Source organism: uncultured Deefgea sp. (assembly GCF_947072475.1).
GTDB lineage: Bacteria > Pseudomonadota > Gammaproteobacteria > Burkholderiales > Chitinibacteraceae > Deefgea.
This window is the reverse complement of sequence record NZ_CAMTIA010000018.1, coordinates 1-57,317: the sequence shown is the minus strand read 5'-3', so window position 1 is coordinate 57,317 and position 57,317 is coordinate 1. Positions and strand designations below refer to the sequence as shown.

The window sequence follows — 57,317 nt, the reverse complement described above, 5'->3', positions numbered from 1 at the left end:
CAAGAACGTTCACCCATCTAAAGTTGTTTCTTTAGGTGATGAAGTTGAAGTGATGATCTTGGATATCGACGAAGACAAACGTCGTATCAGCCTCGGCATGAAACAATGCATGGCTAATCCATGGGATGATTTCGCAGAAAACTTCAAGAAAGGCGACAAACTCAAAGGCGCGATCAAATCGATCACTGACTTCGGTGTGTTTGTTGGCTTGGCTGGCGGTATCGACGGTCTGGTTCACTTGTCTGACTTGTCTTGGCACGTTGCTGGTGAAGAAGCAGTTCGCAACTTCAAGAAAGGCGACGAAGTTGAAGCAATGGTTCTTTCTATTGATGTTGAAAAAGAGCGCATCAGCCTCGGCATCAAACAAATGGAAGGTGATCCATTCAACAACTACGTTTCTACGTCTGACAAAGGCGCGATCGTTAAGGGCACTGTTAAATCACTCGACGCTAAAGGCGCAACAATTGCCTTGTCGGATGATGTAGAAGGCTACTTGCGCTCGACTGAAGTTTCGCGTGACCGTGTTGAAGATATCCGCACTGTTCTAAAAGAAGGCGACGAAGTTGAAGCTGTCATCATTAATGTTGACCGCAAAAACCGTTCGATCAACTTGTCGATCAAAGCGAAAGATCAAGCCGAGCAAAGCGAAGCAATGAGCAAAATTTCGGCAGCTGATGACAGTGCCGGCATGACGAGTCTTGGCGCATTGTTGAAAGCAAAATTGTCAGGCTCTGCTGAGTAAGGGTATTTGCTAGAATGACCAAATCAGAACTCATTGCGAAACTTGCTGCTCGTTATCCGCAGTTGGTAGCAAAAGACGCAGAGTTAGCCGTAAAAACGATACTTGATGCGATGGCACGCAGCCTTTCGCAAGGCCAACGTATCGAAATTCGTGGATTTGGCAGCTTTGACCTGAACTATCGCCCGCCAAGGACTGGACGAAATCCAAAGTCGGGCACCAAAGTGTCCGTTCCGGAAAAATTTGTTCCACACTTTAAAGCGGGCAAAGAATTACGAGAACGTGTTGATATTGATGCGTAATTCCTAATTCATTGCGACCTAAAAAAGGCGACACTTTCGAGTGTCGCCTTTTTGTTAGGTACTTAAACCAAAAAAACAAAGCGTAATTAAGCTACAATATCAAAAACTGGAGGTTTAATATAATGCGATATTTATTTTGGGCAGTTAAATTTACAGCCTTTGTTATGCTATTTGGTTTTGCAATGCATAATGCAAATCCAGTGACATTGAATTTTTTCTTTAATTATACTTGGCATGCGCCACTGGCATTGATTTTATTGGTTTTTTTTGTTTCTGGCGCTGCAATTGGTCTTTTAGCCAGCCTAGGTCAGGTTGTTCGGTTACGACGCGAGTTAGTTGCTTTGCGTAAAGAAAAACGCCAACCCATTAATGATATTGCTGCCGTAGCTCCTTCAGTTGCAATTGAACCTCCACGTGATGCCCTTTAATTTTTAAAGCGTTTATAAATGATTGAAATCCAATTCTGGTGGCTAGCCATCCTACCTATTTTCTTTGGTGCGGGTTGGTTGGCCGCTCGCGTCGACATTAAGCACGTTATTGCCGAAAGTCATTCTTTGCCGATCGCTTATTTCAAAGCGGTTAATCATTTATTAGCAGGAGAAATGAATAAAGCAATTGATATCTATATAGAGATAGCAAAGAATCATTCAGAAACAATTGAACTCCAAGTTACATTAGGGCAGTTATTTCGTCGTCGAGGGGAGCTTGAGCGTGCAATTCGCATGCACCAAAAAATATTATCTCGTCGCGATTTAAGTGCATCACAAAGACAGCAATCGCAACTTGATTTAGCGATTGATTTTATTAAATCTGGATTATTTGATCGGGCAGAAAAAATCCTACATGACTTATCAAATACAGATTCTGCGCGTTTAGCACGGATAGAATTATTAGCGATTTATCAGCAAGAGCATGAGTGGCAAAAAGCCATTGCAACAGCGGAGTTACTCCGAGATGAAAGTAATAGTTTTCAGCATGAAATTGCCCAATTTTATTGTGAACTGGCAACAGAAAGCTTAATTCGAAATCAAAATGAGAAAGCGATTAACGAGCTCAATCTTGCATTGAAAGAGCATCGACATAGCGCTCGTGCGCGCTTAATGTTGGGTGAAATTGCGCTATCAGAAGCGCGGCCAGATGATGCAATTGAGCATTGGCTTAAAATGCCAGCCCAAGATATTCATTATTTAGCGCTCGCAGCAAGACATCTTATTTCAGCCTATCACAGCAAAAATCAACTTGATGATGGCATTGCATTATTAATTCGCTATGTTCAGCAGTATCCAGAACTAGATGTCGTCGATCTGATCTATGAACAATTATTAGCGACTACAGGCATTGATGCTGCCTATGATTTTGTTCGCGAACGCTTGCGTGAACATCCAAGTATGCCTGGGCTAAAAAAATTATTAGATGCTCATTTGTTGGTCGCGCCTGCGGATCAAAAGTCTGAGCTGGAAGTCATCGGTAAGCTACTGCACGACAATACCCGTAGTTACAGCATGTATTACTGCAGTGAATGTGGTTTTAAAACCCGTCAATTTTTCTGGCATTGTCCGGGCTGCAACCAGTGGGAAACATATGCTCCCGTTCGAGGGAAAAGTCGTTCAGTGGTGTAATTGATGGCAGTAATACTTATTAGATATATAGCTTGATAGGAATAATTATGAATTTTGATCCACGCGTTATTGTCGCTCTCGATTTTTCAAGTGCTGCTGCAGCCTTAGCTTTTGCTGATCGCGTCAATCCAAGCTTATGCCGGCTAAAAGTCGGTAAAGAGTTGTTTACCGCATCGGGGCCAGCCTTGGTTGAGCAGCTGGTTGCTCGTGGGTTTGATGTATTTTTAGATTTGAAATTTCACGACATTCCACACACAGTAGCTCAGGCGTGTAAAGTTGCGGCAAGTTTGGGTGTATGGATGGTCAATGTACATGCATCTGGTGGTCGTAAAATGCTAGAAACGACAAAAGATGCACTTGAAGCGCTACCACATCGACCGCTGTTAATCGCCGTCACTGTTTTAACCAGCATGGGTGCAGAAGAATTGGCTGAAATGGGTTTGCCTGCGCCTGCAATACAAGTTGAACGACTGGCTAAGTTAGCACAATCATGTGGTCTAGATGGTGTGGTTTGTTCGGCACAAGAAGCCAGCCAACTAAAGCAAATTTGTGGCGCAGACTTTAAGCTTATTACGCCCGGCATACGTCCTGTGGGTAGTGATAGTAATGACCAAACACGGATCATGACACCAAAATCAGCGATGCAAGCTGGCTCAGATTATCTAGTCATTGGCCGACCAATCACCCAAAGTATCGATCCGATTTTAACTTTGCAGCAAATTAACGCAGAGTTGGTGTAAGTCATGCAAACGTTGATTGAACGAATTAAACATGCCAAGGTGCTCGTGGTTGGCGATGTAATGCTAGACCGTTACTGGTTTGGTGATGTCGAACGAATTTCACCAGAAGCACCAGTCCCTGTCGCTCGGATCACCAAAACGGATGAGCGTGCGGGGGGGGCGGCGAATGTTGCACGGAATGTGGTCGCATTAGGTGGAAAAGCAAAATTACTATCGGTCGTTGGGGATGATGAAGCGGGCACTAGCCTTGAGCGGCTACTTATTGCGCAAGGAGTTGAAACTATATTGCACCGGGATGCTGAAATCTCCACCACGGTAAAATTGCGGGTATTGGCCAGACAACAGCAATTACTCCGTATCGACTTTGAAAACACCCCTAGCCATGAAATTTTAGCGGCCAAACTCGATGATTTTAAAGCTTCATTACTTGACTGCGATGTGGTTATTTTGTCGGACTACGGCAAAGGCAGTTTGATCCATGTGCAACAAATGATTTTGGCCGCACGCGCGATGAATAAGCCGGTCTTAGTGGATCCCAAAGGGGATGAGTACGAGGCATATCGTGGCGCAACACTACTTACACCCAACCGTAGTGAATTCAAACAAGTTGCTGGTAAGTGGAGTAATGAAGCGGATTTAATCGACAAAGCGAATCAATTAAGAACGAAATTTAACTTAGATGCCTTGCTCGTGACGCGCAGTGAAGAGGGGATGACTTTATTTCGAGAGGGGCAAGTGGTGCATAAGCCAACCCAAGCGCGAGAGGTATTTGATGTTTCGGGTGCCGGTGACACGGTGATTGCTACGATGGGACTCATGTTGGCCGCAGGATTGGATTTACCTGAAGCTATGGATTGGTCAAATCGTGCGGCAGGGATTGTTGTTGCCAAATTAGGAACGGCCGTCGCGACGCACGCAGAGCTATTTAGCTAGTTATCTCTAGGTATTGCTTGCAATGCTTTAATCCTAAAGTGCTTGCAAGCAATACCTCTATTTAGTCCATCGTTTCTACCCGGTTTTTACCTGATTTTTTTGCGATATACATTGCTTGATCGGCGCGCTCAATCACCGCATCACGAGTATCTTCTGTATGAAACAGCGCCACGCCAGCACTAAAGGTAATCAATACCTTTTCATTGTTATGCGTAAAAAAGCGTCGAGTCAATTCACGCTGCACCCTTTGCATGACTTGCACCCCCGCCTCTAAATCCGTATCCGGCATCAGCACAATAAATTCTTCGCCACCATACCGAGCCACGCTATCGGTCGGGCGCACCAAATCTTTAACCACTTGGACTAAATGCACCAAGGCTCTATCGCCGACGGCATGGCCTTGTGTGTCATTGAGTTTTTTGAAATTGTCGATATCTAATAGTGCGATGCTCAAGGGAGAGGCATTACGCACTGCTCTGGCGGCCTCTACTTCGTAAGCCTCTTCTAAACCACGACGATTTAAAGCCCCGGTGAGTTGATCTGACCGCACTTTGTCGCTGAGCGAGCTGAGTTCTTGCTCCAATTCAATCACTCGACTGTGGGCTTCATCGGCTTGTTTTCGCGCATTAAATAAATCATCTCTTGAGCGCTGTACGTCCAATTGCATGCTTCGAGTATCCAGCAGCAGATCCTCCATGACATGCCGAATGCTGGTTAAATCATTTGCGGAGTCAATTTTTTCAGCATATTGATTGATTTTGTCGTGATATTTGTCGGTACTTTCTGACATCACACCCAGTCGATCAATAAAAGAAGTCAGCATGGTTTTGAGTACGGTCTGTGCTTCTACTAAACTGTGCTTTACCTGACTTTGTTTAAATAAAACTTCTTTAAGCCCCATTTCGGCATCATAAATCACCCGCATATCGAGAGGCTGGGCCATGATGTGCTGCACAACGGCAATTTGCCCTCGCACCCAATCATCATCAATGACAATTGACGCGATATTATCAGTCAGTAGCCTGAGCAAACCCATCAGCCCATCGCATAAACGTTGCTCATTATCGTTTTCTAATTCAAGTTTGAGCCAAAATTTTCTTAACCGAGGCAGCCATTTTTCCATGGATGCAGGATTATCTACCGCCTTGGCTTCTTGGGCGATGGCGCTGGTTTCGGCTTGTAAGTCTGGATTATGTAGCAAGCGTGCCGATAGTCCGAACTCTAAGGCTTGCGTAAATGCATCGCGCCATTCTTGCCAACGCATGTCCGGGTTGTCGGAACTGCTGCTGGCGGTATTTTCTACATTAGTAGCTGGTTCGATCATCGAGCCGATACCCGCAACGCCCGTTTCCGCCCAAGAGTTCACTAAGCCACTCAGTTTTTCATTCAAAACATTGCTGTCTTGTTTGAAATTGAGCAAGACTTTTTCAAGTGCATCTTTTTTTCGACTCGGCGTATAGCTTGGATTGCGTAAATCCCACTGTAAAATCAATTCACGAATCAAATCAGACCATGTTTTGGTCAGTTCGGTTTGGCCACTTTGGCTATTGATAATGCGAAATATTTGCTCTGGCAGCTCGCCCCATTTTTCGGTACTAATTGAGGTGCGAATTTGGTTGATTTGCCGACTTAACGCCGGGGATTGAATCGGTAGCGCCTCAAATGCAGCGACTAACTCTTTAAGTCCTGGGTGTAGGCGAGCATCGTCTGGGGTTTGCGCTATTTCGTGATAAATCGCTTCGTAGTGATCTGGCGAAGGCAATATGCGCCGAACAGCCAGTTGCTTTAGCGTTTCACGGGCGATTTCAGTCGGATTGGTGAGCTTGGTCATTGGTCGATTCTAGCCGCGAGAGGTGAAGGCATTATAGTTGAGCGATTGTGATGCTCCACAACTTAAATAACAAAACGCCACGAAAATCGCGGCGTTTTGCATTTTAAGTAGCAAATCCCGCTTAAGACAGCAAACCTTTTGGCAAAGAGAAAATCACATTCTCCTCAATCCCATCCATTGCCACGACTGAATCCGCGCCAAAACTTTTGATTTTAGCGATGACCTGTTGTACTAAAACGTCGGGCGCTGAGGCACCAGCGGTAATGCCGACTTTCTTTTTTTGCTGAAACCAAGCGGCATTGAGTTCAGTTTCATTGTCCACCATATAGGCATCAATCCCCAAACTAGCGCCCACTTCACGCAAGCGATTCGAGTTTGAGCTATTGGGCGAGCCAACCACAATTAAAATATCCACATCACGCGCCAGTTGTTTGACTGCATCTTGGCGGTTTTGTGTTGCATAGCAAATATCGTCTTTTTTAGGGCCGACGATATCCGCAAAACGTGTGCGCAATGCTGCAATCACCACTTGAGCATCATCCACCGACAAAGTGGTTTGCGTCACATAGGCCAACTTGCTGGCATCGTTCACTTGTAAATGAGCCACGTCGCCAGGTTCTTCGACTAAATACATCCCCGATTGGGCTTGGCCCATTGTCCCTTCCACTTCTGGGTGGCCTTTATGGCCAATCATCACGATTTCAAAACCTTGCTCGCGCAAACGTTTGACTTCCAAATGCACTTTGGTCACTAAAGGGCAGGTGGCATCATAAATAGTTAAACCGCGCTCAGCCGCTTCAGCGCGCACCGCTTGCGAAACGCCATGCGCGGAAAAAATAAGCGTGTTGCCACTCGGTACATCGCATAAATCTTCAATAAAAATCGCGCCTTTGGCTTTTAGATCTTCAATCACAAATTTATTGTGCACCACCTCATGGCGCACATAAATCGGTGCACCATATTTCTCTAAGGCTTTTTCAACAATGGCAATCGCACGATCAACGCCAGCGCAAAAACCACGTGGCTGCGCCAAAATGATATTCATACTCATAAGGTTTTCTCAGGTTTTTTAAAGCTATCAATCACCATTAAGACTGCACCGATGCAGATTGCAGCGTCTGCGAGATTAAATGCGGGGTAATACCACTGGTTTTTCCAATGAAATAGCAAAAAATCAATCACATGACCAAACACCATACGGTCAATGGCATTGCCTAAAGCGCCGCCCAAAATTAAAGCCAAGGCCAGCGCATAGCGGGTTTCAGCATGATGTTTTTTGATTAAAAAAACCAAAACCACCGACACAATGAGTGCTAAGCCGGTAAAAAAGTAGCGCTGCCAGCCGCCGGCATCCGCCAAAAATGAAAAAGCGGCACCGGGGTTATATCTCAGCGTTAAGTCAAAAAAGCCAGGAATCACCGTTAAAATTTCAGCGTACTGAAACGCCGCCTCGGCAGCATGTTTGGTGATTTGATCTAAAGATAAAACCACCAAAGCCAACAATATAAATTGCACAAAACGCTTAGGCATGTTGACGCGTCTCTCCGGCAGCATGCAAATTGCAATCGCAACGAGTACACAGCGTTGGATGTGCTGCAATCGTGCCTACGCTTGGATGGTAGTGCCAGCAACGCTCACATTTTTCTGCTGTTGCCGCAGCCACTTCAATCGCCGGGGTGCCGGGTAGGATGTGGGCTTGCGAGGTAATCATGATGAATTTCAGCTCATCGCCCAAAGATTCAAGCGCTTGAAATACTTCGCCTTGCGCATGAATGGTCACTTCCGCTTGTAAGCTCGAACCCAGAATGCCTTCAGCGCGCTGCAGTTCGATGTCTTTTTGTGCGCTGGCACGCACTTCACGAATCAAAGCAAACGCTGCTTGTAGCGTGTCGGCATCATGAATTTCTGGCAGTGCTAACCATTCACCCACAAAGACATTACCTTCGTTTTTCAGTACATCCCAAGCTTCATGAGCGGTAAATGACAAGATCGGTGAGAGCAAACGTACTAATGCTTGTGTGATATACCACAGGGTGGTTTGTGCTGAACGGCGGCCATGTGAGCCGGCTGCCATCGTATACAGTCGATCTTTAATAATATCGAGGTAGAAAGCACCCAATTCATCGGCGCAATAGCGATGAATTTCTTGCACACCCAGATGGAACTCATACTTGTCATAAAACGCCGTTAAGTTGTGCTGGAATTTGGCCAACTCAACTAAAGCGTAACGATCTAATGTCAGTAGTTCACTGACTGGCAAACGATCTTGCGGTGTAAAGTCAGATAAATTAGCCAACAAGAAACGCAAGGTATTGCGAACACGGCGATATGAGTCGGTGGTGCGTTTTAAGATCTCATCTGAAATCGACACCTCACCGGAATAATCGGTACTCGCCGTCCACAGGCGCAACATATCGGCGCCCATTTGATTAATCACTTGCTGCGGTGCAACGACGTTACCTTTGGATTTTGACATTTTCATGCCTTTACCATCGACCACAAAACCATGCGTTAACAATTGTTTGTACGGCGCGTGCCCGACTGTGGCGCAAGCGGTTTTTAGCGACGATTGGAACCAACCTCGGTGCTGATCTGAACCCTCTAAATACAAATCGGCAGCAGGGCGATTTGCGTCGCCATGGTTGAGCTCTTCACGTTGCTCAATGACGGCAAAGTGCGTTGAGCCCGAGTCAAACCAAACATCGATGGTGTCTTTAAGTTTTTCATAATGCGCAGCATCATCACCCAGCAATTCGGTCGCATCGAGCTTAAACCAAGCTTCAATACCTTCTTGTTCAATGCGTTTGGCAACTTCTTCGAGCAACTCAGTCGAACGTGGATGCAGTTCGGCGGTTTCTTTATGAATAAAGAACGTCATCGGCACGCCCCACGTGCGTTGACGTGATACACACCAATCAGGGCTGTTTTTAATCATTGCCTCGAGGCGTGCTCGACCCCAAGCAGGGAAGAACTCGGTGGCATCGACCGCACGATTGGCTTTGTCGCGTAAGGTTTCATTGCCGACTTTTTTATCCATGCCAATAAACCATTGCGTCGTGGCACGGAAAATCAGCGGTGTTTTGTGACGCCAGCAATGCGGATAGCTATGTTCTAGTTTTTTGTTAGCCAGCAGAGCACCGCGCTCTTCCAGTAAGGCAACCACCTTCGGGTTGGCTTTCCAAACGGTTTCACCGGCAAAAAATTCCGCCGTAGAGATGTAACGACCATCGTTAGCCACCGGATTATCAACCGCTAATTTATATTTAAGACCGACTTGATAGTCTTCTAGTCCATGCGCTGGCGCAGTGTGCACTAAGCCGGTACCGGCATCCGCAGTTACATGCTCGCCGCAGATGATCGGTACTTGGCGGGCTAAGAATGGATGCTGTAATAACAAACCATTGAGCGCTTCACCTTTGGCTTGTGCAATCACTTCATTGGCATCAATGTCATAACGTTTTAATGCCGCTTCAGCCAACTCACGCACTAAGATCAGCAAGCCTTTTTCAGTGGCAATCAGATCGTAAGTGAATTCTGGGTGTACCGAAACCGCTTGATTGGCAGGCAAAGTCCAAGGCGTAGTGGTCCAAATCACCGCGCTCGCGGTTTGTTCGCCCACATTGACGCCACCAAAGGCAGCAGACAGGGCCGCCATATCGACCACTTGGAAGGCCACATCAATCGCTGCTGATACTTTGTCTTCATATTCAACTTCAGCTTCAGCCAAAGCCGAGCCACAGTCGACACACCAATGCACCGGCTTTTGGCCTTTAACCAAATAACCATTGTGATGAATTTTGCCCATTGTGCGCACAATGTCGGCTTCAGTTTTGAAATTCATCGTCAGGTATGGGTTTTCCCAATCGGCGAGTACGCCCAAACGAATAAAATCAACTTTTTGTCGTTCAATTTGAATGGCCGCATATTCACGGCACAATTCGCGAATAAACGAGCTTGGTAAATGGATTTCTTTTTCATCCAAGCCATTGGCTTTACGATACGCCACAATTTGCGCGTGAATTGCCGGATTGGCTTTAATGGCATCTTTGTCGGACTTTACCAATTTTTCAATTTGATGCTCAATTGGCATGCCATGACAATCCCAGCCGGGGACGTAAGGCGTATCAAAACCGCTGAGTGATTTAGACTTTAAAATAATATCTTTTAAGATTTTATTCATTGCATGGCCAATATGAATGTCGCCATTGGCGTAAGGCGGGCCATCATGCAAAATAAATTTCGGGCGATTTTGTTCTTTGGCCACTAAACGCAGTTGCTGGTAGATCTTGGCATCTTGCCATTGCTTTAAAAAGCCGGGTTCGCGTTTAGCTAAATCGCCACGCATTGGAAACGGCGTATCCAATAAATTAACTGGATATTTGTTAGCAGGTTTATTGCTCATAGTCGTCTCTTTGTACTCAATGGGTTAACGCGCGGCGAACCAAGCGCGGGCTTGATCGCAATCTTTTTGAATCTGCGCGATCAGCGTATCAAAATCAGGGTATTTTTCTTCGTCGCGCAATTTGGCAAGGAAGTTAACACGTAAATGCTGGCGATAAATATCGCGATCAAAGTCAAACAAATGGACTTCTAGTTTGGGTTTGATATCACCGCCATGAATCGTTGGCCGAAATCCAAGGCTGGCAACGCCTTGATAGGTGCGCTCTAAGCCTAAAACCTCAACGATAAAAATACCGAACAATGGCGGTTTATTGTGCTTGAGTTGGATATTGGCCGTTGGAAAACCAAATTCACGACCTAAACGATCGCCGCCCACCACTCGGCCCGCAATCGAATACGGTCGACCAAGCAGTTTGGCGGCATGCGCCATGTCTCCCGATTGGAGTGCCCGACGCACTGCGGTTGATGACACGCGTTCGCCATCTTGCCTAAGCGTTGGCAAGCTATAGGTCTCAAAGTCGTTCGACGCTGCGAGTAAATTAAAATCGCCGCTGCGTTTAGCGCCAAATTGAAAATCATCCCCCACTAACACCACTTGTGCATTGAGCTGTCGAGCAACGATACTGTCACGAAAGGTGAGGGCGTCGATACTGGCAAAGCCGCGATTAAAATGCTGCACAATCAGGTAATCAATCCCTGCTTCGCGCAGTAGCTCGATTTTTTCGCGCAAACTGGTTAAACGCGCCGGCGCAGCGTCCGGTGTAAATAATTCACGCGGATGCGGTTCGAACGTCATAACGGCGCTCACCAGATGGCGCGCTTGCGCCTCAGCTTTTAGCCGCGCCAACATGGCACTATGTCCACAATGCAGGCCGTCAAAATTGCCAATCGTGAGTGCAGAACGAGGAAGTGGGGTGTGCGGAGTGCCGCGTAATACATGCATTGAGCGTATCGTGGCCGCGCTAGGCGGCAAATCATCAAACCTAAGATTCTAACGCCTCGCGTGAAAATTGTCAGAATAACCTTTGGCTTACTGGCCCATCATCACGATTGCGCCTTGCTGCGCCGTACCGCTGATGATTTTGTTTTTATCCAGACGTACTCGCACTGGTTGCCCTTCAGCCGCCGCATTCATCGCAATACCCTCATTGGTGATCTCAATACCGTCTTGCCGATAAATGATTTTTACTTTTTGATTTTGCAACACAACCATCGAGGCCCGTAGTTGTTCTTGGCGCAGCGCTTGTCCCGCTGAAACCGGACTATTGAGTGTTCGCCCTAAAATCGACGTTGGGTCCAAAAACACCGAGCCCGGCAACACGCCAAGATCCCCTTGCTGCATCGCAATATCACCGACATCCAGGATTTGGTTGGCCGCTAAAGGTCGGGCCGCGACTGCGTAGCTGACGGCAATGCTAATTTTGGTTGGTAAATTAAAGCTCCAATTGGCGCCATCTACACATTTAACCCGCAGCATGGTATTACCCAGCAAGCGATAGCCCGCAGGCAGGCTGATCTCACGGCGCTCGCATGCCGCCAATTTGAGCCGCGCATCGACTGGGCGGACTTCAAACGAAGCCATGCCGGGGCTATTGGCTAATTCAGCATTGAGCCATTGATTGACTTCATGAGTAATGACTTTCAAATCTTGGCCGCTGGTAGCCGCAAAGAGCGGTGTAAGCAGACTCGAAAGCACCGTAAAACTAGAGATTAAAATTTTTCGCATTGGCAAATTATAGTCGCATCGTATGCCTTAGCCTACAATCGTCGTTTTCTTGGGATTGGGACGCGCCACATTATGCTAGAACTGTTGTTTGGAGTGACAACCCTGGTGGTTTTATTGGCGGGTATCTTGGTGGTGAGTCGCTTACATCAACTGGCAAACGCCCAGCGTGAGGTACTCGACACCTTAAGCCAAGATTTAGAGAGTAAGCATCGTGAGATGCTCAATGATTTGCATCAGGGCATGAGTAAACAAACCGAATCGATGCAGCAAGGACTCATTCAGCACGGTAGCTTACTTAATGAAACTGTCAATCGGACTAGCGAGCGCTTACGTGACAGCATGAGTGAGTCATTTGAGCGTTTGCGTAACGGCGTTAATCATGAAATGAAAGACAGCCGTGAAACGATTGTGCGAATGCAAACGGTGCAAAGTGAAGCACTGGCCACCTTGCGACTCACGCTGGTGGCCAGCCTTGGCGAGTCTCGTGAGCAAATGCTCAAGCAACTCAGTGATATTTCGGCGGCATTGCAAGGTAAACAAGATGCCTTACGCGAAGATATGCTGCTCAAATTGTCCACCATGCTGGCTGAACAATCCAAACGCGAAATGGAACAATTACAGGCGGCATTACTGCAATCGAGCCAAACACTGACCGCCAGCGTAGGAGAGCTCACCAAGGCGACCGATTTACGCTTGGCTGAGATTTCCGGCAAAGTCACTGAGCGCCTGGATGAAGGCTTTAAAAAAACCAATGAAACTTTTGCCAATGTGATGGCGCGCCTGGCCACCATTGATGAAGCGCAAAAGAAAATCGATGGCTTGACCACCAATGTAGTGAGCTTGCAAGAACTACTGGGTGACAAACGCTCGCGCGGCGCTTTTGGTGAGGTGCAACTGGATCATTTAGTCAGCAATGTCCTGCCGGCACAAACGTATGAGCTGCAAGCCACACTGCCGGGCGGTGTTCGAGTGGATTGCCTATTAAAACTACCCGAACCCACCGGCACCATTGCAGTGGATTCGAAATTTCCTTTAGAAAACTATCACCGAATGTTTGGTGGTGATATGGATAAGCTAACCGCAACCCGGTTTTTTAAAGCTGATGTTAAAAAACATGTGGATGACATTGCCAATAAATACATTATTCCGAATGTGACTGCCGACGGCGCAGTGATGTTTATTCCGGCAGAGGCGGTGTTTGCCGAAATTCACGCTTACCACCCCGAGTTAGTCGAGTATGCGATGAAGCGCCGGGTGTGGATTGTGTCGCCAACCACACTAATGGCGGTGCTCAATACGGCGCGCGCGGTGATTAAAGACGTTGAGACGCGCAAACAAGTGCACATCATCAAAGACGCGCTGGGCAAGCTGGGGCAAGAGTTTGGCCGTTTTGATAAACGGATGAAAAACCTCGCCACGCACATTCGTCAAGCCCATGAAGACGCGCTTGAAGTGAGCATTACCAGTGAAAAAATTTCCCGTCAGTTTGTCAATATTGAGCAAGTACGCCTTGAAGGCGAGGGCGCACCCGTGCTGGCTGCGGTTGAGGCGGAGTGAGTCATTGGGCGGTGGTTTCAAGAGAGAAAACGTCACAAATCATGCTTGGCGTGTTTCTTTCTTGATGAGAAATCGTTTTATTGGGGAATATCCCGAGGCGCATTGCTTGTTGAGCCCAAAAATTGCCAAGCACGCTTTATTTTGCCAGTAGCCGTTTAAATGCCACCTATTTATAAATCAAATGATATTTGATGGGTATATCCGTGTGGCGCTTAATATACAAAGTTTAGCTGTATATACCCCTAATATTAAGCTATATTTTTATGCGAAATTTTGCACTAAACCTATGCGCTATCTCTTTGATTCCATTCAAAGTGTTACTCGAAATTTTCATTCAGTTATAAATGTTTATCAGCGGGGCAATGCTGCACTGTAAATGTAGTCGGCCCAATTGGGCTACTGATTGGTTCACAGCACGCAGGACAACAGGTAAAATGATTCGGATTTGTTTTTGATCAAGTTTTCCTCCCCTTAAAATTCAAAAAAAGGTATCGCCGTGCTAGTAGCCTACCGTCAACATGTTGCTGAGCGTGCCGCGCAAGGCATTGCGCCATTGCCATTGTCTGTTCAGCAAACCGCCGATTTAATTGCTTTGCTACAAAACCCACCCGCAGGCGAAGAAGCCTTTTTGCTGGATTTGATTACACATCGGGTACCTGCAGGGGTGGATGACGCGGCCAAAATTAAAGCCGCTTTTTTAGCCGCGGTCGCACAAGGTCGCGACAGCTGTCGTTTAATTTCTCGCGCCAAAGCGACGCAATTGCTGGCCACCATGCTGGGCGGCTTTAACATCAAACCGCAAATTGATTTATTGGGCGACGCTGAAGTAGGCGAAATCGCCGCAGCAGGCCTAAAAAATACCTTGCTGATGTTCGACTACTTTCATGATGTTAAAGAACTCGCCGACGCCGGCAATGCCAACGCCCAATCGGTACTGCAATCATGGGCCGATGCCGAATGGTTCACTAGCCGTCCAGAAGTGCCGGCCAAAGTTACGGTGACGGTGTTTAAAGTCACCGGCGAAACCAATACCGATGATTTGTCGCCAGCGCCAGATGCTTGGTCGCGCCCAGACATCCCATTGCACGCCTTGGCGATGCTAAAAAACCCACGCGAAGGCATCAATCCTGACGTACCTGGCGCAGTGGGCCCCATGAAGCAATTGGTCGAGCTGCAAAAAAAAGGTCACCCTGTTGCCTATGTCGGTGATGTGGTCGGCACCGGCTCAAGCCGCAAATCAGCAACGAATTCGGTATTGTGGTGGACCGGTGATGACATTCCATTCGTGCCGAATAAGCGCTTTGGTGGTTATTGCATCGGCGGAAAAATCGCTCCGATTTTCTTCAACACCATGGAAGATGCCGGCGCGCTCCCGATCGAATTTGATGTCACGAATTTGAATATGGGCGACGTCATCACGATTTACCCCTTTGAAGGTAAAGTCGAAAAAGACGGCCAAGTCATCACCACTTTTGCGTTAAAAACCGACGTATTGCTCGATGAAGTTCGCGCCGGCGGCCGGATTAACTTGATTATTGGTCGTGGCTTAACGTCAAAAGCGCGTGAAGCATTAGGCTTGCCTGCGTCAACGATTTTCCGTTTGCCACAAGATCCAGCCGCGTCGAGCAAAGGCTTTACGCAAGCACAAAAAATGGTTGGCCGTGCCTGTGGTTTGCCCGAAGGTCAAGGCGTTCGCCCTGGCACTTACTGCGAACCAAAAATGACCTCAGTGGGCTCGCAAGACACCACCGGACCGATGACGCGTGACGAGCTAAAAGACTTAGCATGCTTGGGCTTCTCGGCCGATTTAGTGATGCAATCGTTCTGCCATACTGCGGCCTATCCAAAGCCCGTTGACGTTAAAACTCACCACACCTTGCCAGAATTTATTCGCAATCGCGGCGGCGTTTCATTGCGTCCGGGCGATGGTGTGATTCACTCTTGGCTTAACCGGATGTTGTTGCCTGATACCGTCGGTACGGGTGGCGATTCACATACCCGTTTCCCAATCGGTATTTCGTTCCCAGCGGGCTCGGGCTTGGTGGCGTTTGCGGCAGCAACTGGCGTGATGCCACTGGATATGCCTGAATCGATATTGGTTCGTTTTAAAGGCGAGTTGCAGCCGGGCATCACTTTGCGTGATCTGGTGAATGCGATTCCTTTGTACGCCATCAAAGCCGGTTTGTTGACCGTAGCAAAAGCCGGCAAGAAAAACATTTTCTCGGGTCGCATTCTTGAGATTGAAGGCTTGCCAAATCTGAAGGTTGAGCAAGCGTTTGAGTTGACGGATGCATCAGCAGAACGTTCTGCTGCCGGTTGTTCGGTTCGTCTGAACGAAGAACCCATTATCGAATACCTCAAATCCAACATCGTATTGCTTAAGTCGATGATTGCTAACGGCTATGGCGACGCAAAAACCTTGGCACGCCGTGTCGCGAGCATGGAAAGCTGGTTGGCTAATCCAAGCTTGATCGAGCCGGATGCTGATGCCGAGTATGCGGCGATCATCGAAATCGATTTGGCCGATGTGAAAGAGCCGATCTTGGCTTGCCCGAATGATCCGGATGATGTGAAGATTTTGTCTGAAGTGGCCGGCACCAAGATTGATGAAGTGTTTATCGGCTCTTGCATGACCAATATCGGTCACTTCCGCGCGGCAGGTAAATTGCTGGAAGGCAAGCGCGACTTGCCAACCAAACTGTGGATTGCACCACCGACCAAAATGGATGCAGAGCAGCTGACTGAAGAAGGCTACTACGGCACCTTTGGTGCGGCGGGTGCGCGCACTGAAATGCCAGGTTGCTCATTGTGCATGGGTAATCAAGCCCAAGTGCGCGAGGGGGCGACGGTGGTTTCAACCTCAACGCGTAATTTCCCAAATCGCTTAGGCAAAAACACCAATGTGTTTTTATCTTCTGCTGAATTGGCGGCGATTGCATCGCGTTTAGGTCGTATTCCAACCGTGGCTGAATACATGGCGGACGTGGCTATTTTGGCGCCAAAATCAGCTGAAGTTTATAAATACCTCAACTTCAATCAAATTGAGTCGTATCAAGCCGAGGCGGATCAAGTTAAGGTTTAATTAGCCCACACGCCAAAAGACCCGCATTGCGGGTCTTTTTTTTGCTAAGCGCTTCATTGCGCACTGTTTATTTCTTGCTTGGCGTTTGAATGTCGGGCAAAATTAGCGCCTTTTTTCGCATCAAACTCATGGGTTTGATTTTTTTCATTTGATGGCTTGCCCACCCATCGGGCGTCGGTAATCTTGACGAACAAAGTGGCAAGACCTTCTAGCCCAGGGGGTATTGGACATGTCCAATCTGGCTACAGTAACCACGCCACAAGAATCCAATGCTGCGCTTGATTTAACGACACCACTACCAGTGGCGGCCTATTTTGATGAAGCACTCTATCAGCAAGAAATCAAACAACTTTTCAATCCAGGTCCACGCTATATCGGCCATGCGCTGATGGTGCCTGCGGCGGGTGATTACCATGTTCTTGAGTCAAGTCAGGGTGCGCGTTATTTAAAACGTACCGATGAGGGCGTTAAACTGTTTTCCAATATTTGCCGCCATCGCCAAGCCACCATGCTGGAAGGTCGCGGCAATGCAGCACATACAGTTTGCCCTTTGCACCGCTGGACTTATGATCAGCACGGCCAATTATTAGGTGCGCCGCACTTTAGTGAAAAACCCTGCTTGCACTTACCCGAGACCGCGCTGCAATCATGGAATGGCCTGTTATTTGAGTCTGGGCGCGATATCGAACGCGATTTAAAAAATCTAGGCGTGCGTGAAGACCTGGATTTTTCACAGTATGTTTTTCATAGCGTGACCATTGACGAGTACCAAGGCAATTGGAAAACCTTTATCGAGGTGTATCTCGAAGACTATCACGTTGTGCCGTTTCATCCCGGCTTGGGGCGTTTTGTCGACTGCAATCAACTTAAGTGGGAATTTGGCGACTGGTACTCAGTACAAACCGTTGGCGTGCACCATGATTTGGCAAGGCCCGGCTCTAAGGTTTACCAAGATTGGCATCGTCAGGTTAAGCGGTATTCACAAGACAAAACACCCAAACATGGTGCAATTTGGCTAACTTATTACCCCAATATTACGGTTGAATGGTATCCGCATACCTTGGTGATTTCGACCATTATTCCGACTGGGCCGCGTAGTTACAAAAACGTCGTCGAGTTTTATTACCCAGAAGATGTTGCGTATTTTGAGCCTGAATTGATTGCAGCCGAGCAGGCGGCTTACGCAGAGACCGCGGTCGAAGATGTAGAAATTATCAATCGAATGGAAGCTGGGCGACAGGCGCTGTATGCACAAGGGCGCAATGAAGTCGGCCCTTATCAAAGCCCGATGGAAGATGGGATGCGACATTTTCATCAATTTTTACGGCGTGAGCTCGCTGGATATATACCAGCGCACGATACGAAATAAGCCCAAGGCTGCTTCGGCGGCCTTTGTTTTTATTCAACAGTATTTTGATTTTAGCTGCTGTATACTTTGGCAGCCTTTTAAAATCATTGCTTACATCGACATACCCAAGGATTTATGCAGCAAATAATTGCTTACTGTCGTGAATCGGGCTCATTTTGGATGCTGCTGGCCAGCCTCTCTTTTGCCATCATGGGTGTATTCGTTAAGCTGGGCTCAGCGCATTTTAGTACTGCGGAATTGGTTTTTTATCGCTGCGCCGCAGGGTTGATTTTTATTGCTTTAATGATTTTGCCGCAAGGCAAAACACTCAAAGTGAGCTATCTGGCATTTAAAATGCATCTGTCACGTAGTCTGGCTGGATTTATTGCGTTGATGCTGTATTTTTATGCGATTAGTCAGCTCACACTACCCATGGCAGTAACACTCAATTACACTTCTCCGCTGTTTTTTGTATTAATCACGATGATTCGTCAAAAGCAATGGCCGCATTGGCAATTATTAGGCAGTATTGCATTGGGATTTGTCGGCGTTGTCAGCTTATTACAGCCTACGATGGCTGCCGAGCAGTGGTTGGGTGGATTAATGGGGTTGTTGTCTGGCCTACTGGCAAGCGTGGCGTATATGAACGTCAGCGAGCTAGGGAAAATCGGCGAGCCAGAGTGGCGAACCGTATTTTACTTTTCATTGATTTCTACCTTGGGTGCTGGCTTTTTTATGCTACTACAAGCCGAACCATTACTTCGGCCCAGCGTGCACGATGGATTGATTGTTTTGGGTATGGGTAGCTGTGCCACACTCGCGCAATTAGCGATGACACGCGCTTATCGCAAAGGGCGCTCTTTGGTGATGGTTAGCTTGTCGTATTTAACGGTACTATTTTCTACCTTGCTCAGTTGGATGGTTTGGGGCGACGCCCCTACGTCACTCGCAATCGTCGCCATGCTGATGATTGTATTTGCAGGGATCGGCGCCAGATCAAGCCGAACTTCATCATAAAATCGTTGTTTTTTGCAAACTAAAAAGTACTTAATCCCCCGGCAAAGGGCGTCAAATATGCGTTTTTTAATCAGTAATGATGATGGGTATTTCTCTCCAGGGCTCGCAGCCTTAGCCATGTCTTTAGGTGGGCTGGGCGACACTTTTGTCTGCGCGCCGGAGCGCGATCGAAGTGGTTCAAGCAACTCACTGACACTAGATCGACCACTGTCGGTCAAGCAGTCTGCTGCTGGCTTTTTTTATATTAATGGCACGCCCACCGACTGCGTACACTTGGCCGCAACCGGCTTAATGCCTGAATTGCCGGACATGGTGGTTGCTGGCATTAATCACGGCCCGAATATGGGCGACGACACGATTTATTCTGGCACCGTCGCCGCAGCCACTGAAGGTTTTTTGCTGGGTATTCCTGCGATTGCAATTTCATTGGCATCCCATAATCCAGTGCATTTTGAAACTGCGGCACAAGTGGCCAATGATTTAGTGCAACGTTTTATTCGAAATCCATTTCGTGGCGCGGTATTACTCAATGTGAACGTCCCAGACGTCGCTTACGAGGCATTATCTGGCACCAAAATCACGCGATTAGGTCGACGTCATAAATCGGCCCCGGTCATCCGAGATGAAAACCCGCGCGGTGAGCCGATTTGGTGGGTTGGCCCCATTGGTAAAGTCGCCGATGCCAGCAGCGGCACTGACTTTGACGCTGTTGCGAATGGTTATGTATCGATTACACCGCTGTCTATTGACTTAACCGCCCATCAACAAATTGATTTTATGACTCAGTGGGTAAATGCATAATGCTGCAGCAAGGTAGTGGCATGACCTCCGTCCGCACCCGAACACGAATGATAGAGCGCCTTCGTGCTCAAGGCATTTGCAACGAAAGCATCCTCACCATCATGGGACAAATCCCGAGGCACGCTTTTGTCGATGAGGCCTTAGCACACAAAGCTTATGATGATTTCTCTTTGCCGATTGGCTTTGGCCAAACGATTTCTCAGCCCTATATCGTCGCCAGAATGTCAGAACTCATTTTTGCCGTGCCTGAGCACAATAAAGTACTGGAAATCGGCAGTGGTTGCGGTTATCAAACGGCCATTTTGGCTAAAATCTTCAAAACAGTGCATAGCATTGAGCGAATTGCTGGCCTAGTGCGTAATACCCGCGATCGACTTAATACGTTAGGCGTGCATAATGCGCGTTTGCGTCACGCCGATGGCAGTAACGGTCTGCCCGAACTTGGGCCATTTGACGCCATTATTATTACTGCCGCAGCCCCCATTGTGCCAGAGCACCTCATGGATCAGCTCAACATTGGGGGGCGTTTAGTGTTCCCCGTTGGCGATGTAGATCAAGAATTAAGAATGATTGAGCGACTCGACGCAGGTTTTACAGAAACTCGACTGGAAAAAGTTAAATTCGTCCCATTGCTATCCGGAATTTCGTAATCCATCGCCCAAATTTACCCCAACAAAAGGAGAACGCGCGTGAGTGCAATTCGATTTAGCGCTGTTTTTTCAACCCTCGTCTTATGCGCCTGCTCTAGCACGCCAAATCCACCCGCGCCGATTGTTGATCGCAGTCATACGCCAGTTGCTGTGCCAACTTCTGCCGTGACACCTAGCCCAAGCTCGATCAACACTTATACAGTCAAAGCGGGTGATGGTCTTTATCGCATCGCACTTGCAAATGGCGTTAGTTATAAAGATCTAGTCGCTTGGAATCAAATTGAAGACGTGAATGGCCTTAGAATTGGTCAGGTTTTGCGTCTTGGCCCGGCCAATTCGACCATCACCACATCGGGCGTAGAAATTAGACCGTTGCTCGCCGATGGCACGACGACCAGCACCTTAGCAAATCAACCGGCCACTACCCAGCAATACCCTCGTGCGATTAAAGCGCCTTATTCTAAGCAAACCGCAAGTAGCATTGCCGCACTCGCCGAAGGACAAGCTGTTGTTGCAAAACAACAAAATATTTCAAGCCCCAGCAAATCAACGAGCAGTAAACCAGCCAGTGCACCTGCGTCGGCCTCTAAGGCAGTAAACGTAGAGAAATCAGGCGCTACAGTGGACTTAAATTCGAGCGAGAGTAACACCATTAGCGGCATCTGGGCGCCGCCGACGGCAGGCAAAGTAAGCTCTAGCTTTACCCCAGAAAGCAAAGGCATTGATATCAAAGGACAAATGGGGCAATCTATAGTTGCATCAGGCAGCGGTAAGGTTGTTTACGCCGGCTCTGGATTAAAGGGCTATGGCAGAATGCTCATTATTCAGCATAGTGATGGTTTTCTGTCTGCCTATGCGCACAACAGCAAATTACTCGTCAAAGAAAATGATCTAGTAAAAAAAGGCGAAAAAATCGCCGAAATGGGGAATAGCGATAGCGATCAGGTCAAGCTGCACTTCGAATTACGTAAGTTTGGTAAGCCGGTCGATCCGAGCAACTACATCAAGTTGAATTAGAGGCTGTATGAGCGATCAAATCGATATTTTAGAAGAAGATCTTGCTGACGAAGATGATGAACTCATTGAGGCAGATTCCGATGATGCTGAAGTCGATACCGAAGCCAAAGAAGAAACAGACCGTTACACCGCCGAAAGCACGGGTGATGTAACGCAAATCTATCTCAACGAGATCGGGCAAAGTAAATTACTAACCCCTGACGAAGAACGCGCGCTATCACGCCGCGTGGTGCAGGGCGATTTTTCTGCGCGACAGAAAATGATCGAACACAACTTACGCTTGGTGGTGAATATCGCCAAGCATTACATCAACCGTGGCATGACTTTGCTGGACTTGATCGAGGAAGGCAATATTGGCTTGATGCATGCTTTAGAAAAATTCGATCCAGAGCGTGGATTTCGTTTCTCTACCTACGCAACATGGTGGATTCGCCAGAGTATCGAGCGTTCGATCATGAATCAATCCCGCACCATTCGACTGCCGGTGCATGTCATTAAAGAATTAAATGTTTATCTACGTGCGCAGCGACATCTTGAAGCCAGCTTAGGTCACGAACCCGCCATTGAAGATATCGCGCATTTAGTCGGCAAAAATGTCGAAGACGTCCGCCGTGTCATGAGTTTAAATGAACGTGTTGCCTCATTAGACGCGCCACTGGATATCGACCCCATGCTTTCGATCGGCGAATCGATCCCTGATGAGCAGCATGATGGGCCTGAAGCCATCTTGCAAAATGCCGAAGTCGAGCGTTACGTCAAAGAGTGGCTCAAGCAACTCAATGACAAGCAGCGGATGGTGATCGAGCGTCGCTATGGACTCAATGGCTATGAAATCTGTACCTTAGAAGATTTGGCCGCCAATCTTAACTTAACGCGAGAGCGTGTTCGGCAAATTCAAATCGAAGCACTCGATCAATTGCGCCGTATTTTGCGCCGCTATGGCGTAGCCCGTGACGTGGTTCTCTAAATCATCACTTCAAAGTCAGACCAAATCAAACCATCCAAGCCATACCCCACATTCAGTTCAGTTCAATAAAAAATCCCCGAACAGCAATGCTGAATCGGGGATTTTTATGCACAACAGACCAAATTAGATGCCGCGCAACAGCTCGTTAATTCCTACTTTTGAGCGTGTTTTGGCGTCGACTTTCTTCACAATTACCGCGCAATACAAGCTGTACTTACCATCGGCAGACGGTAAATTGCCCGAAACCACCACCGAACCCGCAGGGATGCGGCCATAAGTGACTTCGCCAGTTTCACGATCATAAATGCGCGTTGATTGCCCAATGTAAACGCCCATTGAAATGACCGAACCTTCTTCAACGATTACGCCTTCAACTACCTCTGAGCGCGCACCGATAAAGCAATTATCTTCGATAATAGTCGGGCCAGCTTGCAATGGCTCAAGCACACCACCAATACCTACGCCACCAGAAAGATGAACGTTTTTACCAATCTGCGCGCACGAACCCACCGTTGCCCAAGTATCCACCATGGTACCTTCGTCAACAAAAGCACCAATATTGACGTAAGACGGCATCAATACAACGTTTTTGCCAATGTAAGCGCCTTTGCGGGCAATGGCATTTGGCACCACACGAAAACCGCCAGCACGAAAATCTTCTTCGGTGTACTCGGCAAATTTACTCGGCACCTTATCAAAAAACTGCGTGCAACCACCGTCTAAAACCACGTTGTCGTTGATGCGAAATGAAAGCAAAACTGCTTTTTTAAGCCACTGATGGGTCAACCATTGGCCATCAATTTTTTCTGCCACACGAAGCTGGCCTTGATCTAAAGCGGCGATCACTTCATTGACTGCAACACGTAGATCAGTAGAGACATTGCTCGGCGTAATATCCGCACGGTTTTCGAATGCAGTTTCAATAATGGCTTGCAAATGATTCATCTTGAGTATTCCTCGGGTTGGCAGATCAATAGAAATATATCTTAAATTTACGCAACAAATGCCAGCAAGCGAAAGGCATCAGGGCGTAGATTGCTTTAATGTCTTACAGTAATTCACAATACGATTCGCCGCAGTTATGCACTCAGCTAGCGGGGCGACCAGTGCAATTCGAATGTAACCGAGCCCCGGATTCACGCCATGCGCTTCACGCGCCAAATAAGAGCCCGGCAAAACAGTTACATGCTGCTGCTCATATAAACCGGCAGCAAAAGCCTCATCATCCATTGGCACCTTAGCCCATAAGTAGAAGGCCGCATCCGGCAAGGTAAGGTCGAGTACGGTTTGCAAAACACCCGTTACAGCGGCAAATTTTTCGGCATACAGTTGACGATTTTCGATCACATGCGTTTCATCGCGCCACGCGGCGGCACTGGCGGCCATGACCATAGGACTCATGGCGCAGCCGTGATACGTTCGATACAGCAAGAATTTTGCCAGAATCTGCGCGTCGCCCGCAACAAAACCTGAGCGCATGCCGGGCACATTTGAGCGTTTGGATAATGAAGAAAAAACGACGAGCCGCGTGTAATCTCGGCCCAGTAGACGCGCGGCTTCAAGTCCGCCTAGCGGCTTGTTATCGCCAAAATAAATCTCTGAATAGCATTCGTCAGAGGCAATCACAAAACCATATTGATCGGACAAAGCAAACAAATCCCGCCAATCATTCAGCGATGCCACCGCACCGGTAGGATTACCTGGAGAGCACGTAAATGCCACCTGCGTTCGAGCCCAAACCGCCTCAGGAACACTACCCCAATCAGGCTGAAATCGCTGCGACGCCGTGCAATTGACAAACCAAGGTTCAGCGCCAGCCAATAATGCGGCGCCTTCGTAAATTTGATAAAACGGATTAGGCGACAACACCACCGGGCGCTCACGCGTAGGATCAATAACGGCCTGAACAAAAGCAAACAATGCCTCACGACTGCCATTGACCGGTAAAATCTCTGTCAGCGGATTGGGCGCAGCGATATCATATCGACGCGCAAGCCACTCACTGATACTGCTGCGCAAATCGTCTGAGCCCAAGGTCGCTGGGTAGCTCGACAGACCCGACAGATTGTCAATCAGCGCCGTTTTAATCAATTCTGGCGCGGCATGTTTAGGCTCACCAATCGACAAATTAATCGGCTTTAAATCCTGATTTGGCGTCAAAGCAGCAAAGCGTTGGCGTAATTTTTGGAAAGGGTAGGGCTGAAGTAAGTTTAGTCGCGGCGACATTGCGCGGCTCTTAGGCAGTTAGGGAAGACGGCAATTATAACCTCTTACGCCGCGCCTGCGCCACGCAAGAAGCAGTAAAAGCAAGGCTTAGCGCACTTTCTCTACAAAATCGCGCATAAATTTCTTTAGCTTGGGCTCGATAATTGCCCGACAATACGGCTGGTTCGAGTGCAAGCGATAATAATTATGGTGATCTACCTCGGCAGGCCAAAATTCAGCAGCCATCAGGACCTGCGTCACAATAGCGTCAGCACTTTGCTGTGCAAGCGCCGCAATTTTGTTTTCTGCTGTAATCAGTTGCTCTGGGCTGCTCGCAAAAATAGCCGATCGGTACTGGGTGCCGACATCATTACCTTGCCGATTAAGCGTGTGCGGGTCATGGATGGCAAAAAAGATGTCGAGCAATTGGGCGGCGGTAATCACACTCGAATCGAACACAATCTGCACCACCTCGGCATGACCAGTATGGCCCTCACAGACCTGCCCATATTCAGGCTGATCGACATACCCCCCCATATAACCCGAAACGACAGATTCAACACCGCGCACTTGCTGGAACACGGCTTCTAAACACCAAAAGCACCCGCCAGCCAAAGTGATTGTTTCACGCATAACCGCTCCTTATTGACGCGCCGTTCTCGCATTACTGGGTTGAGCGGCATTAAAATTGGTTCTAAATGGATTGATATCCAAACCGCCACGTCGCGTATAGCGGGCATAAACTGCCAATTTCAGCGGCGCGCAATCGCGCATAATATCAACAAAAATCCGCTCAACACACTGCTCGTGAAATTCGTTGTGATTGCGGAACGAGATTAAATAACGCAGCAAACTCTCACGATTAATTGCTGTGCCGGTGTATTGAATTTGTACACTCGCCCAATCGGGTTGACCTGTAACGAGGCAGTTAGACTTTAATAAATCCGAAGTCAGCGTCTCAGTTGTGGTCGCCTCAGTGTTTTCACAACGCAAAATACCGGATTTAGGCGAATACAGATCAACATCAATATCTAAATTATCAATATTGTAGCCACTGAGCTCGGCCATTTGCTGTTGTGCAAATAAGGCTGGCTCAGTCAACTTCACTTGAACGGTTGCGCCTACACCCGCCGAAATATCTTTTTGCAGCAACTCGCCCAGCTGAGCAAAGCCATCAACCTTGGTTTGATTGAAGCTATTTAAATACAATTTAAACGACTTGGATTCAATAATGTTTGGGCTATTGGCTGGGATATGAAAGCTTGCAATCGCCACCTGCGGCTTACCCTTGGTATTCAACCAAGAAAGCTCATAGGCATTCCAGATATCCACCCCAAAAAAAGGCAGATTTTCACTAACCCCAATTTCTAGCCGCTTTTGCTCGCGGGCAATAGGAAACAATAAACTAGGGTCATATTCTGTAATATATTCGCTCGTTTTTCCTAGCGGCGAAAACTCAACTTCACTCATTGCTTGGCATCCATAAATCGTTTAACGGCTATAACCGTGGGCAATAATCAACTGCATTTTATCGGTATTTACGCACCAAACCCACCATAACGCCAAAAATTTCCAAACTCGCCTCTGGGCGAATAATGCTGTAGTCGGCATTGTGCGGGATCAAGAAGTAACCCGACTTGTCTTTGCCTAGCTCTTTTAGTGTGTATTCGTTATCCACAATCGCCACGACAATATCACCAACCAAGGCGGCATGGCGCTTTTCGACCACGGCAATATCACCATCAAAAATGCCGGCTTCCATCATTGAGTCGCCTTTGATTTTCACCAAAATCGACGACGCCGGTCGTGGCATCAAAAACTCATCCAGCGAGATAGCTTCACTCATCGCATCATTGGCCGCTGCTGGCAAGCCAGCAGGTAAGTTAAAATCAGCCAATTCGCGCTCAAAAAAACGTTTAGTGGGCGCCAAGCGCTTATCTGGTGTGACCTCAATAAAGCCCGCCAACGTTAGGCGCTTAACCAGTGCGGACACTGCCGATTTTGAGGCCATGCCTAATAGTTCGCCAATGGCCGAGTACGAGGGGATGTTGCGGTAATCCGCGTAGTAGTCTTGCAGTTTGCCCAGATATTCTGCATCACGATTGGGGTTGGCCATCGGGCACCTCGTAGTTTCGATATATCCCTATAGCGTATTGAACGTTCGTTCTAATGTCAAGCCAGCAGGGCGTGTAACTAGCGTACACAAGCAGGGCGGCAGTCGATTACAATGGCACTTTATTTTATTGCTTGAGTTTGCCGTGCGGATTTTATTAGCGCCCATGGAAGGGCTGTTGGACTGCGTACTACGCGACGTTTTGACCCGTGCTGGCGGGGTCGATCTCTGCGTTACCGAGTTTGTTCGCGTTAGTGGTAGCGTACTGCCGCACCGCACCTTCCAAAGAATTGCCCCCGAACTCAACACTCGGAGTCATACCCACAATGGCGTACCGGTACGTGTACAACTTTTGGGCTCAGACGCGCAGTGCTTGGCACAGAATGCCGCCAAGCTGGCTGAGCTCAACCCCTTTGGTATTGATTTAAACTTTGGCTGCCCAGCCAAAACCGTCAACCGGCATCGCGGCGGGGCGATTTTACTCAAAGAGCCCGAAGTAATTTATCAGATTGTCAGCGCGGTTCGTCAAGCCACCCCGGGGCATATCCCGGTAACCGCCAAAATGCGCCTTGGCTATGAAGATACCTCCCAGGCGATTGATTGTGCTCAAGCGATTGCCAGTGCCGGTGCCGCCGAGGTAGTGGTTCACGCCCGCACAAAAACCGATGGCTATAAGCCACCTGCCTACTGGGAATGGATTGCAGAAATAAAATCAAATATCAGCATCCCGGTGGTGGCCAATGGCGAAATCTGGACTTTGGCCGATTTTAAACGTTGCCAACAAATCTCAGGCTGCGATGACATTATGTTGGGGCGCGGCATTGTTGCCAATCCAGGCCTGGCTTTAGAAGCCAAACTGGGGCGAGCACTCAGCTGGCCAGAGTTGCAACCGTTGTTTTTTGTGTTCTGGCAGCAAGTTTTAACGCATTGCTATCCAAAACATCAAGCGGGCAGGGTAAAGCAGTGGCATAACTATCTACGCAAACACTACCCCGAGGCAGAGACTTTATTCCAGCAAATTCGAACCTTGAATTTACCCGAAGAAATCGAACAAGCGTACCCAGCATTCGTGCGAGTTGCCGACTAAGTCTCCGGCAAAGTTTGAATTAACTGCTCTAAAGCTTCGATCTGCGTCATGCCATTAGCTTCGCAATAGCGCTTTAGGCGTTGATGTAAACTCGCGTCAATTTCAACTGAGAGCGCCTTAGGCAGCCGTTGATTGTGATCGCGCGTCGCGCGACCGACCTGCATCGAGCGCGAGCGGCGCTTGCGCTCGGCAGCACTCATCGGTTTGCCATGGATTGCTGGACGACCGCGCTTCTTTAATAAGGGGATTTCAGGGAGTTCAAGCGTATGCTGATCGCTAGGGTGCTTCATAGTGTGACATGTCGCGAATTTATGGCGCTCTATTATCCTGCAGAACGCGCATTCAGACAATAGGCAACGACCTTAGATTGGCTTTAAGCAAACAATTACCACCCACACTTAAAGCGCCGCGTGCGCAGTTAACGCATGACTTTTAAAACCACAAACTTGGCATTTTGCGCTACGACATGGACTCGACGAAATTGCTTTTTTAAATCCGCCTGATAATCCAAGTGGCGATTCGCAACCACCCACAATTCACTCTCGGCATGCATGCATCGCTTGGCTTGCGTAAACATACTGCTGGCGATGTCGGTGGTGATGGTGTTTTGCTGATGAAATGGTGGGTTAATCAAAATCAAATCAAACTGCTGGGCCACATCCACCAATCCATCACGATGCAAAATCTCTACCGCCGCCTGCGGGTAATTGGCCGCAAAACTGAGTTGCGCCGATTCAACCGCCACCTTTGATTCGTCATACAAATACAAAGCCGCATCAGGATGGCGCTGATGATAAGCCAAAGACAGTAAGCCATTACCGCAACCCACGTCGGCTACCGTTTTTGCCGAAGGTAACTGCGAAAAATGCTCGATAAAAAAACGTGACCCGATGTCCATTTTTTGCTCAGCAAAAACCCCAGCCACATTTTGCAATGTCAAACCAAGCTCAGGCACTGACTGACAGTAGGGCAGCATACGCTGCTGATTCGGCCGCAAATTAGCACGGTACATTCTGGCTTTGCGCTGTGTTGGAAGGTACTCAACATCATCACAATACTGCTTGATTAACGCCAAATGTCCATTACTCACGTGCTTTTGCATGCCCGAAAAATACACTTCGACGGGTGTCGTTACCCCACTAGCCAACTGAAGTAGCTGCGCCTCAAGCATGGACAGCGACTTGGGCAACTTCACCATGGCGCAAGTCACGCTTTGATCGACGTAATCAATCCAATCTGCGCGCGTATTTTGTTCGATCGCATGCCGTGAACACCACGAATCATTAATATGAAAGACGGCGGCAGCGCCACATTGAATTGCCATTGCATGCAAAGCGCCGAAACTATCATTGAGCAAAACAAACGTAGCGTCTTTGCGGATAAAACTGGCTAAATACGCATCTGCAGCATCCCAGGCCTGCAAATCTTTGGCATGTTTAACGGGATAGCGTTGCAAATTAAGCGCAGCAAACGGCGCAGAGGGCAGTAAATCAGCGGACATCAAATTTTCTTTATAAAGCTACAGATCGAGCGATCTTGTTCGAGGCGCAATTCTAACAGCTCAACACCAAACCCGCCGCATCGCCGCGCAATCGCAGGCCAACCCCTTGGCTGGCGGTGGCCACACTCGCGTATTTATGTAAGCCTATACTCAAATCAAACTCCTACAGGCCAGCCAAAGCATGAACTACACCGACGACAGAATGGGTAATGAGCCAGTCAAACCCAATCGAATCTTACCGATGGTTGTGTTTTTCTGCATATTGAGCGCTGCGCTTTTTGGCGCCTATCGCGCGGGCGTTTTACCGCATTACACTTTCTTAATCGACGACAATAAGATTGAGTTCATTCGTGACGACGTCAAATATTTGGCCGAGCAAGCGCAAAAGGGAGAAGCAATTGATGACGCCAACCGTAAAGTCATCGCCGCCAATCGCCAAGCCTTAAACGCTTATGCTGAAAATACACCAGACTCAGGCTCGACATTGGAAATTCAGCACGCGGATCCATCTGATCACACAATAGTGACCAACGGCTACCAGTCAGAAACAGCAAACTCAACTCAAATAGTGAAATGCCTTTCCGCCGAAGGCCGGGTTGTTTATCAAACCAGTCATTGTGTAGACAACGGCCTAACGCCGGTCAAGGTCTTAAGCCAACCTGAATTGCAGCATTCTAGAGCCGACGCATTCCAAACCAACGCAGTCAGCTCATCGCCAGAAACCTACAGCCCGGCGATTGCACGAATCAACAACGAATCCAAGCGCGACTCGCCGTACTGCAAAAACATTGAATCCGAACGTGAGCGCATCCGCGTGCAGCAACGAGTGAACTCAACCCAATATTTGCGCGACCAATACAATCGACTCAGCAAAATCTGGCATGACGATTGTTTTAATGCTTAATTTGCACGAGCAGGGGATTGAGTGAGCGAGACCTCGGGACATACCAACAAAGGAATACACGCCAAAACACAGCAAACCCAATACTGGCACCGGCTTGAGTCAATACAGTTATTTTACTTTACATAATGGTTCTTATGTACAGGACGCTAGCCAAAGTGGTGTACAAGCCAAAGCCTTGTATTTAAAGGCTTGTGGAAATATACCCATTAAATCAGCGGTGAAGTGGTATTAAAGCACAGTCTGTAAGAATTGGTAAAAACCCGTGAGCCATTGTGGACATAAATTGGGGTCGTGGCTCACCCATGAGCCAAAGTGGGGGTATTACTGCACACCCCCACATTTCGGAGTTCTTTTTGAGATTTGTGATTTTATACAGATTCTTTCTAAAACCTTTCTCGCTTGGTTTTGTAAGAATCAAAGACAAACAAGGAGGACTCAGACAGAGTTAAAACCGGTTTTTAGGGTGCGGTAATCATTTGCGAAGCGGTGAGGGCAGCGAACGCAGAGGGGCATTTTTGTTGCTTTACGTGGCGTTCTTTTTTTACAGGGTGGTGGTTGCTACTGGTCTCCGGCGAGACCAGCGCGGACAGATTCGTTTTTCATAGGCCGAACACCATGCAGTGCGGCCCTTTAAACGTCGTTAATTCTTCTTGGCTTCCAAATTCAAAAGCAACGTCAAAAGCAAAACCGTCGCGATCGCGGCGGCTTCGCCTTGCTGCGACAACTGCAATAAATTAGCCGGGCACGAAAATGACAATGTTGTGCCTGGCTAAATCAAAATCAATTAAATAAAACCTCAACAAGAGAATGACCTGTCGAAATGCAGTCTTGCTGCTGATACACAACAGAGCCAGCAGCCGTTTTGCATTTATAAATCTGGTTTGGGTTTGGGGCCTTAACTTCTTGAGCTGGCAAACCTTTAAATGAAAGCGTGGCATCCCGTTCAATATAAGTCTCTTCAGGGTGCGACGAGACAAATAAATCCTGAGGGTCATCAGCAACTACAGGAGCGGGCAGAGTGGCAGACAAATGCGCAGGGTCGTCACGAACAAGCTCAAGGGTGTTGCCTCGAACCATTATTGTGTAATGCGGCAATCGACCGGAAAAGTAAGCCCAAAGCAGCAACGAAGAACAGAGCAAGCAAACAACTAAAAGGGCGGGGATGAATTTAGAGCGAGGGGCAGGACGGTAAAGCGCCGAATCCATATCGTAGTTCATCTGCATCAACCTAAAAATAGATTGACGCAGTTTACGTAAATTTAAGCGACCAAGAAAAGGTTAATTAATAACCTTTCATACAATATTTATATTTCAGATCAGAGAGCCGCTTGTATTCGTCGCGCAGATATTGCGTAGATTTAGCCCGTTGCTGATTCTGGACGGACTCAATTTGCCGATTCACATCGCTGCAATATTGTGAATCACTAGCATGAGAAAAAGCAGCTAGGCCGCCAAGCATTAAACCAAAAATAAAATTGATAATCTTAAACACGGGATTGTCCTAAAGAGTCGTTTCGAGGGACTGGGGCAGCACTGGGCAAGCTACATACGACGAAAAACGGGTCAATGCCTTCATATTGCAGCTTAGCGACACAATCAGAAACATAGGTAACTTGATAACCGGCTTTAATCAATTCGTCGCTAGAAATTTGATTAATCGGGCGTTCATTTTGTGTAACTATAAAAGTCATTAAAGTACGCGCACCGGAGGTCATAACACCTTGCAAATGTAAATTAAGGCTTTTAAAAGGGTGGTCTTTGGGTTCGCTTGCTATCTCTGCTTCTGGCTTAGCAGGTTCTTCTGGTGACAACTCAGCAACGACAGAAGATGCGGACGGAACATAGGGCGGCGTAACATAAGTCAAATCGGGAGCCCTCCCCGCAAGCGGGGGCCCCTCCCCATCTGACTGAGTTACCGCCGTATCGTTTGAATACATGGCGTAAGCTTTATACCCAATAAACAGCAACGGCAGAACGATAAAAGCAATGGAGCCAATAAACCATTTTTTAAATGCTGGGTTAATATCTTTTGCGTCGGACTCAATCACCGCAGTGGCCGAAGCGGTATGACTTTTATAAAACTGAAAATACTTAGATTCATAATCACGTTCGCTAGTGCTCATAACTTCACCGCGAATGCCATCTTGTACTTTTCTGATGTAGCGATCTGACTTGCCAAAGGCCATCATCTTTTTAACGCGGTAGACCATTTGCACCATGTCGCGGATATCGCTATGAATCTTGCCATAAGCTTGAGTCACCAAAATAATATCAATCCCCGCGTGACGGTGTTCAGCAAAAAATTCTAGTACGTCTTTATCGCAACCGATACGCGGGAACATCTTGTGGCATTCATCAATGACAAATAAAGCGCCGCGACCAGTTTCAGGACAGCGCCAATCGTCCTCAAAATCAGCGCGAACAGCAAAGCAATGGCCTTTCTCTGCTTTGGTTTTAGTACGAATTTCTAAGAGCTTGCGAGATTCGGGCACCGCACCATAAAAAGCTTCAAGATTTAAAGGAAGGTTTGTAATGACTTTTCGGCCATCTTCTAGCGTTGGCAGAATATGAAAAGCCACGGCTTCATAACTCTTGCCGCCACCTGGCTGACCTAAAATCATGTTTAACATTTTTTAACCTTGTGGGAATGCTTCTTGAAACATGCAGTGACCAATATCTAAATCATCATGCTCTTCGAGTTGTTCTAAAATAAATTCAGCGGTTTCAAGGTCGCCTTCTTCACAGGCAATTTCTAAATCAGCCAACAATTCCATAGCCATAAAATAAATCCTTTATAAAATTAAGAACCAAGACGAGTAAACGGTATTAATTGAAGTGTGATCTTAATAATGATTGCACTTAAAATAATTGCCATTGCCGAATCCAAACCACAAAGACCAATAAAATTCATTACTTCGGGAGGAATCGTTACATATTGATTTGGATCGAGAAATTTAAAATCAATCTCAACATCTTTTAAAATGAAAATAAGCAAATCCAGCATTTGCTCAAAAGCCCATTTAGCAAAGTCGGTGCCGAGCAGCCAAAAACAAGCAAAAACAATCGTAGCCAATACGGCAATCCAGCCAGCAAACGCAACAAACTTTGCAAGAATGGCAACCAAAAACGGAATTAAAAGCGCTGCCATTTAATCACCAAATGATTTTGCGAGCTGTAAAGCAGGCGGTTAAGATAATGCAGGCTTTAATAAACAACCAAACGCGTGGATCTATTTCAAGATTAGAGCGACCGAGACCAAGGGCAGAAAAATCAATGGAATAACTCGGAATAGAGCCCCCTTTCTGAAAAGTAGGGAATGACTCGGTAATGCCTGCAATAAAACCCGTTTGCAATAAGGCGTCTTTTTTATCAGTCCAAATCTTGCCGAAAGAAACGTCTTTATATTTTGACTTATATATTGAATCTTGCTCAATATCGGCAAAGCCTGCGTTATCACCCGAAACGTCATTACCTTCTTCATCCTTGGCTTCGACTTTTTCGCCAGCCGTGCCGCCACCCGTCATGGGTTTATCTTGCTGACCGTCACCCGTCACGCCGCCGCCCGAAGGTTTCGAATCAGGATTGCCATTGCCGCCATCGGTAGGCTTGTCAGTAGAAGGAATGCCCCATTTATCACAATTATAAATGCAAAGCTTCCCATCATCTTTAGAGGGCTCAGTATCCGGCTTAGGGGCATTTTTTACACAAGAAGGGATTTCATTCACTGTGCCGAATGTAGAGCCAGAAGGGCAATCATTCTGTGATTGTGGTTTTGCTGATGTTTTGGGATCAGAAGGCTTTGTTCCTCCGGCAGAAGGTTCTTTGCTGTCGGACTCAGCACATTGTTGACCAGAATAAATTGCAGGAATTAATACGTATACTTGATGCGTACCCTCAAAACCAAAAGTTAAAGAGCCACCCTCACGAATCGGGCCGCCAGTCGCAACGGCTTTACATTCATTGATGCAAGAAGTGTAATTTAATTCTGAACGTTGTTTTTTCATGGCCTCTTTATCTAAGATAGTCGGGTCATGTTGAGTTAAACTTTCATCACGTGCGCCGTGAACCTGTGAATAAATATTACCAGCGGGCTGCTGAGCCTTTTCCAAACACTTATCATCAGGTGGGGCTTCAGAAGCTTTAATAGAAAAATTTGATATAGGGCCATTTAATAAAGAATTAGGCGGTGATTTTGAATTGCCCTTGGTATTTACTTGACAATAAGTAGTTTGACCAATTAAGGGTAATCGAGAAGGACAACTATCAGCAGAAATTACACAGTTATTTAATGATGTTCTACAGGCATCTAATGAAAAAGCAATATAATCAGAAACTTTAATGCTGCCAGAAAAGTAGGTATAAGATAAAGGTCTAGCCTGCGCTTGAGAAATATAAAAAGATGTAAAACAGAAAAATATACCAAGTAATAACTTCATTTTATAGACCCAACAAACACAAACGCACTAATAGCCCCGATTAGTGCAACGGAAGAATAAAAAAGGGCTACTAATGCGCTTGTAATCATGTCTAAACCTTAAGCTTTACGAACAGCGCGTTTAGACAGATCAATGCCTTTAAAGGCCATTGCAACGCCGACAATTAGAACGCCTGTTGCAATAACAAAAGCGGCAACGGTTGTAAGATCAACAGCGGCAAAAATATCACCAATACCACCAGCAGCAAAAGCTGGAGTAGCTAAAGCACCAAGAGCAACAACAGCGCCAAAACGTTTAGCTTGATTTAAAAATTTCATGATTATCTCTCCTAGAGATTAAAGTTTGCGGATAAGCTGAATTGCTACACCGATTACATAACCCATCGCCCAAAACGAGACGACAGAAGCAAAACCCCAAGCAAATACCAATGCAATTGTTTGCGGGTCTATTCCAATTAATACCCAATCAGCAGGGGTAAACGGGTCAACTGCTGAGGCATTCATAATTCATTCCTTAAATAACCGTTTTCAAACTATCCGAAATAGAAATAATCCATTTAATCTTTTTCGCTAACTCCTGAAACAATCCGGTACGCTTGGCACATACAATTTTTTGCCTAACGTTCCAGTTGCGGATGTAGCCTTCGCGAACTGTTGGGCGAGTTTCGTCAGTGATCTTGGTTACGGCATATAGCCAGACCCTGATTTCATCGTCGGTAATGGCGTCCAGTTCGGCTTGCGTGACTTCTTCACTCATGCAGCCTGTCTCATGTCATCCCATGAAGTCACAGCCGAGCCCAATTCAATCGTGCGACGACGGAACGGGATAATGTTTTGCGCGTGGAAGTCGGCATAAGTAAAGCCAGCTTCAAACATGATCGCCTTATGGCGGGTCAGTGTTGAGCGGCTCAATGTATCTTCGGCCTCTCGAAAGCCCATGGACTTAATCAGGCACCAAGTGCGATAAGCAGCAAGGCCAAGACCATCGGAAAAGCCCAATCGGTTAGCGGCTTCAATCAATGGCGTGCGGATGTCTTCCATTTCGGTAATCTCCATTTTGCCGATAACCTGACCAAAATAGTGCTGGTGCATTTGCTCTAATTCGTGCGGTTCATAATCGAACCAAGGCTTTGCTGAGCGTTCGCGCCAAAATTGGTTGGCCAGTGTGAGTTCTAGGCGTAGTAGTCGATTTGATAGCTCTAATTCTTCGTGCGAAGCTTGAGCCTCATTTTTTTTAACTTGCTTCTGTAGATGAGGGCCTTTGTGATACGCCTTCAGTTTGCGTAGGCTTGAATTTGCACCCCAATAAATCGTTTCGCTTTTGGTGTTAACTTGAAGTCGTCCGCCTTCAGACTGGCGAAGATAAGACAGCGCTTGCCGGACTTCAGCGGCAGAGCCTAAATCGTAATTTTGCGTAATGTCGGCGCGGGTTACGTCCCAAGATTCAAGGCGCGTAGGTAAAATACATTCGAGATGTTTTGCTGCAAACTTAATCATGTCCAGCGCACACTCTCGAATACATTCTTTGCCAAAAACGTTATTTAATTCAGATACACGGGCAGGGCTGCCGTAGATCCAAAGCGCATGCGGGGCAGGCTCAACAACCAGCCGATGACTATCCGAGCCAATCGACTCCCTGCTGATTTTTTCCCAAGTCACAACGCCGCGAAAAATCACCACACCGTCACCATTAACCACAGTGCGGTGATTCGCCGAGTACGTAGAAGTTGACGTGTCTAACGAACCATCAGAATGAACGAGCGTTTCGCCGTCCAACCAAGGCGAATCCAGCGGAATAGGGGTAATACACATCACCATTCCGTTTTGATTCTTCGCTCGGTCATAAACCGCTTGCGGTACAAGCGATCTATCGAGTTTGAGGGTTAGCCAATCAATCATTGTGTGACATGCCGCCTTAATTTTTAGCGTGAAGCTCGCCAGTAGATGGATTTGCAACTAACTTGTAATCAACAACAAGACTTTGCATTTTGCCGAACCGCAATTCGTGGCCAATTTCAAGCTCTAGCAATGCCGGCAATTTGAGCTGTGCCAGCTTCATTTTTTGCAGCAAAGATTGAACGCAATCTAAAGCTGTTTGCTCAAAACCAAAGCCCTCTTGTTTTGAGGTCGCATAATCAGCATCAGCCAGCGCCGTTTGCACAAAAATCTGGCTCATATCGAAAGGCTTGCCAGCTTTAGAAGTGCCATAGCCACGGCGTGCACCAGTTACCATCATTAGCATTTGAATTTTTTCCTTAAATTAATTTGGGTTGTGTGGCGAAAAATTGAGATTGAATCTCTTGTGCAATCGCTAAACCGTGGGTGTCATCTGGAAAGGCGTGAGAAACGCGAGAAGTAAAAGCGTCCACTGCATGGGAATAAATAGAGACAGGCTCATGAAAAATCATTGTCACCTGCAATAAATCTGGATTAACTGCACTTAAATTAAAACGCAATGAATTCAATTTGCCCTTTTCGTAAATCCGTAAAGAGCCGCCAGCTTGAGCAGTTACACAATTAGCAATGGCGCGGTGATTTGCCGCAGAAACAAAGGCGCGAAGTTCTGAAATCATTTGGCAGCCTCTTTTGATTGACGCTGATTCCAAAGATTAAGGGATTCTTCATTACTTAAATGAAAAGTGATCGTGGCCATTGAGCCATCAGCCAAAATTAAATGCAGCGAGCGGCAAGCGAAGGGCAGGCCGCAATCAAGAAATACATTGCATTCATCATCAGAATCCATACGCATTTCTTTAACTTTTCCGATAGTAAGCATGTTATTCATTAACATTTAAATTTTTCCTTGTGTGATACGTGCCATTAAAAGCTTCTGATCTAAATTGGAAAATCTGCTAGAAATAGCTAACACTTGTTAGCTATTGGGGCGACTATGTAACATCTGTTAGTCAATGTCAAGCACTGGATAGACGGTTAAACTAAACAAAACAAAAATCTAACACTGAGAATAAATATGGAAACAACGCAAACGCTGATGCAGAAGTGCAAAGCTGCACTAGGCATTGAAAGCGATTACGCATTAGCAAAGGCGTTGGAAACGTCAACCGCCGCAGTTAGTCACTACCGGACAGGAAAACGCCAGATGGACAACTGGTGCGCCTGCAAGGTGGCGACGATCTTGGGAATGAATCCAATGGAAGTAATCGCAATCTCAGAACTTGAGCGCGAGAAGAACGAAGCCAAAAGGAACTTCTGGCAAAATTTTTATAATGAGCACTTCAAAAAGCTGATTGTGGTGCTAGTGCTCATTGGCGGGATGTGGGGAACAATCGCCCCTCAAAGCTTACATGCAGTTGCCGAAAACGGTCTAAACCCGCTGATTTACGCTTCAAAAACCGTGCTCACAAGTGTGGGGGGTGTATTTTGGGGTGTTTTTGGCTGGATGGTTACTTTACTTTACATAATATACATTATGCGAACATCAGTAGCTACTCTGTTAAAAACATGACAAATATCAAATAACACCACTCAATTGCCGTTTACTCTAGCGACATAGAGATTCATGTCGTAACCACTTAGAGGTATTGCGCAATTAAGCCGTAGCCTACTAATGGCAAAACAGACATGACAATACTTTACTGCCTGGTAATTGAAATCAGTGCATAATTTACAGAAACACCAACACTCACTGAAATATACGGAGATCCTAATGACTGTTACTAATGTACAAGAACTTGATGCACTGGTCGCTCGGGTTAAAAAAGCGCAGCAATTGTTTGCCACTTATTCGCAAGAACAAGTCGATGAAATCTTCCGTGTTGCTGCCTTAGCCGCCGCCGATGCGCGCTTGCCATTGTCTAAAATGGCCGTTGCCGAAACCGGCATGGGGATTGTTGAAGACAAAGTCATCAAAAATCACTTTGCTTCTGAATACATCTACAATGCTTACAAAGACGAAAAGACTTGTGGTATTTTGTCTACCGATGATGCTTTCGGCACCATGACAATTGCCGAGCCAATCGGGATTATCTGTGGCATCGTACCAACGACCAATCCAACGTCTACCGCGATTTTCAAAGCTTTGATTTCTTTGAAAACTCGCAACGGTATCGTATTTAGCCCACATCCACGTGCTCGCAAATCAACTTGCGCTGCGGCACGCATCGTCCTAGAAGCGGCTGTTGCCGCTGGTGCGCCACGCGACATTATTGGCTGGATCGACGAGCCAACGGTTGAGTTGTCAAACCACTTAATGAAACACCCAGATTTGAACTTAATCTTGGCTACTGGCGGCCCAGGTATGGTTAAAGCGGCGTATAGCTCTGGCAAGCCTGCTATTGGTGTTGGTGCGGGCAATACCCCAGTGGTTATTGATGAAACTGCCGATATTAAACGCGCAGTCGCTTCAATCTTAATGTCAAAAACATTCGACAATGGCGTGGTTTGCGCTTCAGAACAGTCTGTCATCGTGGTGGATAGCATCTACGAGCAAGTTAAAGAGCGCTTTAACCAAAACGGCGGCTACATCTTAAGCAAAAAAGAAACCGAAGCGGTGCGTAAAGTCATCTTGGTGAATGGCGGCTTAAACGCCAATATCGTGGGTCAATCCGCAATCAAAATTGCCGATATGGCCGGTATTAAAGTACCGGTTTACACCAAAGTATTGATCGGTGAAGTAACTTCGGTTGGCGAAGAAGAAGAATTCGCTCACGAGAAGCTCTCCCCTACCTTGGCAATGTATCGCGCTAAAGACTTCTTTGATGCAGTAACTAAAGCCGAAGCCTTGGTCGCTTTGGGCGGCATTGGCCACACTTCGTCACTCTACACCGACCAAGATTTGCAAGCCGAACGCATCGCCTACTTTGGCGACAAAATGAAAACCGCGCGTATTTTGATCAACACCCCTTCTTCACAAGGCGGTATTGGTGACTTGTACAACTTTAAATTAGCGCCATCGCTCACTTTGGGTTGTGGTTCATGGGGCGGCAATTCGATTTCTGAAAACGTAGGCCCAAAACACTTACTCAACAAGAAAACTGTTGCGAAGCGAGCTGAAAATATGTTGTGGCACAAACTTCCAAAAAGCATTTACTTCCGTCGTGGTAGCTTGTCGATTGCGCTTAAAGAATTGGGCGGCAGCAAAAAACGCGCAGCGATCGTTACCGATCATTTCTTGTTCAATAACGGCATGTGTGACGAAACCATCCGCGTTCTAAAACAACAAGGCTTAGAAGTTGAAGTATTCCACGAAGTTGAAGCCGACCCAACCTTGGCCGTTGTTCGCAAAGGTGTGGCGATGCTCAACAACTTCAAACCGGATGTCATTATTGCGCTCGGTGGCGGCTCGCCAATGGATGCAGCAAAAATCATGTGGGTAATGTACGAGCACCCAGAAGTTCATTTTGAAGATTTGGCGCTGCGCTTTATGGACATCCGTAAACGCATCTACACCTTCCCAAAAATGGGCATTAAAGCTGAATTGATTGCCATCCCAACCACTTCAGGTACTGGCTCAGAAGTTACGCCATTTGCCGTGGTGACGGATGAAGTCACTGGCATGAAATACCCAATCGCCGATTACGAACTCACGCCAAACATGGCCATCATCGATTCAAACTTGGTCATGAACATGCCAAAATCGTTGACTGCTTTTGGTGGGATTGATGCGGTTACCCATGCACTTGAGGCGTATGTATCGGTATTGGCCAATGAGTTCTCTGATCCGCATGCTCTGCAAGCGCTCAAATTGCTCAAGCAATACCTGCCATCGTCATACATCAATGGCGCGAACGACCCTAAGGCACGTGAACAAGTTCACAATGCAGCAACGATCGCCGGCATGTCGTTTGCCAATGCATTCTTGGGTGTTTGTCACTCAATGGCGCATAAATTGGGTGCTGAATTCCATCTGGCGCACGGCTTAGCCAACGCCCTATTGATCAGCAACGTGATTCGTTACAATGCGGTGGACATTCCAACTAAACAAACTGCATTTAGCCAATACGATCGTCCACAAGCCAAGTGCCGTTATGCTGATATCGCTGAGCATTTGGGTCTGGCTGGCAAAAATGACGACCAAAAAATGGAAAGCTTGATTGCTTGGGTGGATGAACTCAAACAAGTATTGAACATTCCAATGTCGATCAAAGACGCCGGTGTTAATGAAGCTGACTTTATGGCCCGCGTTGACCGTATTGCCGAAGAAGCGTTTGATGACCAATGTACCGGTGCTAACCCACGCTTCCCATTGATTAGCGAACTTAAACAAGTGCTTATCGATAGCTACTACGGCCGTGCCTACAAAGAAACTTACGGCGTAGTCGCTGAAGTCAAAGCTAGCAAATAAGAAATAACTCGATTTAACCTTAAAAAGCCCGCAAAAGCGGGCTTTTTGCTGTCGGAGGATTGTACGTCCACATGGTAAACTGCCCACCCACACCAAAAAACCGGTCGCTTGTGCATGTATGAATTATTAATTGGCCTTCGCTACACCCGCGCTAAGCGGCGCAATGGCTTTATTTCGTTTATTTCTTTGGTTTCAATCCTGGGGATTGCCCTTGGCGTTGCGGCGCTGATTATTGTGTTGTCGGTCATGAATGGATTCCAAGAAGAAGTCCGTAATCGCATGCTCGGCATGACTTCGCACATTACGATTTCTAGCCCCGACAACAACCTACAAGACTGGCATGCCGCAGCACAAATCAGCGCGCAAAATCCGCAAGTTAAAGGCGCTGCGCCCTATGTGATGGGACAAGGCTTATTTACCAATGGCAGCCAAGTCAAAGGCGTCTTGGTACGCGGCATCAACCCCGAGCTTGAACCTAAAGTGAGCGAGTTAGCCGACAAAATCGTTAGCGGCCGACTAGATACCTTACAACAAGGGAAGTTTAATGTGGTATTAGGCTGGGCCTTAGCACAAGAGCTTGGCGTGGGCGTGGGCGACAAAGTCACCCTGATTACCCCGCAAGGACAAGTCACTCCCGCAGGCTTACTCCCGCGCATGCGGCAATTTACCGTTGGCGGCATTTTCAAAGCTGACTACTACCCTTACGACGCCAATCTGGCGATGATTCATCTGGTCGACGCACAAAAACTGTATCGCACTGGCGAAGCAGTGAGCGGCGTGCGCCTTAAAATCGACGATTTATTTAAAGCCCGCGAAGTCGCTCGAGAAATCAATCGCACATTACCTGAGCTGATTGTTGCTGATTGGAGCCAAGAAAACCCAACGTATTTTCGCGCAGTCGAAATCGAAAAACGCATGATGTTTATTATCTTGACGCTGATTGTCGCCGTTGCCGCGTTTAACCTCGTATCGACCTTGGTGATGCTGGTCACCGACAAACAAGCGGACATTGCCATCTTGCGAACACTGGGCGCGTCCCCTGCTTCGATTATGAAAATATTTTTGGTCAACGGTGCGATTTCGGGCTTTATTGGCACTGCGGCGGGCGTCGCCGGTGGGGTGTTGGTCGCCGCCAATATTGGCACCATCGTCCCCTTTATTGAAAAAATCATTGGCGCGCAGATTCTGTCGGCCGATGTGTACTTAATTACCGAGTTGCCATCCAAAATCATCGCCAACGATGTGATCAGCATCGGTGTTATTTCATTATTACTGGCGCTATTGGCAACGCTTTACCCAAGCTGGCGTGCATCGCGCGTTAATCCGGCGGAGGCACTACGCTATGAGTAAGCTTATTCTTTCAGCAAAAAACCTCAGCAAAACCTATCTGTCTGGCCAACTGCAAACGCCGGTATTAAGTGCGGTGAATTTCGAGCTCAGTCGCGGCGAAATCGTGGCGATTGTTGGCGCTTCGGGCTCGGGCAAATCCACCCTATTACACTGCCTTGGCGCGCTTGACTCACCCACCAGTGGCGAAGTTCGCCTACTAGAGCAAGATCCATTCTTGCTCAACGAAACCGAACGCGGTTTATTGCGCAACCATCAATTGGGCTTTGTGTATCAGTTTCACCATTTATTGCCCGAGTTTACCGCCGCCGAAAACGTAGCGATGCCGCTACTGATTCGCCGAATGAATAAAGCTGCCGCGCTAGCGCAAGCGCAAGCCATGCTCGACAAAGTCGGCCTTGGCCATCGTGGCCACCATAAGCCGAGCGAATTATCGGGTGGCGAGCGCCAACGCGCTGCCATTGCGCGGGCACTGGTCACCAATCCAGCCTGCGTGTTGGCGGATGAGCCGACCGGTAATTTGGATCGTAAAAACGCCGGCGTGGTATTTGACTTAATGCTGGAGCTAGCCCGAGATAGCGGCACCGGCTTTGTGATTGTGACGCATGACACCGATTTGGCCGCGCGCTGCGATCGCGCGCTGCGTTTAGATTTTGGGGTATTGAGCTAGCCATAGCTTAAAACATGCCCCAGCAGCACATACCCATTATTATTGTGATTAAGAAGGAAACCAAATGACTCAATTTAACCTATTGGCTGACTTAGAACAGCGCGGCCTGATCGCCCAACAAACTGATGCCGTCGCACTGGGCAAACTAATGGCAGAAAACAAAATCACTTTGTATTGTGGTTTTGACCCAACGGCAGACAGTCTGCACATCGGCAGTCTGGTGCCGATTTTGGTACTAAAGCGCTTTCAACAAGCCGGCCACAAGCCCATCGCCCTAGTTGGCGGCGCCACCGGCATGATTGGTGACCCATCATTTAAGGCGGCCGAGCGCAAACTCAATACGCTGGATGTAATTGAAGGCTGGGTCGGCAAAATCCGCGCCCAAGTGTCACCGTTTTTAAGCTTTGAAGGCGACAATGCCGCCATCATGGCCAACAACCATGACTGGTACGCCAAGATGGACATCTTGGCTTTCTTGCGCGATATCGGTAAGCATTTTTCCGTTAACAATATGATTAACAAAGAATCGGTAAAGCAACGCATTAACCGCGACGGCGACGGCATTTCGTTTACCGAATTCACTTACAGCCTGCTGCAGGGCTACGATTTTGTGGTGCTCAACGAGCAATACGGTTGCCAATTGCAAATCGGCGGCTCGGATCAATGGGGCAATATCACCGCCGGTACGGACTTAACTCGCCGCATGCGTCAGCAATCGGTGCATGGCTTGACCATGCCTTTGGTCACCAAGTCAGACGGCACCAAATTTGGCAAGACCGAAAGCGGCACCATTTGGCTAGATCGCAAAAAAACCTCACCGTACAAGTTCTACCAATTCTGGCTGTCGACGGCCGATGCCGACGTTTATAAATTCCTACGCTACTTCACTTTCTTGAGCGTGGATGACATCGCGGCGATTGAAGCGGCCGACTTGGCGTCCGGCAAAAAACCAGAAGGGCAGCGTATTTTGGCCGAGCAAGTGACTGAACTGGTGCACGGCAAAGACGCCGTCATCGCCGCCGAGCGCATTAGCCAATCGCTATTTGCTGAAGACCAAAACGGTTTGACCGAGCAAGATTTTGAACAGCTGGCGCTCGATGGCTTGCCAACATTCGAGCTAGCGCGGGACGCCAATGGCTTGATTGATGTCTTGGCATCGACTGAGCTCGCCACATCAAAAAGCCAAGCTCGTGGCTTCATCGAAAGCGGCGCAGCGATTGTCAATGGCGCGAAAATCACTGACTTAACCGCAACCATTACCGAGGCCGACTACAAATTCGGCCGCTACACCCTACTTCGTCGTGGCAAGAAAAACCATGCACTGGTGATTTGGCTGTAATTGCTGGGTATTGCCATGCAGGCGATATTTTACAAGCGCTACATGGCAATACATGACAATACAGATTGACTGCCTGATTACAAAGATGCGCAGTTTAAATGCGCGGATTTTGCGCTGAAGTCAGCGTGAGAATGAGCCTACCTTGGGTCTGTTGACGCTTGGTTTTTCGTCGCGGCTCACGCGCTATTCGCGGCGACTCAAGGCGTAATATTTTTGCTAGTTAGGGCGTGCAATGCTGTGCATTGCACGCCAGTGTTTATCTAAAATCAAGCTCATAAGTTTGAATCGCAAGCTCTAATTGCGCTGCCGTGCCTGTAGTTTTTGAGCAAAACACCGCCATTCGCCCCACTAGGCAATCTAACTCGGCAAATTCTGCAATCACTTCATATTCAGGTCGACCAACGTAGTCATCGACCACCAAAGTCCAGTTTGATTGCGCCGGTAAAGCTCGAATCGCTTTGAGTGCGCAGGCCGCACGAAATCGCCCGTCGATCAAAATCAAATCCGGCTGACGATGATTGCTGAGTGATTCAATTGGAAAATCAGAATATCGAGCAAATTGCGCTTGGCGCGCCCTGCCGATGCCGCGCCACAGCACCGGCTGACTCCACTCGCGACTAAAGCCAATTGGCCTCGGCAAATAAGCCTGCTTAGCAGGATTGAACCAGCCATCTGCAGTGATTTTTTGCAGAACTGCTTTAAGAAAAAACCGATCCGAGTCGATACACACAAAGGATTTATTTAGCTTGGCGGCCAAGTACGTCGAGCCACCCGAGCCAAACTCTAGATAATGCGTGGCGGCGATTAATTTTTGCTCAAACCATGCGCTGGATGCATCGCTATCAAAATGGGGTGAGCTGGGTACAGCGAAGCCAGTGATACGTTGGGTGTATAAAAATCGAATTAAATCAAGCATTGAGCGCCCTTTTCGGTACGGGACTTTGCGGTTCGGGATGATGGGCTGCGCCGCAAAAGGTGCGGCCCATCGACTGAGCTCGGGCTACTGAGCGACTGCGACTCACTCGCTCAGTCCATCGTCATTAAACAGCGTTGCGCCACACCTTAGTACAAAAACCGCCCCGTCATATCACCCAAGTTGGTTTCGGCCAAAATCTGTGCGATTTTTTCACGGGCTGGTTTGCGCGGGGCGTCTTTGCTTTGGCTGGCGATGATCAGCTCGTTTTTCATCGAGTGCTCCCAGCCGACCAGCTCGGTGACGGTGACTTGATAGCCGTTGGCTTGTAGCTGCAGACAGCGCAGTACATTGGTTAGCTGGCTGCCAAATTCGCGAGTATGGATGGGGTGACGCCACATTTCCGCCAGTGGCGTGCTGGCCAAGGCTTTGCTTTTGTGCTTGCGTAACACGCTGGCGACTTCGGCTTGGCAACAAGGCACCAGCACCATGTGACGGGCGTTTTTTTCTAGGCCGAACTTGATGGCGTCGTCGGTAGCGGTATCGCAAGCGTGTAGCGCCGTCACGATATCGATTTGTGCTGGCATTTCTTTGGCGCTGGCGGCGTCTTCAACCAACATATCCAAAAAAGTCATGCGCTCAAAACCACAGAGCGTGGCTAGTTCACGCGATTTTTGCACTAATTCAGCCCGAAACTCGGTGCCGTAAATATGCCCGGCCGGTTTATCTTTAAAAAACAAATCATAAATAATAAAGCCTAAGTAAGACTTACCCGCACCATGATCAACCAAGGTGACATTTTCATGGTCGGCCAGTGTGGATTTGAGCAAGGGCTCAATAAAGTTAAACAAGTGGTAAACCTGTTTGAGCTTACGTCGACTATCTTGGTTTAGTTTGCCATCGCGCGTGAGAATATGCAGTGCTTTTAACAGCTCAATCGATTGGCCGGCGCGAATTTCTGGAATGACGTTCATCTTAAATCCTATCTAAGTAATTCTTTGGGTATTGCGCTAGCAGCAAGGGTTTTTGCCCAGTTGCGTCAGATACATATCAACTCAGTTCAAGTGCCCGCGTGACTATTTACACTCGCAAGAAGTGCCAATGGCCGCAATGGGTTTCAATGCTACAGTAGCGAACTAAAAATTGACCTCATGGTCTATTTGGTGCTGTGGTTTTTTGGATTAAAAATCACCGTCAATCGCGACCCATTCTGGCTTGCGCCTTGTGGCGCAACACCGTGTTACTTCAATCATGATCGGCGTGTTTTAACCCGCATGCGGTTTGGATTAGGAATTTTATGCAACGGATTTTACCGCAATCATTCACCAAGGTGCGCGCCACTAGTGCGCTTTCGACGCAAGCATCTTGGCAAAAAAGACATTTAGCATGGTTGACAGCAGCCGTGTTTTTACCCCTTAGCTTGATGGTGACCGCCTACGGCGTGGTTGAATACGGCCCAAGCGAGCCGGTCAATGTGCGCCAAGTCACGCAACAACTAATTACTCCCAACATCATTTCAGTACAGAGCGATACGCCATTTTGGCGCGAAGAAATCATTCAGACCGGTGACGGGCTAGGCAAGTTATTCAACAAACTATCGATTAGCGACAGCCAAGCTTGGGATTTTATCCGCACCGACCCCGCCGCCCGCGTGCTGTATGAATTGTCGGCTGGCCGCTTAATTCGCGCCCAAACCACGCCCGACGGGCGCTTGGTGCAAATGAGTTATCTCAACAAAGCCGGTGAATTAATCCAAGTGATTCGAGATGGCGAGCAACTGCGCACTCAAATTGCACCGGCAGTGGCAGAGAAATATACGCAGCAAAAATCTGGCACCATCAGCAGCTCTTTTTACGGGGCGACCGATGCCATTGGCTTGCCCGATGAAATTGCGCAGCAACTGATTGAGGCTTTCGATCAAAAAGTTGACTTTCACAACAACCTGAAAGCTGGCGATCATTTTTCGGTCATTTATGAGGTTGAAAAAAGCGGCGGCGAAGATTTACGCACCGGTCGAATTTTAGCCGCGCAATTTACCAATAACGGCCAAACGCACGAGGTCTTTTGGTTTGCGGGCGCGGGCATTGAAGGCGCTTATTTTGATCAAAATGGCGAAACTTCGGGACAAAGTTTTTTAGCCAACCCAGTCAAGTTTTCTCGTATTAGCTCAGGATTCTCCCGTCGCTTTCATCCAGTATTATTTAAATGGAAGTCGCACAAAGGCGTTGATTACGCCGCGCCGACAGGTACCCCGGTGTATAGCGCGGCCGATGGTGTAGTGAGTCGAGTCACACAAGACGGTGGTTACGGCAAGTTTATTGAAATCAAGCATGGCGACCAATACAGTACGCTGTACGCGCATTTATCGGCTTTTGCCAAAGGTTTAAAAGCCGGACAAAGCATTAAAAAAGGCGACGTAATTGGCGCAGTGGGCCGCACTGGCCGCGTAACGGGGCCGCATTTGCATTATGAATTCAAGGTCAAAGGCACGCAGGTCAATCCATTAACCTTAAAACTACCCAATAGCAAACCCCTCAATGCCACGCAATTGGCCCAATTTAAACCGCATGTCTTGCGCACAAAGCAACAACTGGCGCTACTGAGCAAGGTAGAATTGGCCAAATTGGATTAATTGACAGGAAATAGCAATGGCGCAGCGTCACCTTTACATTGGGCTTATGACAGGAACCAGCTTGGACGGCATTGATGCCGTCTTAGTGGATATGGCGTCCAGCCCACCGCAACTGTTGGCTAGTTTGGGTGCGCCATTGCCCTCGGCACTGCGGGCGCAATTATTGCAATTGCAAAGTCCTGCGCACGATGAAATTCATTTGGCGCAACTGGCCGCCAACGCGCACAGCTTAGCGTGTGCCGAGGTGGTCAAAGCTTTACTGCAAACTACACCGTACCAAGCCAGTGACATTCGGGCGATTGGCAATCACGGACAAACCATTCGTCATCGACCCGAGTTGGGGTATACGCTACAAATCGGCAACCATGCTTTGCTGGCGGAACATACTGGCATCACCGTGGTCGGTGATTTTCGATCTCGCGATGTCGCTGCGGGCGGGCAAGGTGCGCCGTTGGTGCCGGCTTTTCATCACGCTTTATTTGCCAGTCCAGACCACAATCGAGTGATCCTCAATATTGGTGGCATTGCCAATTTAAGTTGGCTAGGTCCAAACCAGCACATCACTGGCTTTGATAGTGGCCCGGGCAATGTATTAATGGATTTGTGGATTCATCAGCATGGCGGCGCGCATTACGATGCCGATGGTGCTTGGGCCGCCAGCGGTCAAATCTTGCCCGATTTACTGACGCGCATGCTTAACGAACCATTTTTTGCCCTTAGCGCGCCTAAAAGCACCGGCCGCGACTTATTTCATCAAGCCTGGTTGGGTCAGTATTTGGCAGGTCGAAACGACAAGCCTGCTGACGTGCAAGCGACTTTATGTGCATTGACCGCCAACAGCATCAGCCAAGCTATCTTAAGCCAAGGTCAGCCCGATGAAACATTGGTGTGTGGTGGCGGCGCGCACAATCAGCAACTAATGCGTTTACTGGCCGAGCAACTCCCCTGCCCGGTCAGCAGCACCGCCAGCGTTGGCATCCACCCCGATTGGGTTGAAGCTTTTGCTTTTGCATGGCTGGCCGAACGTTGCATTAACGGGCAGAGCGCCAATTTGCCAGCAGTCACCGGCGCGCAAGGCCCTCGTATTTTAGGGGCCATCTGGCCAAACTAAATTCAGCAAAATCAAAGCACTGACACCACCAATCAACTCAAATACACCACAGCCTATGAGCATTAAAATCGACAAATCGCTACACCCACAATTACAGCAAGCCATTCAACGCTATTGCCGAGAAGAGCTTGATGCCGATATTGGCGAGCTGCAAGCGACTTTGGTGCTGGATTTTGTACTGCGTGAAATTGGTCCACATATCTACAACCAAGCGATTCGCGACGCGCAGAATCATCTAGCGCAACAAGTGGAAACGCTCCCGGAGCACTGCTTTGAAATCGCCTCAGGATATTGGAACAAAAAAACCCAACGCTAATGGGTATATCAATCTAGCTTTTATTTAATAAAGGCTAGATCAAGATACCCCAATGCAACTCTTGATTTCAATCCATCAATTGTTGCTGCAAAAAAATCAAAGCCCGACTGAGCTCTTGCGCTGTTTCGAGCGCCGAATAACCATGCTGATGGCCACCCTGCGCTTTCTCAAAAAACAGCACCTGATGACCTTGATCAATCAGTTTTGCCGCCATTTTTCTCGCGTGCGCCGGATGCACTCGATCGTCATGACTGGCGCAAGTCAACAATACGGCGGGGTAACGCTGTAAGCTGGCGGGTGCGACCTGCTGGTATGGCGAATACGCCGCTAAAACAGCCCGCTCCTCAGTAACCGTTGGGTCGCCATATTCGGCCAACCAACTGGCGCCCGCCCCCAGCTCGGTATAGCGCAACATATCCAGCAACGGCGCTTCGCAAACAACGGCTTGAAATAATTCTGGACGTTGCGTCATGCAGGCCCCGACCAATAAGCCGCCATGACTACCGCCTTGAATCGCCAATCTGCGCGGGGCGGTCAATCCTTGTGCAATGAGGTCTTCAGCGATGGTAATAAAGTCATCAAAACTCACTTGCCGCGCAGCGCCTTGCGCCACTTGATGCCAAGCTGGGCCAAACTCGCCGCCGCCGCGAATATTGGCCACGACAAACGCCCCGCCTTTAGCCAACCATTGCGGCCCCAGATGGTCAACGTAATACGGCAACAAAGATTGAGCAAATCCGCCGTAACCATACAGCAAGGTTGGCGTCTGCCCATTCAAGACGATGGACTGATGATGCACGACAAAATAAGGAATTGGCGTGCCGTCTTTGGCGCGGGCAAAGCGCTGTTGCTGCACGAAAGGCTGAGCATCAAATGCGGGGCATTGTTGGCGCAATAATTCTGGCGCTTGCGGGCGCATTAAGTCGTAACGATACAGCGAGGCTGGGTGTAAAAAATCGCTGTAGTTAAAATACAAAATATCAGTTTGCCAAGGCTGATCAACAAATTCGATCACGCCACCCTCAGGCAATAAATTGGGTTGCTGCTGCCACCCCCCTTGTTGCCAAACAAAGCCAAGCACCCGACTTTTAACGCAATCGAGCATCAGCACCACTAGGCCGTTAAATGTAGCCTCAATGGTTTGAATGCTTTGCTGTGCTGTTGGCGCAATGAGCAGCTTAATTCGCCCCAATTGCGCGGTTTTTGCATTGCACGCCACCGCCAACAATGCGCCAGCCGGGTAAACCTGCCCTTGTCGCGACCAATTGCTGGCTAATTTAACGATGAGATCACCATGGCTATACGCCAAAATTTCGCAACGCAAAGGCAGTGGCAAATGCTGCAATTGCAAGTCATCATCCAGGTGGTAATAGGCTTTTTGATCAAGGCTGTGCGCGGCTTCTATCACATCAAACACCGTGAGGTCGCCATCTAAAAAACGCCACGCCTGCGCCCTGAGCGCTGTTTCTGGCAGCACCACCAAATTGTCTGCGTCATCCCAAGCTTGCCCGCGCTGCAATAGCCACACTTCACACGGCAAGCCCGCTTGCGTCAGCTGACTCTCGTCCCAAGCTGGCGCAACAAAAACGCTATTGGCGTCGCGCCAATGGATGACATTTTTACCAAAGGGCAATTGAAAGCCGTTGGCAACAAAACCTTGCTGCTCAACATCGTACTCACGGCAAACATGCCCGTCTGAGCCGCTGATGCTCAAGCTAATGAGGCATAGATTGGCTTGTAAGATGCAATGCGAAATCCCTGCCAACTGCCATTCAACCCCTTCATGCGCCGCCAATTGGTCTAGGTCAAACACAATATGCCATTGCGGATCGGCACTTTGGTACGACGCCAATGTGGTTCGACGATAAACCCCGCGCGGTTGCGTGCTGCCTTGGTAAAAATGATACAGCCAGTCGCCATGCTGGGCAAAATATGGGATTTGTTGTTGGCTTTGACTCAACTGCAAGATTTGCTCAGTCATGACAGTAAATCTTGGATCGGCATCAATGGCCGCACGGCAGCGTTGATTTTGCGCCGCAATCCAGCTTTGCGCTTGATCGTGGTTTTCAAGAAAAACAAAAGGATCTGAGTGTGGCATAGGCAGCAACTTAACGAGAAGCGCGTCAATATACGCCAATGGCGCTAGCTTTCAACGCAAAAAAGCCACGAGCTAGCTCGTGGCTTTTTAAAGTGCCAATGAATTACTTGGCTTTGAAGGTGTACAGCACAGTTTTGCCTGCCTCAACCGAACCGCTCGCCACACTTTCTAGTGCTTGGAACTGATCGGCGTTGGACAAAATCACTGGACTAATGATCGACGCGGCGTGAGTGGCCAAGTAATCAAGGTCCAATTCCAAAACAGGATCGCCCGCTTTAACACGTGCGCCTTCCTGTGCGAGACGGGTAAAACCTTGCCCGCCTAACTTCACTGTTTCGATCCCAATATGCACGATCAATTCAGCGCCTGAGTCCGTCACCAAAGCAAAGGCGTGATTGGTATTAAAAATCTTGACCAATTCACCATCACAAGGCGCTACGACGATATTGCCGGTCGGGCGAATGGCAACACCTTCACCCACCGCTTTACTGGCAAATGCCGCATCAGGTACTGCTTCGATCGCAATCACTTCACCACTCATCGGTGCTAATAGGATCGTTTCATTGCGATTTACTACGGGTGCTACGCTCGCCGCTGCGGGTGCAGCAGCAGGCGCAACTTCCGTTACTTTTTTGTTGAAGACGCCAACTGAATCCGCAAAGCGTCAGCAATCAATTCAGCTTTAGGGCCAACAATGATTTGTACACTTTGTTTGTTCAATTTGATCACGCCACTGGCACCCAAGCTTTTTGCTGCCGCTTCGTTCACCAAATCAGCATCAACCACTGACAAACGCAAACGAGTGATACACGCATCAACGTTGGTCACATTGCTGGCACCGCCAACCACAGTCACATACGCCATGGCCAATTCGGCCGTGCTACCTGAAGCTGCGACAGCAGAAGCAGCTGCAGATTCTGGTGTTGCGATTTCTTCGATGATGTCGTCTTCACGACCTGGTGTTTTCAGATTCATGGCTGTGATCGCTGCGCGGAAAGCGAAGTAATACACTGCAAAGAAGACTGCGCCTTGAGCAATCAACATGAACCAGTCTTTGGCCAATGGATTGCGCGAAGACAAGACCATATCCACCAAACCGGCACTAAAGCCAAAACCAGAAATCCATTGCATGCTGGCGGCGATATAAACCGAGATACCGGTCAAGAACGCGTGCAATACATACAATACTGGGGCTACGAACATGAATGAGAATTCAAGCGGTTCAGTCACACCGGTAAAGAATGAAGCAAAACCAGCTGCGATCATGATGGATGCTACGCGGGCTTTGTTTTCAGGTTTTGCAGTGTGGTAAATCGCCAATGCAGCGCCTGGCAAGCCAAACATCATGATTGGGAAGAAACCCGCTTGGTAGATACCCGTCACACCGAGAACCGCCTTACCTTCAGCGATGGATTTAGCGCCACCCAAGAAGTTAGGGATATCGTTAATACCGGCAACGTCAAACCAAAATACTGAGTTCAGGGCGTGATGCAAGCCAACTGGAATCAATAAACGGTTAAAGAAGGCATAGATACCAGCGCCTGTCGGGCCCATATCTTTAATGCTCATCCCGAAGTTAACCAAGCCGTTGTAAATGACTGGCCAAACTGCCATCAAGACAAAGGCAACAACAATCATCGCAAACGAGGTAATGATTGGCACACAGCGGCGGCCACTAAAGAAGGCCAGCGTTTTGTGCAACTCAACTTGGCTAAAGCGGTTGTAAATTTCAGCCGCGATCACACCGGTCAAGATACCGACAAATTGGTTGTTGATTTTACCAAAGGCAGCTGGCACGTCTTGCAGTGCAATGCCTTGAATTTGCGATACCGCGCCTGGCGACAACAGTGTCGTCAATACGTAATAGCCCACCAAACCGGCCAGTGCCGCAGCACCGTCTTTATCTTTTGACATACCGTATGCAACACCGACTGCAAATAGAATCGACATATTGTCGATAATTGCAGCGCCGGCCTTGATCAAGAAGGCGGCAGTGGCACTGTCAGCACCCCAACCTGTTGGGTCAATCCAATAACCAATACCCATCATAATTGCAGCGGCTGGCAAAGTGGCCACCGGCACCATCAGCGCACGGCCGATTTTTTGTAAATAACCTAAAATATTCACGACGCATCCCCTTTTTTACATGTTCACCAAAATGGTGATCTGCACCTTTAACTGCATGCAGTGTTATTCGCTTGTAGAAGAAACAGCTGAACTTATTCATGCGCCGATGTATTTGCCACTCAAAAATTGACTGAAAAATACACCACACCGAGCCAACTGCAATCGAAAACTGAGTCTGCTTATGCCAATACGGCCTGACATTCGACGACTCGCCCTGCTCTTGATTCGGTGTAGATCGCATGAATGGTTTCGATCTTTGTCGATACTTTTTCCATAACAACCCAAACCCAAACACATTCTCTGCTACAAGTTTTGCCATATTGTTGAGTTTGCTCAACAAGCTCAATGGCATTTGCAACTTCTTTAACATTTGTTACAAATACTTACATACAAAGCAGTAAATTGCGGCAAATAAAATCCCATCCGCATCAAAAATACCAAGATTTCATGCTTTGAATGGAATAAGTCGGTTTCGTGAGTGAATTGCTTCGGTTAGAATGATCCCCTTTTGCTCACTGGTAAAATTTGCTCATGCTCACAGGAAGCCTAGTTGCATTAGTCACTCCGATGGATGCGGATGGTCAAATCAATTTTTCAGCGCTTAGAAAGCTGGTCGATTGGCATATTGAACAAGGCACTGACGGTTTGGTGGCCGTTGGCACCACAGGAGAATCACCCACGGTCTCAGTGGATGAACATATCGAGATTGTTAAAGTGGTCGTCGAGCAAGCGGCGGGCCGGGTCCCAGTCATTGCCGGCACCGGAGCGAATTCAACCCGCGAAGCCATTCACCTCTCGCAACGCGCGTTGTCAGTAGGTGCTAATTACGGCTTAAGTGTCGTCCCCTATTACAACAAACCATCGCAGCACGGGCTGTATCTTCACTTTAAAGCCATTGCAGAAAATACCGCTTTGCCGACCCTGCTGTATAACGTGCCAGGGCGCACCGTGTGTGACTTATCGAACGATACTGCACTGCAATTGGCTCAGTTACCTAATATCGTCGGCATTAAAGATGCGACCGGCAATATGGAACGCGCTGCTGACTTAATGCTGCGCGCGCCAAAAGATTTTGCTTTTTATAGCGGCGACGACGCATCAACCTTGCCGTTTATTTTGCTCGGTGGGCACGGCACCATTTCAGTGACTGCCAATGTGGCGCCTAAAGCCATGCATGAGCTGTGCGCGGCGGCATTAGTCGGCGACATTAAAACCGCCAAAGACATCAATGATCGCTTGCAAGGTCTACATAAACATTTATTTGTTGAAGCCAATCCAATCCCCGTCAAATGGGCGCTGGAAACAATGGGGCGAGTGCCAGAAGGGATTCGTTTGCCATTAACTCGCCTTACAGAGAGTGCTCAGGGTATAGTGCGCCAAGCGCTGATTCAGGCGGGTGCTTTATAACTTTGTGTCGTCCACCTATACGGATACAAACATGCAGCAAAAGAAATTAGCTTTATATCTATCAAGCGCATTCATGATTGGCAGCCTAATGGGCTGCTCTACCGATCAATTGCTAATGCAAAGCAAAGTTGATTATCGGGGTGGCAGCGACAATTTAGCCAAAAATTCACTCGAAGTGCCGCCGGATTTAACCGCGGTAAATGTGAATAACAACTACGTCGTACCGAAGAGCGCCGTGCTGGCCAATGAAGCGCAAACCCAAAAATCCAGTAGCGATACGGCTAGCGTTTTACCAACCTATGAAAACGCCAAAATCATGCAAGCCAATGGTGCACGCTGGTTAGTCGTCAAAGGAGACCCAGCTAAAGTTTGGCCAGAATTACGTGAATTTTGGCTTAGCCATGGCTTTTTGCTCACACAAGACAATGAGCAAACTGGCGTTATGGAGACCGACTGGCTAGAAAATCGTGCGGCTTTACCGGGCGACTTTGTGACCAACTTGTTACGTAAAGTGGCCGACGGTTTTATCTCGACTGGTGAGCTTGATCGCTACCGTACCCGCATTGAGCGTGGTATCGAGCCGGGCACGGTTGAAATCTACGTGACGCATCGTGGTATGCGTGAAGTGTTTGCCGATGGTTCAGAAGAAGCTAAAGTCTCGGCCGCTGGCGGCAGTGGCAAAACCATCTGGACACCACGACCATCTGATCCTGAGTTAGATGCTGAAATGCTTAAGTTGATGCTACAGCAATTTGGCATGAGCAAAGAGCAAGCGGCCACCGCGATGCAAACGGCGACGACGATTCCATCACGCGCCACGCTAAACTCAGCGGGCAATCAGTTGGAATTAAAAGACACGTATGATCGCGCTTGGCGCCGTGTGGGCTTGGCTTTTGATCGAATTGGCTACACCGTTGAAGATCGTAATCGCAACGACGGTACATTTATTGTGCAGCGCGCTGCCGCCAATATTTCGAAAGAAAAAGAAAGCGATTATTTAGGTAGCTTGGCATTTTGGCGCAGCAAAGAAAATCCAAAACAAACCCCAATGCAGCAATATCAAGTTCAACTCAAACAAGAGCTTGATCGCACGCGCATCATCGCCAAGCCTCTGAATGGTGGTGAAAGCGATGCCAATAGCAAACAAATCTTGCAAGATTTGCTACAGCAATTGAAATAAAGATTTCGGCGTGTTGGCAGTACGGGCGATTGTGCTCATGCTGCCAATACTTCACCGAAGAAAGCCGCATAAAAAAATCGACCCGAAGGTCGATTTTTTTATGCCTAAAACAAACTACTTCGCAGCGTGAGCTACAGTTTTTGCGCTAGTTTCTACCGCAGCAACCGTGGCATCAGTGAGGTTAGTCACAATGCGTTGGCTGGTTTTGTTGATGGCATCGTAAGCGCTAGTTGCGCTTTCAACCGCTTTTTTCATTGCAGCAACCGCTGGGCTGGCTGCTGGCGTTTGTGCCACAGCTTTGTCCAAAGTAGTCACTAGGTTTTTATTGAACTCAAGCACTTGCTCTTCAACCAATTTATTCAATTCAGCTTGCGTGCTGCTCGCGGCTTCATACACGGTGCGCGCAACGGCAATGCTTTTCTCAACATTCGGTTGCGCTAGGCCTTTTTGCAATTCAACCAAATCTTGGATTGACTTAACACCTGACAAAGCTTGTGCAGTTTTTGCGTTTTCAGTCAACAAATCACGTGCGATACCCATTTGCAACTGAAACAAACGCTCAGCACCACTTAAAGCGATGTTGGTTAAACGTAAAGATTTTTCTAATTGAGCTTGGCCAAGTTCAGCAAACTGTTGTTGAGCATTAAACATGTAGATTCTCCAAATGGTTAAATTGTGCACTGCATCAATTGACATTTTTAGCTTGCGGCCGATGAATGTCAAGTTTTATTTGTGCGGTGCAACATTAGCCACTGTGTTGTTTTTGTTTGATGGCCAATGCCGCTTGATTACGCAGCGTTTTTAACAAATTTAATTGCTCAGGCGTAATCACCAACGATTGGGCTTCACGTTTATCACCGTAAAATAAACCAATGGTTTTTTTATCCAACACCAAAGG

At 47.9% G+C, this 57,317-nt stretch carries 58 protein-coding genes; 26 read left to right on the top strand and 32 right to left on the bottom strand.

From position 1 onward, the window contains the following. From Q0V82_RS08220 to rfaE1, 6 genes are all read left to right on the top strand, one after another. Positions 1–742, top strand: a 742-nt coding sequence (locus Q0V82_RS08220) for a S1 RNA-binding domain-containing protein (protein WP_297574559.1), incomplete at its 5' end; no start/stop codon positions are given. 14 nt (positions 743–756) lie between these two features. Next, entirely contained in the window at positions 757–1,041 is a 285-nt protein-coding gene (locus Q0V82_RS08215) for an integration host factor subunit beta (protein ID WP_173534136.1), read from the top strand. Positions 1,042–1,163: 122 nt separating this feature from the next. Next, positions 1,164–1,469, top strand: coding sequence for a lipopolysaccharide assembly LapA domain-containing protein (locus Q0V82_RS08210; protein ID WP_297574555.1), 306 nt, complete (start codon positions 1,164–1,166; stop codon positions 1,467–1,469). A gap of 18 nt (positions 1,470–1,487) precedes the next feature. Further along, the gene (lapB, locus tag Q0V82_RS08205; protein WP_297574552.1) at positions 1,488–2,660 is read left to right on the top strand and encodes a lipopolysaccharide assembly protein LapB; all 1,173 of its coding nucleotides are present in this window, start codon (positions 1,488–1,490) and stop codon (positions 2,658–2,660) included. Positions 2,661–2,707: 47 nt separating this feature from the next. Next, positions 2,708–3,400 (top strand): orotidine-5'-phosphate decarboxylase, encoded by a 693-nt coding sequence (gene pyrF / locus Q0V82_RS08200; protein WP_297574549.1) that lies wholly within the window; start codon positions 2,708–2,710, stop codon positions 3,398–3,400. 3 nt (positions 3,401–3,403) lie between these two features. Then, on the top strand, positions 3,404–4,333 hold the full coding sequence (gene rfaE1, locus Q0V82_RS08195; protein ID WP_297574547.1) for a D-glycero-beta-D-manno-heptose-7-phosphate kinase: 930 nt from the start codon (positions 3,404–3,406) through the stop codon (positions 4,331–4,333). Between the two features lie 61 nt (positions 4,334–4,394). On the opposite strand, the gene Q0V82_RS08190 is transcribed toward rfaE1, so the two are convergent. From Q0V82_RS08190 to flgA, 6 genes are all read right to left on the bottom strand, one after another. Continuing rightward, positions 4,395–6,164, bottom strand: a complete 1,770-nt coding sequence (locus Q0V82_RS08190; RefSeq protein ID WP_297574545.1) for a GGDEF domain-containing protein — start codon at positions 6,162–6,164, stop codon at positions 4,395–4,397. A 121-nt stretch (positions 6,165–6,285) separates the two neighbouring features. Beyond that, a complete protein-coding gene (ispH, locus tag Q0V82_RS08185; RefSeq protein WP_297574543.1) occupies positions 6,286–7,215 on the bottom strand; it encodes a 4-hydroxy-3-methylbut-2-enyl diphosphate reductase in 930 nt (309 codons plus the stop codon). Next, positions 7,212–7,694, bottom strand: a complete 483-nt coding sequence (gene lspA, locus Q0V82_RS08180) for a signal peptidase II (RefSeq protein WP_297574540.1) — start codon at positions 7,692–7,694, stop codon at positions 7,212–7,214. Before lspA ends, ispH begins: the two co-directional genes overlap by 4 nt. Continuing rightward, the gene (ileS, locus tag Q0V82_RS08175) at positions 7,687–10,566 is read right to left on the bottom strand and encodes an isoleucine--tRNA ligase (protein WP_297574538.1); all 2,880 of its coding nucleotides are present in this window, start codon (positions 10,564–10,566) and stop codon (positions 7,687–7,689) included. Before ileS ends, lspA begins: the two co-directional genes overlap by 8 nt. 24 nt (positions 10,567–10,590) lie before the next feature. Then, positions 10,591–11,508, bottom strand: coding sequence for a bifunctional riboflavin kinase/FAD synthetase (locus tag Q0V82_RS08170; protein WP_297574535.1), 918 nt, complete (start codon positions 11,506–11,508; stop codon positions 10,591–10,593). Between the two features lie 87 nt (positions 11,509–11,595). Then, positions 11,596–12,291, bottom strand: a complete 696-nt coding sequence (gene flgA / locus Q0V82_RS08165; RefSeq protein ID WP_297574531.1) for a flagellar basal body P-ring formation chaperone FlgA — start codon at positions 12,289–12,291, stop codon at positions 11,596–11,598. A gap of 72 nt (positions 12,292–12,363) precedes the next feature. On the opposite strand from flgA, the gene rmuC reads away from it, so the two are divergent. From rmuC to rpoS, 8 genes are all read left to right on the top strand, one after another. Continuing rightward, complete coding sequence (gene rmuC / locus Q0V82_RS08160; RefSeq protein WP_297574528.1) at positions 12,364–13,848, top strand: DNA recombination protein RmuC; 1,485 nt, start codon at positions 12,364–12,366, stop codon at positions 13,846–13,848. Between the two features lie 496 nt (positions 13,849–14,344). Next, positions 14,345–16,930: a bifunctional aconitate hydratase 2/2-methylisocitrate dehydratase gene (gene acnB, locus Q0V82_RS08155; RefSeq protein ID WP_297574525.1), complete on the top strand. Its 2,586-nt coding sequence runs from the start codon at positions 14,345–14,347 to the stop codon at positions 16,928–16,930. Positions 16,931–17,159: 229 nt separating this feature from the next. Beyond that, positions 17,160–18,299, top strand: a complete 1,140-nt coding sequence (locus Q0V82_RS08150) for an aromatic ring-hydroxylating dioxygenase subunit alpha (protein ID WP_297574522.1) — start codon at positions 17,160–17,162, stop codon at positions 18,297–18,299. A gap of 114 nt (positions 18,300–18,413) precedes the next feature. Continuing rightward, on the top strand, positions 18,414–19,295 hold the full coding sequence (locus Q0V82_RS08145; RefSeq protein ID WP_297574519.1) for a DMT family transporter: 882 nt from the start codon (positions 18,414–18,416) through the stop codon (positions 19,293–19,295). A gap of 57 nt (positions 19,296–19,352) precedes the next feature. Continuing rightward, a complete protein-coding gene (gene surE / locus Q0V82_RS08140; protein ID WP_297574517.1) occupies positions 19,353–20,096 on the top strand; it encodes a 5'/3'-nucleotidase SurE in 744 nt (247 codons plus the stop codon). Positions 20,097–20,116: 20 nt separating this feature from the next. Further along, a complete protein-coding gene (locus Q0V82_RS08135) occupies positions 20,117–20,746 on the top strand; it encodes a protein-L-isoaspartate(D-aspartate) O-methyltransferase (protein WP_297574514.1) in 630 nt (209 codons plus the stop codon). A gap of 39 nt (positions 20,747–20,785) precedes the next feature. Next, a complete protein-coding gene (locus tag Q0V82_RS08130) occupies positions 20,786–21,763 on the top strand; it encodes a peptidoglycan DD-metalloendopeptidase family protein (RefSeq protein ID WP_297574511.1) in 978 nt (325 codons plus the stop codon). 7 nt (positions 21,764–21,770) lie between these two features. Continuing rightward, the gene (rpoS, locus tag Q0V82_RS08125) at positions 21,771–22,730 is read left to right on the top strand and encodes an RNA polymerase sigma factor RpoS (RefSeq protein WP_297574508.1); all 960 of its coding nucleotides are present in this window, start codon (positions 21,771–21,773) and stop codon (positions 22,728–22,730) included. A 123-nt stretch (positions 22,731–22,853) separates the two neighbouring features. On the opposite strand, the gene dapD is transcribed toward rpoS, so the two are convergent. From dapD to Q0V82_RS08100, 5 genes are all read right to left on the bottom strand, one after another. Then, complete coding sequence (gene dapD / locus Q0V82_RS08120) at positions 22,854–23,675, bottom strand: 2,3,4,5-tetrahydropyridine-2,6-dicarboxylate N-succinyltransferase (protein ID WP_297574504.1); 822 nt, start codon at positions 23,673–23,675, stop codon at positions 22,854–22,856. A gap of 78 nt (positions 23,676–23,753) precedes the next feature. Then, positions 23,754–24,956 carry a succinyldiaminopimelate transaminase gene (dapC, locus tag Q0V82_RS08115; RefSeq protein WP_297574501.1) on the bottom strand — a complete coding sequence of 401 codons (1,203 nt, stop codon included), beginning with the start codon at positions 24,954–24,956 and terminating at the stop codon, positions 23,754–23,756. 87 nt (positions 24,957–25,043) lie between these two features. Further along, the gene (msrA, locus tag Q0V82_RS08110; protein WP_297574498.1) at positions 25,044–25,568 is read right to left on the bottom strand and encodes a peptide-methionine (S)-S-oxide reductase MsrA; all 525 of its coding nucleotides are present in this window, start codon (positions 25,566–25,568) and stop codon (positions 25,044–25,046) included. A gap of 9 nt (positions 25,569–25,577) precedes the next feature. Then, entirely contained in the window at positions 25,578–26,405 is an 828-nt protein-coding gene (gene queF / locus Q0V82_RS08105; RefSeq protein ID WP_297574495.1) for an NADPH-dependent 7-cyano-7-deazaguanine reductase QueF, read from the bottom strand. A gap of 58 nt (positions 26,406–26,463) precedes the next feature. Next, complete coding sequence (locus Q0V82_RS08100; protein WP_226762820.1) at positions 26,464–27,051, bottom strand: LexA family transcriptional regulator; 588 nt, start codon at positions 27,049–27,051, stop codon at positions 26,464–26,466. 37 nt (positions 27,052–27,088) lie between these two features. Here Q0V82_RS08100 and Q0V82_RS08095 point away from each other — a divergent pair, with 37 nt between their 5' ends. After that, the gene (locus Q0V82_RS08095; protein WP_308445221.1) at positions 27,089–28,135 is read left to right on the top strand and encodes a tRNA-dihydrouridine synthase; all 1,047 of its coding nucleotides are present in this window, start codon (positions 27,089–27,091) and stop codon (positions 28,133–28,135) included. Here the strand turns inward: Q0V82_RS08095 and Q0V82_RS08090 are convergent. Then, positions 28,132–28,425: a RepB family protein gene (locus tag Q0V82_RS08090; RefSeq protein WP_297574490.1), complete on the bottom strand. Its 294-nt coding sequence runs from the start codon at positions 28,423–28,425 to the stop codon at positions 28,132–28,134. The genes Q0V82_RS08095 and Q0V82_RS08090 overlap by 4 nt on opposite strands. Positions 28,426–28,553: 128 nt before the next feature. Beyond that, positions 28,554–29,636 (bottom strand): class I SAM-dependent methyltransferase, encoded by a 1,083-nt coding sequence (locus Q0V82_RS08085; RefSeq protein WP_297574487.1) that lies wholly within the window; start codon positions 29,634–29,636, stop codon positions 28,554–28,556. A 181-nt stretch (positions 29,637–29,817) separates the two neighbouring features. Here Q0V82_RS08085 and Q0V82_RS08080 point away from each other — a divergent pair, with 181 nt between their 5' ends. Continuing rightward, the gene (locus tag Q0V82_RS08080) at positions 29,818–30,540 is read left to right on the top strand and encodes a hypothetical protein (protein WP_297574484.1); all 723 of its coding nucleotides are present in this window, start codon (positions 29,818–29,820) and stop codon (positions 30,538–30,540) included. 780 nt (positions 30,541–31,320) lie between these two features. Here Q0V82_RS08080 and Q0V82_RS08075 read toward each other — a convergent pair. The 13 genes from Q0V82_RS08075 to Q0V82_RS08015 form a co-directional block, all read right to left on the bottom strand. Further along, entirely contained in the window at positions 31,321–31,758 is a 438-nt protein-coding gene (locus Q0V82_RS08075; protein ID WP_297574482.1) for a hypothetical protein, read from the bottom strand. Between the two features lie 64 nt (positions 31,759–31,822). Continuing rightward, positions 31,823–32,032 carry a hypothetical protein gene (locus Q0V82_RS08070; protein ID WP_297574481.1) on the bottom strand — a complete coding sequence of 70 codons (210 nt, stop codon included), beginning with the start codon at positions 32,030–32,032 and terminating at the stop codon, positions 31,823–31,825. Then, complete coding sequence (locus tag Q0V82_RS08065) at positions 32,025–33,170, bottom strand: zonular occludens toxin domain-containing protein (protein WP_297574479.1); 1,146 nt, start codon at positions 33,168–33,170, stop codon at positions 32,025–32,027. Before Q0V82_RS08065 ends, Q0V82_RS08070 begins: the two co-directional genes overlap by 8 nt. Before the next feature lie 3 nt (positions 33,171–33,173). Then, positions 33,174–33,320: a hypothetical protein gene (locus Q0V82_RS08060; protein ID WP_297574477.1), complete on the bottom strand. Its 147-nt coding sequence runs from the start codon at positions 33,318–33,320 to the stop codon at positions 33,174–33,176. Positions 33,321–33,340: 20 nt separating this feature from the next. Next, positions 33,341–33,688, bottom strand: coding sequence for a DUF2523 family protein (locus Q0V82_RS08055; protein ID WP_297574475.1), 348 nt, complete (start codon positions 33,686–33,688; stop codon positions 33,341–33,343). Between the two features lie 4 nt (positions 33,689–33,692). Continuing rightward, complete coding sequence (locus Q0V82_RS08050; RefSeq protein WP_297574473.1) at positions 33,693–34,976, bottom strand: hypothetical protein; 1,284 nt, start codon at positions 34,974–34,976, stop codon at positions 33,693–33,695. Positions 34,977–35,074: 98 nt separating this feature from the next. Next, positions 35,075–35,293 (bottom strand): hypothetical protein, encoded by a 219-nt coding sequence (locus tag Q0V82_RS08045; RefSeq protein WP_297574471.1) that lies wholly within the window; start codon positions 35,291–35,293, stop codon positions 35,075–35,077. 18 nt (positions 35,294–35,311) lie between these two features. Then, positions 35,312–35,479: a hypothetical protein gene (locus Q0V82_RS08040; protein WP_297574469.1), complete on the bottom strand. Its 168-nt coding sequence runs from the start codon at positions 35,477–35,479 to the stop codon at positions 35,312–35,314. Between the two features lie 10 nt (positions 35,480–35,489). Further along, a complete protein-coding gene (locus Q0V82_RS08035; protein WP_297574467.1) occupies positions 35,490–35,732 on the bottom strand; it encodes a hypothetical protein in 243 nt (80 codons plus the stop codon). Continuing rightward, positions 35,729–36,874, bottom strand: a complete 1,146-nt coding sequence (locus Q0V82_RS08030; protein WP_308445220.1) for a phage/plasmid replication protein, II/X family — start codon at positions 36,872–36,874, stop codon at positions 35,729–35,731. Before Q0V82_RS08030 ends, Q0V82_RS08035 begins: the two co-directional genes overlap by 4 nt. A 16-nt stretch (positions 36,875–36,890) precedes the next feature. Continuing rightward, positions 36,891–37,136 (bottom strand): hypothetical protein, encoded by a 246-nt coding sequence (locus tag Q0V82_RS08025; RefSeq protein WP_374758536.1) that lies wholly within the window; start codon positions 37,134–37,136, stop codon positions 36,891–36,893. A 94-nt stretch (positions 37,137–37,230) separates the two neighbouring features. Then, positions 37,231–37,548 (bottom strand): hypothetical protein, encoded by a 318-nt coding sequence (locus tag Q0V82_RS08020; protein WP_297574463.1) that lies wholly within the window; start codon positions 37,546–37,548, stop codon positions 37,231–37,233. Further along, positions 37,545–37,766 carry a hypothetical protein gene (locus Q0V82_RS08015; RefSeq protein WP_297574462.1) on the bottom strand — a complete coding sequence of 74 codons (222 nt, stop codon included), beginning with the start codon at positions 37,764–37,766 and terminating at the stop codon, positions 37,545–37,547. Before Q0V82_RS08015 ends, Q0V82_RS08020 begins: the two co-directional genes overlap by 4 nt. 180 nt (positions 37,767–37,946) lie before the next feature. Between Q0V82_RS08015 and Q0V82_RS08010 the strand changes: the two genes are divergently transcribed. From Q0V82_RS08010 to tyrS, 5 genes are all read left to right on the top strand, one after another. Continuing rightward, positions 37,947–38,441: a hypothetical protein gene (locus Q0V82_RS08010; RefSeq protein WP_297574461.1), complete on the top strand. Its 495-nt coding sequence runs from the start codon at positions 37,947–37,949 to the stop codon at positions 38,439–38,441. 201 nt (positions 38,442–38,642) lie between these two features. Continuing rightward, positions 38,643–41,279, top strand: coding sequence for a bifunctional acetaldehyde-CoA/alcohol dehydrogenase (gene adhE / locus Q0V82_RS08005; protein ID WP_297574460.1), 2,637 nt, complete (start codon positions 38,643–38,645; stop codon positions 41,277–41,279). Between the two features lie 108 nt (positions 41,280–41,387). Next, entirely contained in the window at positions 41,388–42,629 is a 1,242-nt protein-coding gene (locus Q0V82_RS08000) for a lipoprotein-releasing ABC transporter permease subunit (RefSeq protein WP_374758535.1), read from the top strand. Then, positions 42,622–43,296 (top strand): lipoprotein-releasing ABC transporter ATP-binding protein LolD, encoded by a 675-nt coding sequence (gene lolD, locus Q0V82_RS07995; protein ID WP_297574457.1) that lies wholly within the window; start codon positions 42,622–42,624, stop codon positions 43,294–43,296. Before Q0V82_RS08000 ends, lolD begins: the two co-directional genes overlap by 8 nt. Before the next feature lie 64 nt (positions 43,297–43,360). Next, a complete protein-coding gene (gene tyrS, locus Q0V82_RS07990) occupies positions 43,361–44,635 on the top strand; it encodes a tyrosine--tRNA ligase (protein ID WP_297574455.1) in 1,275 nt (424 codons plus the stop codon). Between the two features lie 256 nt (positions 44,636–44,891). Here tyrS and Q0V82_RS07985 read toward each other — a convergent pair whose 3' ends face one another. Together Q0V82_RS07985 and Q0V82_RS07980 are read right to left on the bottom strand one after the other, a co-directional pair. Further along, positions 44,892–45,551 carry a hypothetical protein gene (locus Q0V82_RS07985; protein WP_297574453.1) on the bottom strand — a complete coding sequence of 220 codons (660 nt, stop codon included), beginning with the start codon at positions 45,549–45,551 and terminating at the stop codon, positions 44,892–44,894. Between the two features lie 146 nt (positions 45,552–45,697). Beyond that, positions 45,698–46,522 carry an SAM-dependent methyltransferase gene (locus Q0V82_RS07980; protein WP_297574450.1) on the bottom strand — a complete coding sequence of 275 codons (825 nt, stop codon included), beginning with the start codon at positions 46,520–46,522 and terminating at the stop codon, positions 45,698–45,700. A gap of 323 nt (positions 46,523–46,845) precedes the next feature. Between Q0V82_RS07980 and Q0V82_RS07975 the strand changes: the two genes are divergently transcribed. From Q0V82_RS07975 to Q0V82_RS07965, 3 genes are read left to right on the top strand one after another with little or no spacing between them, the layout of a single operon-like run. Continuing rightward, positions 46,846–48,180 (top strand): peptidoglycan DD-metalloendopeptidase family protein, encoded by a 1,335-nt coding sequence (locus Q0V82_RS07975; RefSeq protein ID WP_297574447.1) that lies wholly within the window; start codon positions 46,846–46,848, stop codon positions 48,178–48,180. Between the two features lie 16 nt (positions 48,181–48,196). Further along, complete coding sequence (locus tag Q0V82_RS07970) at positions 48,197–49,291, top strand: anhydro-N-acetylmuramic acid kinase (RefSeq protein ID WP_297574444.1); 1,095 nt, start codon at positions 48,197–48,199, stop codon at positions 49,289–49,291. 55 nt (positions 49,292–49,346) lie between these two features. Beyond that, positions 49,347–49,607, top strand: coding sequence for a DUF2164 domain-containing protein (locus Q0V82_RS07965; RefSeq protein ID WP_297574441.1), 261 nt, complete (start codon positions 49,347–49,349; stop codon positions 49,605–49,607). A gap of 67 nt (positions 49,608–49,674) precedes the next feature. Here the strand turns inward: Q0V82_RS07965 and Q0V82_RS07960 are convergent, their stop codons facing one another. The 3 genes from Q0V82_RS07960 to nagE all read right to left on the bottom strand — a co-directional run bounded on the left by Q0V82_RS07960 (position 49,675) and on the right by nagE (position 53,832). Next, the gene (locus tag Q0V82_RS07960) at positions 49,675–51,705 is read right to left on the bottom strand and encodes a prolyl oligopeptidase family protein (protein WP_297574438.1); all 2,031 of its coding nucleotides are present in this window, start codon (positions 51,703–51,705) and stop codon (positions 49,675–49,677) included. Between the two features lie 103 nt (positions 51,706–51,808). After that, positions 51,809–52,246, bottom strand: a complete 438-nt coding sequence (locus tag Q0V82_RS07955; protein WP_297574435.1) for a glucose PTS transporter subunit IIA — start codon at positions 52,244–52,246, stop codon at positions 51,809–51,811. 83 nt (positions 52,247–52,329) lie between these two features. Then, entirely contained in the window at positions 52,330–53,832 is a 1,503-nt protein-coding gene (gene nagE / locus Q0V82_RS07950; RefSeq protein ID WP_297574432.1) for an N-acetylglucosamine-specific PTS transporter subunit IIBC, read from the bottom strand. A 531-nt stretch (positions 53,833–54,363) separates the two neighbouring features. Here nagE and dapA point away from each other — a divergent pair. After that, positions 54,364–55,239 (top strand): 4-hydroxy-tetrahydrodipicolinate synthase, encoded by an 876-nt coding sequence (dapA, locus tag Q0V82_RS07945; RefSeq protein ID WP_297574430.1) that lies wholly within the window; start codon positions 54,364–54,366, stop codon positions 55,237–55,239. 31 nt (positions 55,240–55,270) lie between these two features. Further along, positions 55,271–56,419: an outer membrane protein assembly factor BamC gene (gene bamC, locus Q0V82_RS07940; RefSeq protein ID WP_297574428.1), complete on the top strand. Its 1,149-nt coding sequence runs from the start codon at positions 55,271–55,273 to the stop codon at positions 56,417–56,419. A gap of 114 nt (positions 56,420–56,533) precedes the next feature. Here bamC and Q0V82_RS07935 read toward each other — a convergent pair whose 3' ends face one another. Then, complete coding sequence (locus tag Q0V82_RS07935) at positions 56,534–57,070, bottom strand: phasin family protein (RefSeq protein ID WP_297574426.1); 537 nt, start codon at positions 57,068–57,070, stop codon at positions 56,534–56,536. Between the last annotated feature and the right edge of the window lie 247 nt (positions 57,071–57,317).

What these genes read in the sequence shown, in the direction of transcription:
- Q0V82_RS08010 (WP_297574461.1), top strand. Translation starts at nt 37,947, where the DNA reads ATGGAAACAACGCAAACGCTGATGCAGAAGTGCAAAGCTGCACTAGGC.
- Q0V82_RS08210 (WP_297574555.1), top strand. Translation starts at nt 1,164, where the DNA reads ATGCGATATTTATTTTGGGCAGTTAAATTTACAGCCTTTGTTATGCTA.
- Q0V82_RS08035 (WP_297574467.1), bottom strand. Translation starts at nt 35,732, where the DNA reads ATGAGTGAAGAAGTCACGCAAGCCGAACTGGACGCCATTACCGACGAT.
- lolD (WP_297574457.1), top strand. Translation starts at nt 42,622, where the DNA reads ATGAGTAAGCTTATTCTTTCAGCAAAAAACCTCAGCAAAACCTATCTG.
- ileS (WP_297574538.1), bottom strand. Translation starts at nt 10,566, where the DNA reads ATGAGCAATAAACCTGCTAACAAATATCCAGTTAATTTATTGGATACG.
- adhE (WP_297574460.1), top strand. Translation starts at nt 38,643, where the DNA reads ATGACTGTTACTAATGTACAAGAACTTGATGCACTGGTCGCTCGGGTT.
- Q0V82_RS08190 (WP_297574545.1), bottom strand. Translation starts at nt 6,164, where the DNA reads ATGACCAAGCTCACCAATCCGACTGAAATCGCCCGTGAAACGCTAAAG.
- surE (WP_297574517.1), top strand. Translation starts at nt 19,353, where the DNA reads ATGCGTTTTTTAATCAGTAATGATGATGGGTATTTCTCTCCAGGGCTC.
- Q0V82_RS08050 (WP_297574473.1), bottom strand. Translation starts at nt 34,976, where the DNA reads ATGAAGTTATTACTTGGTATATTTTTCTGTTTTACATCTTTTTATATT.
- lapB (WP_297574552.1), top strand. Translation starts at nt 1,488, where the DNA reads ATGATTGAAATCCAATTCTGGTGGCTAGCCATCCTACCTATTTTCTTT.
- rmuC (WP_297574528.1), top strand. Translation starts at nt 12,364, where the DNA reads ATGCTAGAACTGTTGTTTGGAGTGACAACCCTGGTGGTTTTATTGGCG.
- rfaE1 (WP_297574547.1), top strand. Translation starts at nt 3,404, where the DNA reads ATGCAAACGTTGATTGAACGAATTAAACATGCCAAGGTGCTCGTGGTT.
- dapD (WP_297574504.1), bottom strand. Translation starts at nt 23,675, where the DNA reads ATGAATCATTTGCAAGCCATTATTGAAACTGCATTCGAAAACCGTGCG.
- Q0V82_RS08075 (WP_297574482.1), bottom strand. Translation starts at nt 31,758, where the DNA reads ATGAACTACGATATGGATTCGGCGCTTTACCGTCCTGCCCCTCGCTCT.
- Q0V82_RS08090 (WP_297574490.1), bottom strand. Translation starts at nt 28,425, where the DNA reads ATGAAGCACCCTAGCGATCAGCATACGCTTGAACTCCCTGAAATCCCC.
- bamC (WP_297574428.1), top strand. Translation starts at nt 55,271, where the DNA reads ATGCAGCAAAAGAAATTAGCTTTATATCTATCAAGCGCATTCATGATT.
- msrA (WP_297574498.1), bottom strand. Translation starts at nt 25,568, where the DNA reads ATGCGTGAAACAATCACTTTGGCTGGCGGGTGCTTTTGGTGTTTAGAA.
- Q0V82_RS08060 (WP_297574477.1), bottom strand. Translation starts at nt 33,320, where the DNA reads ATGGCTATGGAATTGTTGGCTGATTTAGAAATTGCCTGTGAAGAAGGC.
- Q0V82_RS07960 (WP_297574438.1), bottom strand. Translation starts at nt 51,705, where the DNA reads ATGCCACACTCAGATCCTTTTGTTTTTCTTGAAAACCACGATCAAGCG.
- Q0V82_RS07970 (WP_297574444.1), top strand. Translation starts at nt 48,197, where the DNA reads ATGGCGCAGCGTCACCTTTACATTGGGCTTATGACAGGAACCAGCTTG.
- Q0V82_RS08135 (WP_297574514.1), top strand. Translation starts at nt 20,117, where the DNA reads ATGACCTCCGTCCGCACCCGAACACGAATGATAGAGCGCCTTCGTGCT.
- Q0V82_RS08100 (WP_226762820.1), bottom strand. Translation starts at nt 27,051, where the DNA reads ATGGCCAACCCCAATCGTGATGCAGAATATCTGGGCAAACTGCAAGAC.
- Q0V82_RS08055 (WP_297574475.1), bottom strand. Translation starts at nt 33,688, where the DNA reads ATGGCAGCGCTTTTAATTCCGTTTTTGGTTGCCATTCTTGCAAAGTTT.
- Q0V82_RS08065 (WP_297574479.1), bottom strand. Translation starts at nt 33,170, where the DNA reads ATGTTAAACATGATTTTAGGTCAGCCAGGTGGCGGCAAGAGTTATGAA.
- pyrF (WP_297574549.1), top strand. Translation starts at nt 2,708, where the DNA reads ATGAATTTTGATCCACGCGTTATTGTCGCTCTCGATTTTTCAAGTGCT.
- Q0V82_RS08145 (WP_297574519.1), top strand. Translation starts at nt 18,414, where the DNA reads ATGCAGCAAATAATTGCTTACTGTCGTGAATCGGGCTCATTTTGGATG.
- Q0V82_RS08015 (WP_297574462.1), bottom strand. Translation starts at nt 37,766, where the DNA reads ATGTTAATGAATAACATGCTTACTATCGGAAAAGTTAAAGAAATGCGT.
- Q0V82_RS08150 (WP_297574522.1), top strand. Translation starts at nt 17,160, where the DNA reads ATGTCCAATCTGGCTACAGTAACCACGCCACAAGAATCCAATGCTGCG.
- Q0V82_RS07955 (WP_297574435.1), bottom strand. Translation starts at nt 52,246, where the DNA reads ATGAGTGGTGAAGTGATTGCGATCGAAGCAGTACCTGATGCGGCATTT.
- Q0V82_RS07965 (WP_297574441.1), top strand. Translation starts at nt 49,347, where the DNA reads ATGAGCATTAAAATCGACAAATCGCTACACCCACAATTACAGCAAGCC.
- dapC (WP_297574501.1), bottom strand. Translation starts at nt 24,956, where the DNA reads ATGTCGCCGCGACTAAACTTACTTCAGCCCTACCCTTTCCAAAAATTA.
- dapA (WP_297574430.1), top strand. Translation starts at nt 54,364, where the DNA reads ATGCTCACAGGAAGCCTAGTTGCATTAGTCACTCCGATGGATGCGGAT.
- ispH (WP_297574543.1), bottom strand. Translation starts at nt 7,215, where the DNA reads ATGAGTATGAATATCATTTTGGCGCAGCCACGTGGTTTTTGCGCTGGC.
- Q0V82_RS08085 (WP_297574487.1), bottom strand. Translation starts at nt 29,636, where the DNA reads ATGTCCGCTGATTTACTGCCCTCTGCGCCGTTTGCTGCGCTTAATTTG.
- Q0V82_RS08040 (WP_297574469.1), bottom strand. Translation starts at nt 35,479, where the DNA reads ATGAATGCCTCAGCAGTTGACCCGTTTACCCCTGCTGATTGGGTATTA.
- lspA (WP_297574540.1), bottom strand. Translation starts at nt 7,694, where the DNA reads ATGCCTAAGCGTTTTGTGCAATTTATATTGTTGGCTTTGGTGGTTTTA.
- Q0V82_RS07985 (WP_297574453.1), bottom strand. Translation starts at nt 45,551, where the DNA reads ATGCTTGATTTAATTCGATTTTTATACACCCAACGTATCACTGGCTTC.
- rpoS (WP_297574508.1), top strand. Translation starts at nt 21,771, where the DNA reads ATGAGCGATCAAATCGATATTTTAGAAGAAGATCTTGCTGACGAAGAT.
- Q0V82_RS08170 (WP_297574535.1), bottom strand. Translation starts at nt 11,508, where the DNA reads ATGCATGTATTACGCGGCACTCCGCACACCCCACTTCCTCGTTCTGCA.
- Q0V82_RS08215 (WP_173534136.1), top strand. Translation starts at nt 757, where the DNA reads ATGACCAAATCAGAACTCATTGCGAAACTTGCTGCTCGTTATCCGCAG.
- Q0V82_RS07980 (WP_297574450.1), bottom strand. Translation starts at nt 46,522, where the DNA reads ATGAACGTCATTCCAGAAATTCGCGCCGGCCAATCGATTGAGCTGTTA.
- tyrS (WP_297574455.1), top strand. Translation starts at nt 43,361, where the DNA reads ATGACTCAATTTAACCTATTGGCTGACTTAGAACAGCGCGGCCTGATC.
- Q0V82_RS07935 (WP_297574426.1), bottom strand. Translation starts at nt 57,070, where the DNA reads ATGTTTAATGCTCAACAACAGTTTGCTGAACTTGGCCAAGCTCAATTA.
- flgA (WP_297574531.1), bottom strand. Translation starts at nt 12,291, where the DNA reads ATGCGAAAAATTTTAATCTCTAGTTTTACGGTGCTTTCGAGTCTGCTT.
- queF (WP_297574495.1), bottom strand. Translation starts at nt 26,405, where the DNA reads ATGAGTGAAGTTGAGTTTTCGCCGCTAGGAAAAACGAGCGAATATATT.
- Q0V82_RS08045 (WP_297574471.1), bottom strand. Translation starts at nt 35,293, where the DNA reads ATGAAATTTTTAAATCAAGCTAAACGTTTTGGCGCTGTTGTTGCTCTT.
- Q0V82_RS08030 (WP_308445220.1), bottom strand. Translation starts at nt 36,874, where the DNA reads ATGATTGATTGGCTAACCCTCAAACTCGATAGATCGCTTGTACCGCAA.
- Q0V82_RS08020 (WP_297574463.1), bottom strand. Translation starts at nt 37,548, where the DNA reads ATGATTTCAGAACTTCGCGCCTTTGTTTCTGCGGCAAATCACCGCGCC.
- Q0V82_RS07975 (WP_297574447.1), top strand. Translation starts at nt 46,846, where the DNA reads ATGCAACGGATTTTACCGCAATCATTCACCAAGGTGCGCGCCACTAGT.
- Q0V82_RS08080 (WP_297574484.1), top strand. Translation starts at nt 29,818, where the DNA reads ATGAACTACACCGACGACAGAATGGGTAATGAGCCAGTCAAACCCAAT.